This is a genomic window from Streptomyces sp. NPDC000880, assembly GCF_053599675.1.
Genome location: NZ_JBSFMS010000009.1, coordinates 1 through 56058, shown reverse-complemented (window position 1 = coordinate 56058; position 56058 = coordinate 1). Strand labels below are relative to the sequence as shown.

The window sequence follows — 56058 nt, the reverse complement described above, 5'->3', positions numbered from 1 at the left end:
AGTCTCGTTCTACCGGCTGGAGTCCTCCAACGGGAGAGTACTTGGGCTGGCCACCTCGGTCGTCGACGTCACCGAGCGGCATCTCGCCACAGCCGAGGCTGCTCAGGCTCGACAGCGCCTCTCCCTCGTCGCCGACGCGTCCATTCGCATCGGCACCACGCTCGACCTTGACCAGACTGCCCGTGAACTCGCCGAGTTGTCGGTACCCGAGCTGGCCGACGTAGCAGCGGTGGATGTGCTCGACAGCGTCCTCAACGGCCGCTCGGCCGTCGTGACACACGAAGGCCCCGCGGTATTCCGCTCGCTCGCCGTGGCCGCCGCATACGCCACCGATGCCGTACGCGCAGCTGATCAGCCGGGTGAGGTTGCCCGGTACGAGGCCGACCGGCTGGTCACCCACTGCGTGAATACCGGTCGCCCAGTCCGGGTGTCCCGGGTGCAGCTCGACGACCTGTCGCGTATCGCCGGCAATCCCGCAGCCGCCGCGTTGCTGGCCGACGCGGGCGTGCACTCCTACCTGGCCGTGCCGCTGATCGCTCGCGGCGAAGTCCTTGGTGCCCTGGAGCTGAAGCGCACCCGCAATCCGAACCCGTTCGATGCCGACGATGAGGTCCTGGCCGGCGAGCTCGCCGCTCGGGCTGCCGTGTGCATCGACAACGCCCGCTGGTACCGGCAGGTGCGCAATACCGCCCTCACCCTCCAGCGCAGCCTTCTCCCGCAGCAGCCGCCAGACCAGCCCGGCCTGGAGATTGCCTACCGCTACCAGCCCGCCGAGGCCGCCGGTGAGGTCGGCGGCGACTGGTTCGACGTCATCCCCCTGACGGGCGACAAGACCGCACTCGTTGTCGGCGACGTCATGGGCAGCGGCATCAGCGCGGCCGCCACGATGGGCCAACTCCGCACCGCGACCCGCACCCTGGCCGAACTCGACCTCGACCCCGCCGAAGTGCTGCGCCACCTCGACCGCATCACCGACCGCATGGGGCAGACCATCACCACCTGCATCTACGCCGTCTACGATCCCCACCAGAGCCAGTGCCTCATCTCCAGCGCCGGACACCTCCCGCCCGCCCTGGTACGCCCCGGCCGGCCCCCCGAACTGCTCGACCTGCCGACCGGCGCCCCGCTCGGCGTCGGCGAGGTCTCCTTCCACACCACCACAGTCGCTCTGCACCCCGGTGACGGACTGGTCCTCTACACCGATGGCCTCGTCGAGACGCGCGACCAGGCGATTGATGAACGCCTCGACGCTCTCCTGGCCCTCCTCGCAAGGCCGCAGCGATCCCTGGAGGAGACCTGCGACGTGCTTCTGCATGCGTTGCGCCAGCCGGGAGACCACGACGACGTGGCCCTGCTCATCGCCCGAACCCGACGCCGGCCGGTGACCGGGGAGACGACGCCGACCTGATGCCGGCGCGGGCCGAGGCGCGAGCCCACCGCAACGCTGCTGCACGCCGGGCACACGCCCAAAGAAGTGGCGTCGGCGTCGGCGCACGCTGACCGTATCCCCATGACGGTCAAGTCGCGTCACCCCTGACACCCGCATTCCGGCCGCAGCCGAGCGCTACGCGTCATTGGGCGAGTGGCCTGTCAGCGCGTCGTCGTCCTCATAGAGATGACGCGCTGACGTAGCTCAGTGACCCGCGAGGAGCTTCACGGCCACGACCCCCATGCCGATGACAGTGTCCAAGAGGCCTGAGACAAGTGCGCTCATCGGCCCGTTGCCCATCCGCAGGCCGGTCCGCCAGCCCCAAAGGAACAGGCTCGCCACTTCCACGCCGGCGCTGATCAGCAGAGCGGTGCCCAGACTTATAACGCCCAGCGCCGACATGCCGATCAGCACCAGCGGCCCCACGGCGCTCAGCAGCAACGGACTGGAGACATGCAACGCCGTCCGGATTTCCGCCCGGTTCGCGCCGTGCCCGCTCATTGCACGGTGCGCCTGCTCGTCGGCGACCAGGGTGGCCAGCCAGACCCCGAGCGCGGTCACCGCCACGGTGAGCGCCGCTTCGGCCTGGTCGGTCGCCTTCGCCTCGGCGAGCGTCACCACGACAGCGGTGAGGGTGATGGTCGCGTAGATCCGTTCCTTGAGTCGCGCGGCCGCGGTGTCGCCGGCGCGGGCGGCGGTGGCGTTCTGCTTGGAGGGGAACGGACGCGGGTCCGGTTCCGATGTCGTCATGCCGACACGGGTTCGGACGCGCCGACCACAGCGCCGGTCAACGGGGTCATGCGTGCACCCTTCCGCCGTGAAGCCACGTACCCGAAACGGATATTTCAGTGGCAAACGGTAGCCGACCCGACAGAGCGCGGACGCGCACCTACGACCGCGCGGGTGTCGGGACGGGTACCCGCACGGCCCCGTTGGCCGGCGAGGCCTCGCGGGATCATTCGACCGGCCGGGCATGTGCGGGTGGCGCTGAAGTCGGGGCCAAGGCAGCGTCGAGGGCAGGACGGCCCGGCGTAGTCGCGGGCCGCACCAACGCTCGTGCATCGTCCGGAGTGTCGGTCAGGAGGTGGCCGTGTGCGGCCCGTTCGCCGTCGTCGGCTGTCACTGCTCGCGCATGCCCCACGGTGAGCCGTACTCGGTCAGCAGGTCCAGGAAAGGCCGGGCGGGGAGGGCCTCGGGGCCGACGACGCCGCTGCCGGACCAGGTACCGGCGGCGATCAGTTCCAGGGCCACGACGGGGTTGATGGCGGTCTGCCACACGACCGCCTGGCAGCCGTACTCGCTCATGGACCACTGGTTGTCGACCACGTGATACAGGTAGACCTCGCGCGGGCGGCCGTCTTTGGTGCCTTTGACCCAGGTGCCCGCGCAGGTCTTGCCGTGCATGCGCTCTCCGAGGGCCGCCGGGTCCGGAAGGCAGGCGGCGACCACGTCACGCGGCGAGACGTGGACCGTGCCCGATCCGTCCGCCGCGGGCACCGGCACCGGATCGGTGCGGTCGAGACCCAGCAGGTGCAGCGTCTGCAGCGTACGGATGAAGTCCTCGCCGAGGCCGTACTTGAAGGTGACGCGTCCCGCGTCCACCCAGCGCGGCACCAACAGGACCTCCTCGTGCTCGACGTTGACGCACTCGACGGGTCCGATCCCCTCGGGGAAGTCGAAGACCTCGGGCTCGCTGAAGGGGGCAGTGGTGAACCAGCCGCGGCCGGTCTCGTAGACGACGGGCGCATTGAGGCACTCCTCGATGGTCGTCCAGATGCTGAACGAGGGCGCGAAGTCGTAGCCGTCGACCGTGAGGTCCGCCCCGTCGCGGATGCCGATCTCCTCGATCTCGTCGAAGAGTTCATCGGCGGCGTGCCGGGCGAAGACGTCGGACAGTCCCGGCTCGACGCCGATGCCGACGAGTGCGAGGGATCCGGTCTTCTCCCAGTCCGCGGCGCGCTCGAACTGGGTGTCGCCGAGCTTGACGCCGCAGAGCTCGTAGGGGCGCTCCGGGTGCGGGCGGGACAGCGACATCGCCATGTCCAGGTAGTGCGCCCCGGCGGCCAGGGCAGCCTGGAACAGCGGCATGACGAAGCGGGGATCGGTGGCGTTGAGCAGGACGTCGCAGCGCTGCCGGTGCAGCAGGGAGGTGACGGCGGCCTCATCGCTCGCGTCGATCCGTTCGGCGCTGAAGCGGCCGTCCGGCTCCAGTGCCGCGACGGCGGCTTCGGCGCGGGAGAGGTCATAGTCGGCAACGACCATGTGGTCGAAGAAGGACCGGCGGGCCGCGATCCGGGTGATGGCGGTACCGACGCCGCCGGCCCCCACGAGAAGAACACGCATGGCCGAACTCCATTTCCCAGACACAGCATGCAAGGCGCTGCTGGTGGGCGCGGTGTCTGTCGGATCCGATCCAACGCGCACACCGTTGTTAACGTCAATGCTGTTGGCATAAGGTCGGTGGGGTCATGGCGGTGGTCGTGGAGGGAGCGTGCCGTGCCCAAGCCCGTAGTACCGGAGGAGGCCCGGAGACGGCGGCGTCCCACGAAGAACGGCGCGGTGCTCTCGGAACAGCTGATCGTGGAGACCGCGCTGCGCATGTTGCGGGAGCATGGGAGCGCGGGCCTGACCGTCCGCCGCCTCGGCACTGCCTTGGGGGCGGACCCGAGCACGCTGTACCGGTACTTCAGCGGCATCGACGACCTGACGCTCGCCATCGGGAATGTGCTCGTGGGACGTGCCCTGGCGGGGTGGCAGGGCACTGGTGACTGGCGCGCCGACCTGCGGGAGCTGGGACTGCGCATCCACACCGCGCATCTTGGACATCCCCAGGCGGCTGTGCTGACCGCCAGCCGGGTGAGCGGCAAGGGTTGGGAAGTGGCGGCTGACGAGACGATCCTCGGGCTGCTGCGCACCGCCGGCTTCGCGGACGACGACGCGGTCCGGATCTATCACGCGTTCATCGACCAGAGCCTGGCATTCGCCGCGCTGGACGCAGCCTCTCTGGCGCTGCCGGCGGTGGCACGCGCGGCGGACGAGGAGGTCTGGCAGGCCACATACGCCCGGCTGCCCGCCGCGACCCACCCGCACATCGCGGCGACCGCGCACCTACTGGTCGCCCGGATGAACCAGAGTGCATATCCGACCGCGCTGGAGATGCTGCTGGACAGCGCATCAGCCCAGCTCAGCGAAGCACAACGTGGGAACGGCGGCGCAAGCGGGAGCGAGGACGGCTGAGACTGCGCGGAGCCCGCGGCCGCACCGCGTGCCGTGCACACCCGGACCGCCCCCGCTCCCGGACGAGCCGACCTGCCAGGATGGCCGGACCACCAGAACCGCGGGTGGGCCTGCTCTTCGACGTGCACCGCCTGGACCGCATTTCTCGTACGCCTCGGGCACTTGGGCCTCGGCCCGATGCCGGGTCAGCCGGGCCATTTTCCGGTCAGGCGGTGCACGGTGCTGGCGCCGCTGCGGTCGACCGCGGCCTTGACCAAGGCGAAGATCGCGCCTTGCAGCGTGGCGGCGATCAGAACTTCTCGCCAGCTGCGGTCCTGGTCGGTGGCGTCTGGGGCATCTTCGTCGTGGCCGATGACCTTCCACGCTTGCTTGAAGACCGCGCTGGCCACCGCACCGCTCACGGCGCCCAGCGCAAAGCCGACCGGCTTGTAGGCAACCTTGGACGCTTGCATCAGTTCCTCCTGCTGCGTCGCATGAAAACGAACACGCCGAGCGCGACCACGCAGACGGTGATGAGCAGAACCCGCTTATCGCGCGCCGCTTCTGCCGCATGACCCGCCCTTGCTCGCACCGGCTCCGGAGTGCTGTCCTCGATCGTTTCTCCCAGGCCCTGGGCAGTCTCGGTAAGCTGTTCCTTGGCGTGCGCGGCCTTCTCACGTACCGGCTCGGGAGTCTTGTGCTGGGCCATATGCAGAGCGTGGGCGGCCTTGTAGTGCACCTGGCTCTTCACCTTCGCCGCCTTCCGCCGTGCCTGAGCTTTGACATCCGCCTTGCCGGCCAGCGCTTCGACCGTCTGACCGAGCTCCTCGCGGGTGGCCTCCACCTGCTCACGCAGTTGCTCAGGGGTGGGCGTGGAGTCGCTTCGGGACTTGTCCGTCATCGGTGTGCCCTCTCCTTGATTTCGGCCACGTCGGCCTTGACACCTTCGATGGCCTGCTCGGGGGCGGGCGGGACGGCCTGGCTCACCTGCTTCTTGCCCACGGCTGCGAGCACGGCCGCCACGGCAAGCAGGACGGCTGCTACGACAAGCGCCGAGCCCCACAGCGGCCAGACCAGGTCCAGCGCTACGATCGCGGCGGCCGCAAGCGCCTGCAGGGCGATGAAGCCGACCACTCCGGCTCCGCTGAACAGACCTCCGCCGATCCCGAACCGCTTGCCCTTTTGCTTCATCTCCGCCTGCGCAAGCCGCAGTTCCTGCCGCATCAGCTGAGAGATCTGCTCAGATGCCTGCTTGACCAGCTCGCTCACCGAGGCATCGGTGTCCTGCCGCGGCGGCGCATAGTCCACTGACCTGCTCATTGTCCTGACCTGCCTTTCGTTGCTCAGTCGCTGCCCATCTCCTTGCGGTCCTCGACACTCCACGTGCGTGTGTCGCGGGGCTGGACGTAGGGCTCCTCGCCCTCGGGGTGGCCGCCGATGATCGCGCGTTCACGGGCCAACTCCGCGTCGAACTCCAGACCCAGCAGGATCGCCAGATTCGTGATCCACAACCAGACCAGGAAGACGATCACCCCGGCCAGGGTGCCGTAGGTCTTGTTGTAGGAGGCGAAGTTCGCGACGTACAGCGCGAAGCCGGCCGAGGCGATCATCCAGATCACCAACGCCAGGAAACTGCCCGGGGTGACCCACTTGAAGCCACGGCCCCTCGCGTTCGGCGACGCCCAGTACAGGATCGCGATCATGATGATGACCAGCAGGACCAGGACCGGCCACTTGGCGATCGACCACACCGTCAGCGCCGTGTCCCCCATCCCCAGCGCCGTACCCACCTGCTTGGCAACAGCGCCGGTGAACACCACGATCAGCGCGCTGGCGCACGCCATGATCATCAGCACCAGCGTCAGAGCCAGGCGCAGAGGGGTGACCTTCCAAACCGGCCGTCCCTCGGGGATGTCATAGACGGCGTTGGAGGAGCGGATGAACGCGGCCACGTATCCCGACGCCGACCACAGCGCAACCAGCAGACCGACAATCGCCAGGATGGATCCGGTGCCGCCGCCGGCCTGGAGCTGCTCGACCGCGCCCGTGATGATGTCGCGGGCTGAACCGGGTGTGAGCTGCGTGAGGTTGTCCAGGATGCTCTTTGTTGCCGACTCACCCGCGATCCCCAGCAGCGAGACCAGCACCAGAAGCGCGGGGAAGAGTGCCAGCACCCCGTAGTAGGTCAGCGCCGCCGCCCGGTCGGCCAGCTCGTCGTCCTTGAACTCCGCCACCGTCCGCCGCAACACCGCCCACCACGACTTCTTGGGCATATCTGTCGGTTCGCTCGGCGCATCCCGCTCCACCTGCGGATCGGGCCCCACACCCCTGTCCGCCCGGGTGCCCGCTCCCCCGCGTCCGGGCTCGTCCCGGCCATCCTGGGGCTGCGCATCCCTGTGCTCACGTCGCTGAATCCCTGCCATGACATTGCGGGTAGCCGCAAGCCCGCGTCATGAAACGCCACGTAAGGCTGCAAAATCCCTATTCATCGTCGCCGACCGGCAGCCGCGCTGCCCGGTCAGCGCTTGACCAGCCCCTGCTGGAGTACCAGCGGAGCGGAAAAGAACGCGGGAATGGTCGGCCCCGACGCCGCGGATCCCTCTCGTTTTCCTCGCCTCACCCCAGGCGAGCGACATCACGGCGGAAATCGTGAACGCCACCGGAGGCACCCCTCTGCCGTGATATCCGGCCGGTAGTGGGTACTCCTGCGAGTCGCCGGGTACCCGCGCGGCAGACAGGCTGCCCCGCGGAGCCGGTGAGAGGAGACGCAGTAATGAGCACGGTGAAGGAAGCAGTCGAGGTCGAAGTCCCCGTCCACACCGCCTACAACCAGTGGACGCAGTTCGAGGAGTTCCCGAACTTCATGGAGGGGGTCGAGGAGGTCAGGCAGGTAGACGACGTGCACAACCACTGGACCACCAAGATCGGAGGCGTACGACGGGAGTTCGACACCGAGATCGTCGACCAGCTCCCGGACGAGCGCATCGCCTGGCGCACCATTGGCGGCGACACCCAGCAGAAGGGCGTCGTCAGCTTCCAGCGCCTGGACGACACGCACACACGCGTGCAGCTCGTCATGGACGTCGAACCGAGCGGCGCGGCGGAGAAGACCGCGGACATGGCCGGGGTGATCGACCGGCGCGTCAAGGGCGACATGCGCCGCTTCAAGGAGTACATCGAGCAGAGGGGCAAAGAGACCGGCTCGTGGCGCGGCCGCGTCAATCCCGTATGACGTCTGCCGCGCGTACACCCCGCTACCGCGTGCTTTGACGCTCTGGGCAGGTGAGCGGGGTACGGTGAAACGAATCCAGTCAGGCGTGCAACGGCTACCGTCACGCGAGCGCGGCGGATGGGGTTGGCAGCGTGTCGACGTCAAGTCATACGGTGTTCGGTGCGCCGTGCTGGGTCAGCCTCATGGCCCGCGACCTCGAAGCGGCGCAGGACTTCTACGGCGCCGTTTTCGGATGGGAGTTCCGTCCCACCCGGCTGGGGGAGGAATTCTCCGTCGCCTTCCATGACGGGGCCCCGGTCGCCGGCATCGGAGCGCTCGCCCGCAGCCTCGCGGTGGCCGTCGCCTGGATTCCCTACTTCGCCGTCGACGACGCGGACGCCACCGCCGCCCGTATCCGCGAGCGCAGCGCGACCGTGGCAGTCGGCCCGCTCACCTTCGGCACCGGCCGCGCCGCGCTCGCCGCGGACCGGGAGGGTGCGGTCTTCGGAATCTGGCAGGGAAGGACCATCCCCGACAGTAGCGTAGGACGCGATCAGGCCCCGGCCTGGCTGGAACTGCGTACCAGGGACGCCTTCGACGCGGCCATTTTCTACGGCGAGGTGCTCGACTGGGCGGGCGAACGGCCCGGCTGCTGCCAGGTCACCTACGAGGACGACCACGTCGTCCTACGCCACGGTGGCGACACCGTCGCACAGCTCACCGGGGGTGCGGTCGAGGCGGCCCCCGACCCGCAGATCCGCCCCCGCTGGCACGTCCACTTCTCCGTGCCGGACTTCGATGTGGCCATCGCCACGGCCACGCGGCTCGGCGGCAGCGTCGTCTCGCCGGTCGGGACGTCCGCCGCCGACCGCCTGGCCACGCTGCGCGACCCCGACGGCGGACTGTTCACTGTCACCGCCCGGAACCCGCGGTAGGCAGCGGCCAACCAGCGCGCTCCGCAGCCGCAGTCCGGCTCGGCCGCCCCGGGGCCCCGGGGCGGCCGAGCATTACCCCGACATCCCCCCCGCTGTCGGTCACGGCACAGCAGGATCGAGCACGACGGGCAGCTCCGCGAGACCGCGGAAGGCGGGGAACGGAACCTCCATCCAGCGCGCCTCACTCCCGGGGTCGGCCAGAGCCAGCCTCGGGTAACGGCTGAACAGACCGGTGAGAGCGAGTTGCATCTCCAGCCTGGCCAGAGGCGCTCCCAGGCAGTAGTGAATGCCGTGCCCGAACCCCAGATGGGCACTTTGCGCGTTCTCCGGTCGCGTCACATCGAACTGGTCCGGGGAGTCGAACTTCAGCGGATCACGGTTGGCCGAAGTGAGCGCGATCTGAACCAGGGCGCCCTTCGGAATCCGCGTCCCGGCGATCTCCACATCCTCGGTTGCGAAACGGAACGTCGCGGTCTCCACCGAGCCGTCGTAGCGCACCAACTCCTCCACCGCCTGTCCGACCAGCTCCGGGTTCTCCTGCACGGCGCGGAGCTGCGCAGGATTGGCGAGGAGATGGTAGACGGCGTTGCCGATGAGATACGCGGTCGTCTTGTGACCCGCGAACATCAGCAGGAACGACGTAGAGATCAGCTCGTTCTCGGTGAGCCCGCCGTCTGTGTCCCTGGCTACGGTGAGAGCGCTGAGCAGGTCCTCACCCGGGTGGCTGCGCTTACGCGCGAGGAGATCCGCGAAGTACGCGTGCAGGCTCTCCTCCGCCTTCTGCTGGGCCTGCTTGGACTCCTTGCCGAACCCGGTGTTCGCCACCGTGGTGGACCAGCCCTGCACCTGAGACCGCTCGTCCAGCGGCACGCCGAGCAGTTCGCAGATCACGGTGATCGGCAGCGGGAACGCGAACGCGGGCAGCAGGTCTACCGGTTCCCGGGTCGCGCATCCGTCCAGCAGCGTCTCGACGACGTCCTGGATCCGCGGCCGCAGCGCCTCCACGCGGCGCGGGGTGAACTCGGAGTTGACCAGCTTGCGCAGCCGGGTGTGCTTGGGCGGGTCGGAGTTGAGCATGTTGTCGTCCAGAGCCACGGACGAGTCACCGAAGATCCTTCGGTAGGCGTCCATGGCCCCGTACATGTCCTTGCTCAGCCGCGGATCCGACAGCGCCGCCCGCGCGTCCTCGTACCGCGTGATCAGGTACGTGTCGTTGCCGTGCGGTGGCCGCATGGGGCAGACGGGCGCCGTATCCCTGAGGTGCGCGTAGACGGGGTGGGGGTTCCGTCTGAACTCGGGGGTGCATTGCGCGGCTGCGGCGACAGGGTCTTCCACGGTGGTCACGGACGGCTCCTGAGGTCGAAGAGGGCCTCGGCGTTGCCGCCGAGGATGAGCTGCCGGGACGCCTTGTCGAGCGGCAGCTTCTCGATCATGCGCATGAACTCCTCCAGTGGCACGGACATCGGCGGTGAGTCGGTGCCGAAGAGCATCCGCTCCGGCCCCAGTACCTCCGCGTTGACGCCCAGGTGCGCCGGGCTGAATGTGCTGGTGTCGACGTACATGCGCTGCAGCGCCGCGGCCGGGTCGGCCGCCGGCGGGGCGGAGGACGGCCCCGACGGCGCCTCCCCGCCCCAGTGCCGCGGACGCGCCGCCGTCTGCAGGCGTTCCGGCAGCAGCGCCATCGCGCCGCCGCCAGTGGCACCGATCAGTCGCAGGCCGGGATACTTGTCCAGCCACCCCGCGAACGCGATCATGGCCATGCCCATGGTGATGTCGCCGAACCGGCCGATCTGCTCGACGAAGCCGACGTCGTCGACCCGCTCCGTGCCGATCGGTTCGGCCGGGGCGTGCACCAGAACCGGCACTCCTGTCTCGTCGGCCAGCGCGAAGAAGGAGTCGGCTCGCGGAGAGCCGAGCAGTTCGCCGTGGACACTGGAGGTGGTGATCAGGCCGACAAAGGCGGGGTCTGCCAGCGTCTCCCGGACTCCTTCCAGGTGATCGTCGTCGCCGAACGGGTTGGCGTACACGTACCCGCGCAACTGGTCCGGGAACGAGGCGATCAGGCCCGACATCCAGGCGTGGAAGCCTCGCAGCCGGTCTCGTGGCTGCGCGTAGTTGTCGACGCCCGGCACTCGCGCCATCGCGCCGGCGCCGACCGGACTGCCGATGATGGTGAGGTCGATCCCGGCCTGAGCGCGCGCGGCGAGCATTCCGTCGACGTCGGTCAGGCTGGGGGGCATGGGGAAGCGTCGGGCGGCCTCAGGCGGGGACAGATGCCCGTGGATGTCGATGATCATGTGTGCGTTCCCGGGTTCGGTGTGAGTGCCTGGGCGACCGCGACACAGTCCTCGTCACCGAGCCCCTGCTCGGTAGCGCGAATGTGGGTCTCCGCGGCTGCGGCTGCGAGCGGAAGTCGCAGCCCGGCCGCCGCGGCCTGGTCCGCCACGAGCATGAGGTCCTTGGCCATCAGGCGAAGCCGGAAGTCGGGCTTGTCGAAGCGCCCGGCTGCCAGGCGCTTCGACTTGAACGCCATGACCGGCGAGGCGAAGCCGCTGCCCGCGATCGTGCTGAGGACGAGCTTCCGGTCGAGTCCGGTGGCGGCCGCCAACTCGACGGCCTCGGCAAGAGCCTGCACCTCGATCCCCATCAGCAGGTTGAGGAGCAGCTTCATCCGCATGCCGGAACCGAGTTCGCCGAGGTGGACGACCTCCTTGCCCAGCAGTTCGAGCAGCGGCCGCCCGGCGGTGAAGACCCGCTCCTCGCCGCCGACGAACAGCCGTAGCTCGCCGGTGCGGGCGTGCTCCCGGTTGCCCAGCATGCCGACGTCCAGAACGGAGTGCGTGTTCCCGGTGAGGCGGACGACCTCTTCGGGGGCCACCGTGCTGGCGCAGACCAGGGCGCCGGGGTACGGGGCCCCGGTCAGGACCCCGTCCGGCCCCCGCAGCACCGCGCCGAGGGCTTCGCCGTCGGCCACGGTGCAGATGGCCGCGCTCGTACCCTCCACGGCATCGGCCGGATGGGCTGCGGCGAAGGCGCCGGCCTTGGCGAGCGGGCCGGTCCGCTCCGCGGTGCGGTTCCAGACCCGTACCGCAACGCCCTGGTCAAGAAGGCGGGTGGCCAGGCCGGTGCCCATCGCGCCAAGACCGAGGACGGCGACGGGGCCGCTGGGGCGCGTCATGCCTTCCCTCCCACGGTCTCCTGAATGACGCGGAACCGCAGGGACTGGGTCTGGTCGACCCACTCGCGCAGCGGAGCCACCAGTGCGCGGTGGTCCTCGCCCTGCTGCCAGGCGAAGAAGTGCTCGGGAGTCTCCCACTCGCTGGTGATCACCCACTGCCGGGAGCCGTCGAGCGGTTCTCCCAGTCGGTCGATGAGGTGTCCGGGGACTCGGGCGACGGACTTGCGTATTCGCTCGTACACGTCCCGAAACCCTTGCTCGCCGCCCTCGATGACGTGGACCGCGTACACCACGGACAACCTCTCGGCCGATTGGCCCTTCTGCGCAGTGCTCATGTCTCCTCCTGATGGTGAGATCTGGCAGAACACGATTCCCACCGACTCATGGCTCCCGTGGCCACGCAACTCCGACCTGGGGACAGCCCAACGGAGACAAGGGCTCCCCCGCGTTTGCTAGCCCGTACGGGTGAGACTCGAAAGGCCCTTCTCGGAGGTGGTGCTGGACGCCTCATGCCACATCAACGGGGACCCACTTGCCCCTTGACCATCAGTAGCGGCCGCGCCGCTGCGACGCGGGCTCGTCCCGGAGAACGGCAGCCCGGGGCAGGCGGGGTGTGCCCCCTCGAACGTCGCCACTGAAGACGACGGAGGCGGTGTCCTACGGGCTACAGCGCCGCGACCCCAACTGCGGGATGCTGCGTGCCCATACGCCCTCGTCGGTGGCGAGTTCCCTGTCGACAGCGGTGAATTCCTCGGACGGCAGGCTCAATCCAGTGTCGGCTGCGGGGGCTCAGCCCGCGGGAAGCCCGATGGCGCTGGTCGCGGACCAGTGCCCTCCGGAGGGCCGCTTCCTATAGGTAGGACCTATACGGCTCATCGATTTTTGGTCGTGGACCCCTGGCGTGTGGCCGAGTTCACTATGGCTGCCAGTATGTGCGGCGCCGGTCGGGCTCGGCGTCGTGCGGGTCACGGCCTCATCATGGCGTGCGCGTTCCGCGCAGTGCCGCCCCACGTACGTGTGTCGGGGAACGCCAGGCCGGGCTCTTTCTTGCCTGCAGGAGGTTGCAATGACGCACACCCCAGAACCTGCCACTACAGGTACCAGCGGGCGGTCAAAACCGTGGTACCGGCAGCTGTACGTACAGGTGCTTGTGGCGATCGTCATCGGCATTGTCCTGGGCTGGCGTTGGCCGGATCTGGCCACCTCGATGGAGCCGATCGGAACGACCTTCATCGCGGCGATGAAGATGCTGATCGCACCGATCGTCTTCCTGACGATCATCAGCGGTATCGCCGGTGTGGCAGATCTGAAGAAGGTCGGGCTGACGGGCATCAAGGCCCTGACGTATTTCCAGGTGGGCACGATCGTCGCGCTGCTGACGGGCCTGGTCGCCATCAACATTTTCCGTCTCGGCGAGGGGGTCCACGCCGACCCCTCCACGATCAGCACGTCGGGCCAGGCAGCTGAGTACATCCAGAGCGGTGAGCATCAGCAGTGGTGGGAGTTCCTGACCAACCTGGTGCCGAACAGCTTCTTCGGCGCGTTCGTCGACGGTGACATCCTGCAGGTCATCTTCCTCGCCGTGATATTCGCTATCGCGCTCAAGAGCGTGGGCAAGGCCGGTGAGCCGATCATCGCGGGCGTGAACCGCCTTACCGAGGTGGTGTTCAAGGTGCTGGCCTTCGTCATGAAGGCCGCTCCGCTGGGAGCGTTCGGCGCGATGTCCTACGCCATCGGGAAGTTCGGGCTCTCCACCCTGACCAGTCTTGGATCGCTGATCCTGCTCTTCTACATCACGTCGATCCTGTTCGTCGTCGTGGTGCTGGGAACGGTCCTGGCGACCTTCGTGAAGCTGAACATCTTCCAGTTGTTCCGCTACTTCAAGGAGGAGTTCTTCCTGGTCCTCGGCACGTCGACTGCCGAGCCGGCGCTGCCGGGCCTGATGCGCAAGCTCCAGTTCATGGGCGTCGAGAAGTCCACGGTCGGTCTCGTCGTGCCGACGGGTTACAGCTTCAACCTCGACGGCGCGGCCATCTATCTCTCCCTCGCCACGCTCTACATCGCTCAGGCCACGGACACGCCACTGTCCATTGGGCAGCAGCTCGGGCTTCTCGCCGTGATGCTGCTGACCTCGAAGGGCGCCGCGGGCGTGGCAGGCGGCGGCTTCATTGCTCTGACCGCGACGCTGTCGACGGTGGGTCATGTCCCGGCTGCCGGCATCATGCTGATCTTCGGCATCGACAAGTTCATGTCGGAGTGCCGGGCGTTGGTCAATTTCTACGGCAACGCGGTTGCCACCTTGTTCGTGGCCAAGTGGGAGAACAACCTGGATCTGCCACGTGCGCGCGCGGTGCTGGCGGGCGGTGTCGCAAGCGATCCGGTTGAATCGGCTTCTGAGACCGGAGGCGAGTACGGAGTCGGCGAGCCTCGCAAGACTGCGGATACAGATACGGACGCGGCCGCTATGGATGCATCCGTGCCGGGAAACGGGACTACGGCCATCACCTCCGACAGTACGGCCGACGCCCGGCAGGGTGCCGAGGTGATGCGGCGGTGACCTCCGCACCCATCGCCCCCGCCGCCCGGGCCGCGCACGGCGCACTGCCTGGGGATCGATAGGCTGCGCCTGTCGAACGTATGCCTCGCCGGCGGAGGTGCCATGGATGCCAGGCAGCTTGAGTACTTCCTCGCCATCGTCGAGCACGGCGGCTTCAGCAAGGCCGCCGCGGCACTGCACGTGGCTCAGCCGTCGCTGTCCCAGGCGATGGCCAATCTGGAAGCCGATCTCGGGGTCGCCCTCTTCCACCGGGTGGGCCGCGGAGTCGTCCTGAGCGAAGCTGGGGCCGAGCTGCTCGGGCCCAGCCGCCGGGTGCTGCGCGACATGACGGCTGTACGCGACACCGCCGCGTCCCTCTCCGGGGTGCACCGGGGCACTGTGGGCCTGGCTTCCATGCCGTCCCCCGGCATCGAGCCGCTGAGCACCCTCATTCACCGGTTCGCGGAGTTGCATCCGGGGGTGACGGTGAGTACTCAGGCCGCCTTCACTCCGGACGAGGTCGTCTCCCTGGTCCGCAGCGGTGCCTGCGAGCTCGGCCTGCTGGGATCGGCCGCCCCCCTTGCTGCGTCCGGCGTAGATGTCCTGCCGATCGAGGACCAGCCGTTCGTGGTCGTCGCGGCACCGGGCGGACCGGTCCAGGACGGTGTCGCCATCCGCCCGGGCGAACTTGCCGGCCAGAAACTCATCGCCTCCAGGCCGGGCAGCCTGATGCGCAGCATCGTCGACGACATCACCGCCGGAGGCACCGGCACCGAGATCGTCACGGTGGTCGACCACAGGACCTCGATCCTCCCTCTGGTCCTCACGGGGGTCGGGGTCGCCGTGCTGCCCTCGGCATGGATCCAACTGGCGCGCCGGTGCGGCGCCGTGGTCGCACCGATCGAGCACACCGCCTACCTGCATGTGGCCATGATCAGCCTGCCCGCCCACCTCACACCCGCCGCGACATCGTTTCTCCGCCTGACCAGATCTCTGGCCGGACAGCGGGCCCAGATGCCCACGCCGCCGGAATCCGCCGCCGCCGAGCAGAACTGACCGGCCGCCTCCCACCAACGGACCTTTCGGACCTTTGACTGTCGCGCACCCTGCGGCCGAACTCATCGGCACGGCCTATAGGTGGCATCGGAAGCATGTCTTGGACGCGGCTCGGGGGCCCTGTGTTGACTCGTAGACGTCGAAGAAGACGCTCACCACGCGCAGGAGGCACCACCGTGACCACGCCCCAAACCTTCCGTATCGCCGCCATACCCGCCGACGGCGTGGGTACGGAGGTCGTCGCCGCAGGGCGCGCCGTCCTGGATGCGCTGGCCGAGGATTCCCAGGGCGCCTTCGCCTTCGACTGGGAGGAGTTCCCCTGGGGCTGCGGCTACTACGAGAAGACCGGCAAGATGATCGACGACGACGGTCTTGACCGCCTCAAGGAGTTCGACGCGATCTACTTCGGCGCGGTCGGCTGGCCCACCGTCCCCGACCACATCAGCCTGTGGGGACTGCGCCTGAAGATCTGCCAGAGCTTCGACCAGTGGGCCAACATCCGCCCGGTGCATTTCCTGCCCGGCGTCCAGAGCCCGCTGCGCAAGGCCGACGACACCGAACTGGACTGGATCGTCGTACGCGAGAACAGCGAAGGTGAGTACGCGGGCCTGGGCGGGCGCAACCTCTCCGGCCGCGGTCCCGGCAGCGAAGTCGCCATCCAGTCGGCCCTGTTCACCGAAGTCGGCTGCGAACGCATCATGCGCTTCGCCTTCGACCTCGCCCGCACCCGCGACCGCCGCAAGGTCTCCAGCGTCACCAAGAGCAACGCCCAGCAGTACGGCATGGTCCTCTGGGACGACGTGTTCAAGCGGGTCGCCCAGGACTACCCGGACGTGGAGACCGAGAGTGTCCTCGTCGACGCGATGTCGGCGAAGTTCGTCCTCAAGCCCGAGGACCTCTCCGTCGTCGTCGCCTCCAACCTCAACGCCGACATCCTCTCCGACCTCGGCAGCGCGCTCGCCGGCAGCCTCGGCCTCGCTGCCAGCGCCAACCTCAACCCCGAGCGCCGCTTTCCCAGCATGTTCGAGCCGGTCCACGGCTCCGCCCCCGACATCGCGGGCGAGGGTCTCGCCAACCCCATAGGCGCCGTCGGCAGTGCCGCCCTGATGCTGGAGCACTTCGGCCTGTCCGAGCAGGCCGCCCGGTTGAACAAGGCCATCGAGGCAACCACCGCCGCCGGCATCCTCACCCGCGACGTCGGTGGCACGGCCTCCACCGAGGACGTCACCAAGGCCCTCATCGCCAACCTGACCGCCTGACCGACCTCGGCAGGACGATCGGCAAAGGCCGCGAGATGCCTTCGCACCGGGTGGTCACAGCGTCTCTGTGACCACCCGGTGCCGGGAACCTGTGAGCTGCAGCCCTGCGCTACGGCGCCTGGAAGGCGAAGTGGCTGCCCAGGCCCCGTTCGGCGGCGAGCCGAACGATGACCCCGGCCACCGCGGTGTCGGTGAACGCCGTGCCCACCGAGTCGAAGACGATCCGCCGGGCCGGCGATCCGTCTCGCAGCTTCTCGCCCAGGGACGGGTCCAGCAGGACCGCCCCCAGTTCGACAGGCACCGCGGCCGGTTCGGCCAGGTAGGCCGACTCACCGACCCTGAGGGCGGCGGCGGGGTCGTCGGCGACGACCGACGCCCCGGTGAGGACATCGCCGGCCAGTTCCCGCTTGCCCGGCGAGTCCGAGCCCATCGCGATGACCAGCGCGTCCTCGGCCAGGTCCGCCGCGCTGAGCAGCGGCGTCCGGGCCGGTGTGCACGTGATGACCACATCGGCCCCCGCGGTGGCCCCGGCCGGCGTGTCGAACACCTGGTGCGGCACATCGGCGGGGGCGACGGCGGCGAGTTCCGCCGCCCGGCCCGGGTCCCGGCTCCACAGTTGGAGTGCGCCGGGCTGGAGCGCGTACGGCAGTGCCTCGACGATGCGGCGTCCGACCGGGCCGGCGCCGATGACCGCCACGGTGGCGCCCGGGCGTGCGCCCAGCGCCCGCGCCGCGACAACGGCCGTGGCGGCGGTCCTGATCGCCGTCACATCGCCCGAGTCCAGGACCGCGCGCAACTGCTGTTGCTGGTGGTCGAAGACCAGTACCACCCCGAAGGCACGACCACCCTCCGGCCGGAGGTTGGCCTTGACAGTGAGCAGCGGCGGCTCGGCGAACCCGCCGGCCTTGAGGTGGAGCAGCGCTCCGGGCGGGTCGACCTGGGTGGCCGCGCCCACCAGGGCGCGCTGCCGGGCCGCCCCGGCGAACGCGTCCTGGATGGCGTCGATCGTGTCGGGCCAGGCCAGCACCGACCGCACCGCAGCGCCGTCGAGGAGCCGGGTGTGCGTCGATTCCTGATTCACGAGGGTCCTCTGCTTGCGTAGTACGGGGCGTGTGCCCCTCGGCACGCCATTTCGCCGGTCACAGGCTGTGGCGCATCGCGTCGATGGAGATCCGCTCGGTGATGCGGCCGCCGCGGATTCCGTAGACCTCCGCCTGGAGGTCCATCCAGACGCAGACATGGATCGGCAGCACGCGCACCCGCTCGCCGACGGACGGCGGCGGCAGCTCGTCGGCCAGCCGCATCACGCCGTGCTCCTCCGACAGCCGGCTGAAGGTGGCGCCGGGCCGGTGCAGCAGGTGCCCGTAGCCGTAGCCCGGTTCGGAGGTCGGGGTGAGCGTCTTGTTGCCCGCGTCGATGGTGACCCGGTCGCCGTCGGCGCTGACCACGGTGGCCAGCACGGTGGCGGCGATGGCGTCGGGGGTGCACGCGTGGCAGCCCAGCGTCCGGAGGTCGTTGTAGATGTAGGTGCCGGGGCGGATCTCCGTGATGCCGTCGGCCGCCGTCAGGTAGGGCGAGGTGATCGTGGAGCCGGCGGAGACCGTACGGACGTCCAGTCCGGCGGCCTCCAGGTCCGCGCGCAGCCCGCCCATGATCGACGCCTCCTGTCGGGCGACCGCCGCGATGCCCGGCTCACCGGTGACATCGTGGCTGTGCCCGGCGTGCGTCATGATCCCGGCGAACTCCAGCAGCGGATCGGCCGCGATCGCCTTGGCCAGGTCGACCACTTCCCGGGGCGGAACGCCGACCCGCTTCATGCCGGTGTCCACCTCGACGAGGACCGGGATCCGTTGGCCGGTGCCGATCGCCACCTGCCGGTATCCATCGGTCACCTGGGGGGAGTCGCTGACCAGGGTCACCGGTGTCCGGCCCAGCAGGCCGGCCAGCCGGTCCAGCTTGGCCCGGCCCACCAGCGGATACGCGATCAGCATGTCCGGCGGGTCGCAGGCCGCCATGGTCCGGGCCTCGGTCACGCCGGAGACGCAGATGCCCGCGGCGCCCGCGGCGAGCTGGCGGCGCGCGATCGCGACGCTCTTGTGACTCTTGATGTGCGGGCGCAGCGCCAGCCCGGACCGCTTCGCGTATCCGGCGAACCGGTCGATGTTGGCGTCCATCACGTCGAGGTCCACCAGTACGGCGGGTGTGTCGAGCCGCTCGTCGGAGAGGTCCACGGGCAGTTCCACGCCAGCCGGCAGCGGGACCGGCAGGTCCCGGGCGATCACGTCGCCGTAGGGCGCGCTCATGGCGTCACCGTCCGGTGCGGTCCCGCCGCGTGCCGGGAGCATTCATTGGTGAGAATCACCGGTCAGCTCCCGGAGATGGTGGCGAGCAGGCCGGGCAGTTCGTCCCAGGCCTCCTGCGGAATCGGGTGGACCAGCGCCGACCAGCAGCCGTCGACCTCTGCGGCAGTGGACGAGCCGACCAGGGTGCAGTCGTAGGCGCTCTGGCGCAGCGCGTACTGGAGCGCCAGCGCCAGCACCGGGATGTCGCGCTCGGCGCACCACTTGTGCACCAGCTTGGCGCCACGGACCTCGTCGGCCGGCGGCGTCCACTTGGGCGTGCCAATCACGTCGGGGTCCCGGCCGGAGAGCAGGCCCATGGCCAGCGGGGCGCCGTTGACCAGACCGACGCCGTGCTTGCCGGCCAGTTCGGCGACATCGGCGAACTCCTGCCGCAGCAGGGTGCAGTCGTTGACGGTCATGGAGACGTCCAGGACGCCGGTCTCGATGGAGCGGCGGTGCAGCTCGTGATCCTGCACGCCGATGCCGATCGACTTGATGACCCCCTCCTCCTTCAGCTGCACCAGGGCCTCCAGGGCGCCGCCGGGAGCGAGCGCCTGGTCGAGGTGGTGCGGCTCGGGCTCGTGCAGGTGACACAGGTCGAGGTAGTCGACGCCGAGCACCTTGAGGCTGTTGGCGACCGTCCAGCGAGCGGTGTCGGCCGAGTAGTCGCCCGGGTGGTCGGGGTGCGTCCCGACCTTGCTGGAGATGTAATAGCTGTCACGCGGCACCCCGCGCAGCGCCATGCCCATCCGGCGTTCGGCTTCGCCGTACTTGGGGGACGTGTCGAGGTAGTTGACGCCGAGTTCAAGCGCTCGTTCGACCGCGCCGACGCCTTCGGCGTCACCGACGGGTCCGAAGATGCCGCCGAGTCCGGCGCCGCCCAGGGCGACCGCGGTGACGTTCATGTGGGTGCGGCCGAGGGGGCGGAACGCGAAGGGGTTGGGGACGGTCATGGCGGATGTGTTTCCTTTCGTCACGCGGGCGGGAGGGGACGCGCCGCGGTGGTCGTGCCCCCGGCCGCCGCGCCGGGCCGGGGGGCCGCCTCGGTGGCGGACTGGGTGGGACGGGTTGACCTGCTACTTGACTGCCCCTGCGGTCAGGCCTCTCACCAGGTGCTTCTCGATGAACAGGAAGAGCACCACAACGGGGACGATGGTCACCAGCGAAGCGGCCATCAGGTAGTGCCACTGGACGGTGTACTGACCGAGGAAGGAGTACAGGCCCAGCGGGAGCGTCCTGGTGTCGGGGGACGACACGAAGGTCAGGGCGATCATGAAGTCGTTCCAGGCCGTGATGAACGCGAAGACCGTGGCGGTGACCACCGCCGGCATCGCCATCGGCAGGACCACCCGGAACAGCGCGGTGATCCGGGAGCAGCCGTCGACCATGGCCGCCTCTTCGATCTCCTCCGGGATGGAGGAGAAGTAGCCGGCCAGGAAGGACACCGAGAACGCCACGCTCAGCGCGGCGTAGGTGACCACAAGCACGATCGGCTGGTCGATCATCCCCCAGCCGGTCACCAGGCGGAACAGACCGATGATCAGTACCACCGGCGAGAACATCTGCGTCACCAGGAGCACTTGGCGGAACAGATTGCGTCCGGGGAAGCGGAGCCTGGCGAGCGCGTATCCGGCGGGGACCGCGACCACCAGGTTGAGCACCGTCGCGCCGCCGGCCACCAGGATGCTGTTGACCAGGTACCGCAGCAGCGGCACGGTGGTCCAGATCTCCTTGAAGTTGCTCCAGGCCCAGGTCTGCGGCAGCCAGGTCGGCGGATAGTGGAAGATCTCCGAACGCGGCCGCAGCGCGGTGGACAGCAGGTAGAAGAACGGGAAGGCCGACACCACCAGGGTCACGGCGAGAAAGATCAGCAGCAGTCGGTTGGCCGGGTCCTTGCGGATGCCCTTGCGCGCGGCCTTCATCGGGTGGCTCCCCGGTCCCGGTCGCCGCTCAGCCGCGAGAAGAGCAGGCTGCAGACGAGCAACAGCAGGAAGGTGAGGACCGCCATGGCAGCGGACGCCCCGAACTCACCTTCGCTGAACGCCTTTTTGTAGAGATAGGTCACCAGGATGTCCGTGTGGTAGGCCGGTGCTCCCTGCGTGAGCAGCCAGATGATCGGGAAGGAGTTGAACACGTAGATGATGTTCAGAATGGTGGTGATGGACAGCGCGGGACGCAGCATCGGCAAGGTGATCTTGCGCAGGGTCCGCCAGAATCCGGCACCGTCCATGCGCGCCGCCTCGTAGATCTCCGCCGGTATCGACTGGAGCCCGGCGAGCAGGGAGAACGAGGTGAACGGGATCGAGACGAGGATACCGACCACGATGATCGCGACCGACGCGTAGCCCTCGGAGCCCAGCCAGACGATCGGCTCGTCGATCACATGCAGGTTGATCAGCAGCCGGTTGACGATGCTGTACTGGCCGTCGAGGATCCACCGCCAGACCAGCGCGTTGATCATCAGGGACGCGGCCCACGGGATGATCAGTACGGTGCGCGCTATCCGCCGGCCCGGGAAGTGCAGGTTGAGGGCGAGCGCCACAGGTATGGAGATGAGGGTGGTGATCCCCACCACGGCGACGGTCCACACCAGAGTCTGGACGGCCACCCGCACGAAGACCGGATCCCCGAACAACGCGCGGTAGTTCTCGAGACCGTTGAACCCGGTCCGCTGGGCCAGGGCGTTGACGTCGCTGAAGGACATCAGGATGGTGTCGGCGATCGGGTAGAAGACGACCGCGACGATCAGGACAAGGGTCGGCGCGATGAACGCCAGCCCCATGAGCGCCTCATGGCGCCGGACGCGCTTTCGCTTCACGAAGGCCGGAGCGGACGCGGGCTTGGGCGGTGCTGCGTTCTTGATATCGGTCATGGTCATGTGAACCCGCGTTCTTCCGGGCCGGACCGCGCCCACGGGGGGGCGCGGTCCGGTCACACTGTCTGGTACCACAGGGATCCGGGAGGACCCGCTACAGCTGGTTGATCTTGTCGGTGGCCTCGGCGAGCGCCGACTTGGGAGACGTCTGACCGCTGAGCGCCTTCTGCACGGCGACCGTCATGATCTGCTGGATCGCTTCGAACTTGGGGTGCTGCGGCTGGAACTTCGCCACCGACAGCGCGTCCACGAACGGCTTGAACTTCGGCGCCTGGAAGTAGTCCGAAGCGGCCACCGACTTCAGCTCGGGCAGCATGCCCTCGGCCTCACCGAACTTCTGCCGGTACTTCTCCTGGTACATGAACTCGACGAACTTCCACGCCTCGTCCTTGTGCGCGCTCGTCGCGGACATACCGAAGGAGTCGGTGACACCTGCGGCCTGGGCAGGCTTGTCACCGTTGGTCGGGAAGGGCGTGATCGAGTACTTCAGGTCCGGAGCGTCGGCCTGGATCATCGCGTTCAGCCACGGCCCGGTCGGGTACATCGACAGCTGGCCGGCCTTGAACATCTCGATGATCTGCTCACGGGTGAAGCCGGTCGGCTTGGGCTCACTGCCGCCCGCCTTCACCAGGTCGGTGAGGTACTGCAGCGCCTCGACGCTTTCCGGGCTGCTCAGCAGGGACTTGCCCTTGGCGTCCAGGATCTCGCCGCCGTTGTTGTACAGGAAGTAGTCGAAGAAGGTGTCGACCTCCACACCGCTGGCCGGGACACCGAGGCCGTGGTTCTTCGGCGGGTGGGCGGTCTTCACCGCCGCCGTCATCAGGTCGTCCCAGGTCTTGGGCGCCTTCAGCCCGGCCTCGTCGAACAGGTCGGTGCGGTAGTAGAGCATGCGGTCGGAGACCGCGAGCGGCAGCCCGTACGTCTTACCGTTGATCATGCCGGCCTTCAGGACGTTCTCGTTGAACAGGTCCTTGGTGGGCGCCAGCCTCTCGTCGAGCGGCTCCAGCTGGCCGAGGCTCTCGAACTCGGTCAGCCACCGGGTGGCGTAGCCGAAGACGTCCGGGGCCTTCCGGGAGCCCATGGCCAGGGTCAGCTTGTCATGCAGCTTGTCCCACGGCGCGGTCTCCAGCGTGACCTCGATCTTGCCCTTGTTGGCGGTGTTGAAGTCGTCCACCACCTCCTGCATGAGCCCCTTGGTCTTGTCGCTGTACTCCGGGGCGAGCAGGCGGAGGCTGACGCCTCCGGAGCCCGAGCCAGAGCTCGTGCCACACCCGGCGGCCGTCGCGACCAGGCCGAGCGCCAGTGTGACGGCGGCTGCCGGTCTGAACAGCTTGCCTGCCAGCCGGCCCTGTCTGCGTATCATCTGAGCTCCTGTCCTATGCATCTGATGGGTGCGTGGCACGGCGGGGCGGCCGGGCCGGGTGTGCGGGTGCGTTCAGCCGACCGTTTTAGGCGGTTGGACATTCAGGACCACGAGACGTGGCTCGGTCATCTCCTCGACGGCGTAGCGGACGCCCTCGCGGCCGGAGCCGCTGCTCTTGACTCCGCCGTACGGCATCGAGTCGACCCGGTAGGACGACGCGTCGTTGACGATGACGCCCCCTACCTCCAGCCGCTCCGCGGCTGCCATGGCCACATCGATGCTGCTGGTGAAGACACCTGCCTGGAGCCCGTACTCCGTGCTGTTGGCGATGGAGAAGGCCTGGTCGAGGTCGTGGTACCGGACCATGGCGCCGACCGGCGCGAACGCCTCCTTGCACAGCAGGTCGCCGGTACTGGGCGGGTCCGCGACGACGGCGGGGGTGACGAAGGACCCGGTGCGCTCACCGCCGCACAGCAGCCGGCCCCCGCTCGCCACCGCGTCCTTGATCCAGGACTCCGCCTTGATCGCGGCCTCCTCGGAGATCATCGGTCCGATGTCGGTCGTCTCGTCCGAGGGGTCACCCACCCGCAGGGCACGCACCTGCTCCGTGAGCAGCTCGGCGAAGTCGTCGTACACGGCGTCGTGCACCAGCAGGCGCTGGGCGCTCACGCACACCTGGCCGGAGTACACCGACAGCGAGCGGGCGAGCTGCCGCGCGGCCAGGGGCAGGTCGGCGTCCGCGTGCACGATGTTGGCCGAGTTGTTGCCCAGCTCCAGCAGTGTCTTGCGCAGCCCGACGGTGCGACGGATGTGCAGTCCGACCGGGGTGCTGCCGGTGAAGGTGTACACGGCGAACCGGGGGTCTTCGAGCAGCTGCTGGCCGACCGTCTCGCCCTGTCCCTGCACCACGTTCAGGTGGCCCGGCGGCAGTCCTGCGTCGATCAGGATCTGCGCGAGCGCGATCCCCGAGATCGGAGTGATCTCCGCGGGCTTGAGCACCACGGTGGCGCCGGCCGCGATGGCTGTCGGCACCTTGTGGCTCAGCTGGTTGACCGGCCCGTTGAACGGGGTGATCGCGCAGACCACGCCGGCCGGCCTGCGAATGGTGAAGGCGTGCCGGTTCTCCGAACCGGGGGTGGCGTCGACCGGGACGTACTCACCGCCGATCCGCTTGGCCTCCTCCGCACAGAGCTCGAAAGTGAGAACCGCCCGGCTGACCTCGGCGCGCGCGTCCCGGATGGGCTTGCCCGCCTCGGCGACGATCGACCGTGACAGGTCCTCGTGGCGTTCTTCGATCAGCTCCGCCGCCCGGCGCAGGATGCGGAAGCGGTCGTAGGGCGCGAGCCGGCTTGCCTCGTAGGCCTTGTGCGCGGAGGTGATCGCGGCATCGATGTCCGCTCTGGACGATTCCATGATCGTGGCGAGCGGCTTTCCGCCGTACGGTGCCGTAATCGTCATCCGCTCGGTGCCGGTGCCGTCCGACCAGACATTGTCGATCAGCAGACCGGGAATGCTGGGGGTCGCTTCCGTAGGCATCAATTCGCCTTTCCACCCGACTGAAGCCCGCCGAACACCACATATTTCCGGGATGTTGCGACTGGATTGCCGAGCGCTTTAAGCTTTCGTCGCTGGGATGGCCCAAAGTATGTGAGCGGAGTTCAATACCAGCGGCAAATCGCAGGAAAACACTTCGGAGCGGTACCGAAGCGCAGGATTACGACACGAGCGCCTGTCCTGCCCCCGGATGATGACCACGGAAGCCGCATCGCACGCCGCATCGCGCCCCGCTCCCGCCGCGGAGCGCCCTGGGAGCGGGGCAGGAACCGCCCGGCGGAAGGCGCAAGCGACCCGGGCGGATCCGTCTCACCGGCCATGGGGCCTCTAGCGGCTGAGCGCGTCGGCCGAAGCGACGTCCGGGCTCAGCGCCCAGGGATCGACGGGCACCGCCGTGGGCGCGCACCTGCCGGTCGGATCGAGCAGCCGGCCGTACAGCTTGATCTGGCGGAGCGTCGTCGTACGGTCGGTGATCACCGCGTACGGGAACTCGGCACGGATCCGGGTGCCCAGTTCGTGCAGGTCGGACAGGGCGTGCAGGCCCACCGTCAGCAGCATGTTGCTCGCCCCGGTCACGGCGGCGCAGGTGCGGGTCTGCGGCCACTCCAGCAGCCGCCGGCCGGTGGCGTCGAGCCGGTCGTCCGGCAGCGACAGCCACAGCACGGCGCCGGCGTGCCACCCCGCGCGGGCCCGCGCCAGGTCGCAGCGGAAGGCGATGTCCCCGGTGGCCAGCAGCCGGCCGAGCCGCCGCTGGACGGTGCGCGCGTTGATCCCAAGACGCGCCTCCAGCTCCCGGTAAGTGCGGCGGCCGTCAGTGCTCAGCGCCACGAACAGCTCCCGGTCCGCCGGCTCCAGCGACAGGGAGTCCAGGCGGTCCGTCGGCGGGACCTTCGGGATCAGCCTCCGCACCTGGTCCCGGTTGAGAACCCGAAGCCGCCACCGGCCGCTCGCGTCATACACCCGGGTGGCCACATGAGTGCGGACCCTGGTGACCCCCTTGTGCAGGGGCAGTCGGCGCAGCAGGTAGTCGGACAGGTCGGTGAGCCGCGGAGCCAGCACGATCCCCCACAGGTCGTAGGAGCCGGCCACATGCTGCAGAGAGATGACGTGCGGCTCGGCCGCCAGCGCCGCCCCGACCTCGGAGGCGGCTCCAGGTTCGCAGCTCAGTTCCAGGAACGCCACGCACATGGTGTTCAGTTGGCGTTGTCCGAGCGCGACGGTGACCCATGCCTCGCCCGCTTCCTCCAGCCGCTGCCAGCGTCGCGAGACGGTGGCCGGGTCGATGCCCAGGACATGGCCGAGGTCCTTCCACGACGCGCGCGGATTGAGCTGCATGGCGTCGATCACTTCGAGATCGGTCTCCCGGAAGTGACCGGCTGTCGCGGAACCTGTGATGGCTGTTTGGACGGCAGCGCCCTCTTCCTGCATGTGCGTTCCCCAACTGTCGCTTTCCTGCGTTTTCGCGAGGCCGATTGGCCGAGGCTCCGATACTGAGCCATTCCCTAGGACAGAAGCAAGGAGAAGATTCCCATGGCCAGTGTGGGGGGCATCGCCGGTTCCGTACGAGACGAATTCACGGCCGAATGCGATGTGCTGTTCACAGGAGCCCGGGTCATCGATCCCGAAACGGAGTTGGACGCCGTCCGCTGCGTCGGTGTGACCGGTGGTCGCATCACCTCGGTGACCGTGGACCCGGTCCCCGCCCTCGCGGTCGTCGACGTGTCCGGGCAGGTACTCGCCCCTGGGTTCATCGACCTGCACAGCCACGCCCAGACCGTCTCCTCGCTTCGTATGCAGGCCCTGGACGGCGTTACCACCGCTCTGGAGCTGGAATCGGGCGCTGCGCCTGTGGCCCGGGTCTACCAGGAGGCCGGGGAGACCGGCAGGCCGATCAACTACGGATACTCGACGTCCTGGGCGATGGCCCGGATGCGTGTGCTGGACGGGATCGAGCCGGTCGGCGGCTTCCTGGCGTTCAGTGCGAGCGCCCACCACCAGCGGTGGCAGCAGCCGGCGGACCCGGCCGAGCTGGACCGGATTCTGGCCGAGCTGGAACGCGAACTGCACGCCGGGGCGCTCGGCGTCGGCGTCCTCGTCGGCTACGCGCCGCGGACCGGCCGCCGCGAGTACTACGAGGTCGCCCGGCTCGCGGCCCGGCTCGGGGTGCCCACGTTCACCCACGCGCGGTTCAAGAACCCTGAGGACCCCGAGACCGCGCTGGAGGGCGTGGCCGAGGTGGTGGCCGCCGCCGCGGGCAGCGGGGCCCATATGCACCTGTGCCACCTCAACAGCACGTCGCTCCGGGCCATCGACGAGGTCGCGGAGCTGGTGGCCGGCGCTCGCGGCCACGGTGTACGGGTGACCACGGAGGCGTACCCGTACGGCGCCGGGATGACGATGATCGGCGTGCCCTTCCTCGCCCCGGACAAGCTGACCCGGCTGGGCATCGAACCCCGGAACATCGTGGTCCTCGCGACCGGCGAACGCCCGGCCACCGGCGAGCGGCTGCTGGAACTACGCTCCCAGGACCCGAGCGCGCTCGTCGCCATCCATTACCTGGACGAGGAGAACGACGAGGACGACTGGAGTCTGCTGCAGCGGGCGCTGGTGCTCCCCGGCACCGCGATCGCCTCCGACGCGATCCCGTTCGTCCACGCGGACGGGCAGGTGGTGGAGAGCGAGTGGCCGTTGCCCGAAGGGGTCCTCTCCCACCCCCGCACGACCGGGACGTTCTCCCGTTTCCTCGGCACCTTCGTACGCGACCGGCAGGTACTGCCACTGCTGGAGGCGATCCGGCGCTGCACGCTGATCCCGGCGCAGACGCTGGAGGAGGTCGCGCCGCAGCTGCGTCGCAAGGGCCGGATCCAGGTGGGGGCCGACGCCGATCTGGTCATCTTCGACCCGGAGACCATCTGCGACCGGTCGACCTACGCCGAGCCGGGGATCGCCTCGCACGGTTTCCGGCACGTGATCGTCGACGGGCAGTTTGTCGTCCGCGACGGATCGGTGCTGCTCGACTCGCTGCCCGGCAGGCCGGTCCTCGGCCGGCTGGCCTGACGGCCGGGACGGCCCGGGCGCTCCCGCTGACCACTGTCGTCGACTGGCAGTGCTGCGGGACCGGCGTCGCCGACGCTCGACGTTCCGGAGATCGTCTCCGAACTGACCGCCCGGCCGCCCGAGTCGACCGAGACCCGAGCCACGGCCGCCGGATCCAGGATTACGACGGTCAGGACGACAGACGGGCCACGGCCGGTCGCACGAGCGGGCGACCGGCCGTGGCCCGTCTTCATCCGTTGCCTTCCCCGGCAGAGCTGACTAATCCAGCAGGTCGGGCTGCTCGGCGACGATCATGTCGTACAGCGGCTGGAACTGGAACCAGCCGGCGTACGGAGTGCCGACCTGCGTGCGCACCTCGACGGACTCCTCGTGGCTGAGCGGTTCCGGTGTACCGGCAGCCATCGCGACCAACTGGGACTGGCAGGTCCGCTCCAGCGTGATGAACCACCAGGCCGCCTCGTCGACGGTCCGGCCGACGGTGAGCAGCCCGTGGTTGTTCAGCAGGGCCGCCTTCGAGCCGTCCATCACCTCGCCGATCTTCTTGCCCTCCTCGAAGTCGAGCACCACGACATCGCCCTGGAAGCGGACGTGGTCCTGGTAGAAGGCGCAGGCGTCCTGCGTCAGTGGCTCGACCATGCAGCGAAGGCTGGTGAACGCCTTGCCGTAGACCGAATGCGCGTGGGCGGCGGCGATCACGTCGGGGTTGCCCACGTGCAGGCCGCCGTGGATGGCGAAGGCGGCCTTGTTGACCGGCCGGTCTCCGTGCACGACGGTCCCGTGCTCGTCCACGCAGATCAGGTCACTGGCCCGGATGAGGTGGAAGGACATGCCGTAGGGGTTGACCCAGAAGTGGTGCGGGTTCTCGGGGTCGCGCACGGTGAGGTGCCCGGCGACGCCCTCCCCGAAGCCGAACTTGCCGAACAGCCGGAAGGCGGCGGCCAGTCGCTGCTTGTTGTGGAGACGTTCCTCGGCGCTCGAATGGAACGTCGGGATCTGCGGCAGCTGCGGTCCTCCCTCAGCCCGGGTCAGCAGCGAGCCGACGGCCGGTGTGGCGGCGGTTTCTGTGACGGTCACTCAGCTCTCCTTTGCGCTGGAAACAGCAGTGCTCGCCGCAGTGGCCATGACCGGCTGCTCGGCCGGTTCGGCATCCGCGGTTCCGGACGGACGACGCAGGACCAGTGCGAGCACCCCGGCCATCAGCATGAAGGCGGCGATGACCAGCATGCCGGAGCGGAAGTTGCCGGAGGCGTCGCGCAGCCAGCCCATGATGTAGGGACCGACGAAGTTGCTGGACACGCCGATGGTGTTGATGAGCCCGATGCCGGCCGCTGCCGCGGCGCCGGTGAGGAAGGCCCTGGGCAGCTGCCAGAACACCGGGATGGCGGAGAAGACGCAGGCGGCGGTCACCGAAATGGCCACGATCGCCATCAGGGGTGAGGACATGAAGAGCGCCACCGCGGTGGAGACGGAGCCGATGAACATCGGTATCGCGATGTGCCAGGCGACCTCGCCGGTACGCCGCGAATGCAAGCCCCACAGCACCTGCGCCGGGATCGCCAGCAGGAACGGGAGCGCGGTGAGGACGCCCATCTGGAACGGGCTGTAGCTCGATCCGTACTGCTCCTTGAACCCGGCCACGATCTGCGGCAGGAAGAAGACCAGCACCACGAGCCCGAAGTTGATGCCGAAGTACACGGCAGCCAGCCCGTACACCCGGGGGTTGCGCAGGGCGGTCCTCGGGGTGTGCTCCTCGCCCCCGCTCGCCTCCCGGGCCTCGGCCTCCAGGGCTGTGCCCAGCACCGCCTTCTCCTGCGGCGTGAGCCACTTGGCCTGCTGGGGCCTGCTGGTCAGGTAGAAGAAGGTCACCACGCCCAGGATGATCGCGGGAATGGCCTCGGCGGCGAACATGAAGCGCCAGCCGGTGAGGCCCATGATCTCGTCGCGCGCCACGATCGGCAGCGAGATCGGCGCCGCGATCAGGTTGGACAGCGGAATACCGAGCTGGAAGATCGAGAGGGCGATCACCTGGTTCTTGCGCGGCAGCCAGTAGGTCAGGAAAAGGATCATTCCCGGGTAGAAGCCGGCTTCCGCCACCCCGAGCAGGATCCTGACCAGGTAGAAGCTGTTCGGTCCCGCGATGAACGCGGTGCAACCGGACACGATGCCCCAGGTGATCATGATCCGGGCGATCCAGATCCGGGCTCCGAACTTGTGGAGCAGGAGGTTGCTGGGGACTTCGAAGATCATGTAGCCGACATAGAAGATGCCGGCCCCGAGCCCGAACATGGCCGTGGTCAGGCCGAGCTCCGGGTTCATCTTGATCGCTGCGTAACCGACGTTGGCGCGATCTATGTAGTTGACGAAGTACAGCACCATCATGAACGGCACCAGGCGCAACATGACTTTGCGGGTGACCGAGGACAGGGTTGGCACGTCGGCCATGGCGTCTCCAGAGGGGGAAGGCGGGCGGGAGGCCAGGCGGGTGCTGGTCTGACAAGTAGCCCAGTAGCTGAAGCGCTGGGTAGTAAATCAGCCATATAGCTGGTCGCACAAGGGCCGATCTCGGCGAGAATGGCGCGACACAGTGAGAAAGGTGCGACATGCCCAGGGACGAGAAGCTGCGGTTCACGCAAGTACCGAAGCCGGCACGGGCGTACGAGGTGATCGTCGATCAAGTGGAGAACGCGATCTACACCGGGCGGCTGACGCCGGGCGACCGGCTGCCCTCGGAGCGTGAACTGATGGGACAGTTCGGGGTCAGCCGGGCGACCGTGCGGGAAGCCCTGCGGGTTCTCGAAGCGGGGGGCATGATCCGCAGCCGCCGGGCAGATCCGGGCGGCGGAGCGGAGGTGCTCCCGTTCTCCACCGAGAGCCTGCACAAGGCACTGACCTCGCTGGTGGCCCTCGAGCAGCTCGACCTACTTGCCCTGGTGCAGTTCAGGATGGTGATCGAGGGCAATATCGCGGGCCTGTCGGCCCAGCTCCGCTCGCCGGACGCGCTGGAACGGATCGAGCAGCGGTTCAGTGCGATGCAGGCCGCGCTCGAGAAGGACTACGACGCCTTCGCCGCCGCCGACGTGGATTTCCACCAGGCGATCGACGACAGCGTGCACAACCCGTTGCTGGCGGTGTCCAACGAGGTGGCCCGCGGGGTGACCATCAAACTGGCGGGCCTGCGCGCGGCGCACGAGGAGGACCCGATGGTGTTCCGGCAGGAGCAGTGCCTGCGACATCAGGAGATGTTGGAGGCCATCCGGGACGGCGACGCCCAGGCCGCCGTGCGCAGTGCCCGTCGGCACCTGTACGACACGTTCGCGGAGTTCCTGTCGGAGGAGCAGCGCCTGCAGTTGCAGCCCTTGATCAATTCCGACGGGGGGCGCTGAGCCGGCCGGCCCATCACCCGTGTCGACCAGCCCGGCGCGACGCCGACGCCCAGACGTGTCGACGTCAAGCAGGAACTCGCGCCAGCGCGCAGGAGCCCGCCGTGGAGTTCCACGCCCCGGTGCAGCGCCATTGGGCGCGGCAGCCGGGAGAGGTACCGCGGCGTGGCGCACGCCGCAAAAGTGCCGATCACGCCCCCGGGTGGGGCAGCATCCTTGGCCTCGGGCCGCCCGCGATCCAGCGTCGCCCGGCACCCACCACCCCTGGCCTGATGGAGCTGCACCTGGCAGGCAAGGCGGCCGTCGTCACCGGTGCAAGCAACGGAATCGGCCTGGCAATCACGCAGGTGCTGGCCGCCGAAGGTATCGGCGTGGCCGCGGGCGCCCGCACTCACGGGCCCCCTGGCCGAACGACGGCGGACTCATCACCACCCTCTGAACCCGCCGCCCATCCCCCGGCACCCAACGAGCCCCCGGCCGGGCACTTGGGACCCTGCCACTCGGACCCGCCCGTTCGGGCTCATCCGCCTGTGTTCTCATGATGGGTGAGGTTCGCACCGGTGCGTGGGTCGAAGACGTGGATCCTCGAGGTGTCCACCCACAGCTCGGCCTGGCTTCCCTCGCGGATCTGCGTTGAGGCATTGAGCCGGACGACGACCTGGTGACCGCTGGCCCCCGTCTCAGTGAGGCCGGAATCGGCCGCCAACTCCTCCAGTTCCGAGGTGGCGGTCGGCTGCCAGTCCTCCTCGGTGAAGTAGGCGTAGACGTCCGAACCCAGGGACTCCACCACGTCCACGGTGGTGGTGAAGGTCATCCCCGGCCGGCCCGGATCGACCAGTGCGGCATCCTCGAAGGCTTCGGGCCGCAAGCCCACGATGAGGTCCCGAGGCGCGTTCTGGCGCTCCAGGATCTGGCGTACCTCGGGGGACAGCAGGATCTCGCCGACGATGGTGCGCAGCGCGTTCTCCTCCAGGGTGGCGTGGAGGAAGTTCATGGCGGGTGAGCCGATGAACCCGGCGACGAACAGGTTGCGCGGCTCGTCGTAGAGGTACTGCGGGGTGCCGACCTGTTGAACGACGCCGCTGCGCATGACGACCACGCGGTCCCCGAGCGTCATCGCCTCGGTCTGGTCATGGGTGACGTAGACGGTGGTGGTGCCCAGCCGCTGCTGGAGGCGGGAGATCTGGGTGCGCATCTGTACCCGGAGTTTGGCATCGAGGTTGGACAGCGGCTCGTCCATCAGGAACGCCTTGGGATTGCGGACAATGGCACGGCCCATGGCGACGCGCTGGCGCTGGCCACCCGAGAGGTTCGCGGGCTTGCGGTCCAGATGAGCCGTCAGGTCGAGGATGCGGGCGGCTTCCTCCACCTTGGTCCTGATGGTGTCCTTGTCGACCTTGGCCAGGCGCAGGGCGAAGCCCATGTTTTCGCGCACGGTCATGTGCGGGTAGAGGGCGTAACTCTGGAAGACCATGGCGATGTCGCGGTCCTTGGGCGCCTTGTCGTTGACGACCTGGTCGTCGATGCGGAGGGTGCCGTCGGTGATGTCCTCAAGTCCGGCGATCATGTTGAGCGTGGTGGACTTGCCGCAACCGGAGGGCCCGACCAGGATGACGAACTCCCCATCGTGGACTGTGAGGTTGATGTCCCGCACGGCCAGAGCGCCATCGGGAAACCTCTTGGTGATGCCCTCGAGAACGATCTCGGCCACGGTTGGTGCTCCTTGTCCTGACGATCGGCTGCTGCCGGTCAGCCCTTGACGGCCCCGGACGTCAGTCCGGCGACGATGCGCCGCTGGAACAGCAGCACGAAGACGATGATCGGAATGGTGATCACGACCGCGGCGGCGGCGATCGAACCGGTGGGCTGCTGGAACTGACTGCTCCCGGTGAAGAAGGCGATCGCCGCCGGCACTGTCCGGGCCCTCGCTGTCGAGGTCAGGGAGATCGCGAACAGAAAGTCGTTCCAGCAGAAGATGAAGACCAGGATCGCGGTGGTGAACACGCCCGGCGCGGCCAGAGGCGCGATCACCAGCCGGAAGGCCTGGGCGGGCGTGGCCCCGTCGACCTTGGCCGCCTTCTCCAGATCCCACGGGATTTCCCGGAAGAACGCCGAGAGGGTGTAGATCGCGAGCGGCAGGGAGAAGGTCATGTACGGGATGATCAGCCCCGGCCAGGTGTCGAAAATCCCCAGGATGCGCTCGATGTTGAACAGCGGGGACACCAGGGAGATCGGCGGGAACATCGCGATCAAAAGGGACATGCCGATCAGCAGTTTCTTGCCGGGGAAGCGCAGCCTGGCCACGGCGTAGGCGGCCATGGTTCCCAGCACAACGGCGATCACGGTGGCGATCAGGGCGATACCGATCGAGTTGATCAGGGCACGGGTGAACTCCGAGGTCTCGAAGATGCCGCGGTAGTTCTCCAGCGTCCACTTCTCCGGGACGAAGTTGCCGTCGGTGAGGGTGCTGGGGTCCTTGAACGACAGGGCCGCGATCCACCAGACCGGGAACAGGGCATAGGCGATCACCACGGTATTGGCGACCGCCCAGCCGGCGAGGTGCCGCTTACCTGCGCCGGCCATCAGCGTCCCGCCTCCTGTGAGCCGGGGGCGGCGGCCCCGAAGAGTTTGATGAAGGCGAAGGCGATCAGGCCCACGCAAAGGAAGATGAGCACGGAGATTGCCGATCCGATGCCGAGGTTGAGCGCGGTGAAAAGGTTGTCGTAGCCGAGGATCGACACCGAGCCTGTGCCGTGAGCGCCCGAGGTGAGGATGTAGATGTTGTCGAAGATCCGGAACGCGTCCAGGGTGCGGAACAGCAGGGCCACCAGGATCGCCGGCTTCATCAGCGGCACCGTCACCAGAGTGAAGCGCTGCCAGGCGGACGCGCCGTCGACCATGGCGGCGCGCAGTGTCTCCTCGGGCACCAGAGCGAGTCCGGCCAGCAGGAGAAGTGCCATGAAGGGGGTGGTCTTCCAGACCTCGGCGAGGATGATCAGCCCGATGGCCGGCCACTGCTCGGTCAGCGGGGCTTCACCGGACGGCAGGAGCGCGGCGAGGTAGCCGGTGTCCGGGGTCCAGGCGTACTGCCAGGAGTAGGCGGCGACCACAGTGACGATGCCGTAAGGGATCAGGATCGCGGTACGCACGGTCCCCCGGCCGAAGATGGCGCGGTGCATGACCAGAGCCAGCGCGAAGCCGAGGACGAGTTCCACGGCCACGGAAACGGCGGTGATGAACAGCGTGACCCAGAACGCCTCCCACCAGAATTCGGAGGAGAGCACGGCCCCGTAGTTGCTCAGGCCCACGAAACGCGCCTGGTTCGGGAAGCGCAGGTCGTAGCGCTGCAGGGACAGATAGATCGCGTAGCCGATGGGGTAGGCCGTCACGGCGAGCATGACGACCACCGCTGGCGCGCACAGCAGCAGGCCCAGCCGTCGCTCCTGTCGTGCGCCCTCGGACAGCGCCTCGGTCCGGCCGGGCGCCGGGGCCGGAGCCGTCGACGTAGCGGGGGTCGGGGTGTTCACGGGATCAGCCCCTTGGACTGGAGGGCGTCCTCGATCTGCCTGCCGATGTTCTCGATGTCGCTGCGGGGGTTGATCGCCGAGGGCGGGGACAGCGTGTGCGAGATCGCGATGGACACGTTCTGGTAGGCGGGCGTCTGGGGGCGGACGCTGGCGTTCTCCAGGGCCGAGAGCACTTCGGGGGCGAACGGGTAGCTCTTGGCGAGTGCCTTGTCGGAGTAGAGCGCGCGCAGAGTGGGCGGCAGTCCGCCCTTGAGCGCCGCGGTCATCTGGTTCTGGCGATTGCGCAGGCACAGCGCGGCCTCGAACGCGAGGTCGGGGTGGCGCGAATAGGCGCCGATGGCGAGGTCGATGCCGCCGATCGTGGGTTTCGAGGGCCGGCCCGGGTCCACACCGGGGTATGGCGCCCAGCGGAAACTCTTGAACAGCTCGGGCTTGTTCGCTTTCATCGACGGATAGACGAATGGGTAGTTCAGCTCGAAGGCGGCAGTGCCCGACTCCATGGCCAGCCGGTTCTGGTCCTCCATCTGGTTGGACAGGGAGGGGTCGGCGGCAGGTGAGGTGGCCAAGTCGTGCATGATCGTCGCCGCTTGGACCGCGGGCGGACCGAGCGAGGGTGCTGTGGCTGCGGCGTTGAGGATGGAGCCGCCCGCGCTCTCCACGAGCGTGTTGAACCAGACCGTCAGCCCCTCGTACTGGGCGCCCTGGATCTCGACGTAGTGGGGCTTGCCCTCCTTGGCGAGGTCGCGTGCCATGTCCAGCATCTGGGCCCAGGTCTTGGGGGGCTTGGGCACGAGGTCGCTTCGGTACCACAGCAACTGGGTGTTGGTGTTGTACGGGACGGCGTACAACTTGCCCCTCCACGTCGCTGTTTGCAGCGGCACTTCGAGGGTGCCCTCGGTGGCGCTGCGCCGGTTGCTGCCCGTCCACGGCAGGATCCATTTGGCCTCGGCGAACTCCGCGGCCCAGGTGACATCGAGCCCCAGGATGTCGAGCGCGGGGTCGTGCGCGGCGAGCCGGCGGACGAGTTGCTGACGCTGGCCGTCCGCGCCGCGCGGGAGCTTGTTGTACGCGATGCGGTACCGCCCGCCCGAGGCGCGGGTGCAATTGTTCGCCGCGTCGGCCAAGGCACCTGAGTCGTCAGGGAAGTTGTACCAGTTCAGGCTGACCGGGCCGCCGGATTCGCTGGAGCCGCAGGACAACAGCCCGGCCAGCAGGGGCAGCACGGTGAGGCACCGCAGCCGCCCAGCGGCGCCTCGACCGGCGGGGCGCGGCCATGCTTCGCCGCGCCGCCGTGCCGGGTGGGCGTGTCCTTTCGTGCGCCCCACCGTTCACCTCCCGGACCGGCGGTCACCGGGTGGCTGGTCACCCCGCGCAGCGCCGTTGTCCCGGCGAACGTAACCGTTGCCCTGCCGCTACCAGCGCAACGCGTCGTCGCGGAGACCGCAGATCCCCCGGATGGCTTGCCCCCCGCCGGCGCAGATCACGTGGCGCGCCGCGCTACTGGGCTGTGGACCCAAGAGACCCGTCCGCGGGTGAACGTCGCGAGGAACGCCGCCCCACTGGGGGCGTGCGGCTTGCGCGGGACATGGCTCAAAAAGCATGGCGCGCTCCTCTTCCCCACTGCAAGGCCTATGCCATGGCACGCGCCGTCCATAGCATGGCCGTCCTAGAGAACCTGATCTCGACAGACGCGGGTGAGGACTGGATGCAAGAGGAGTCGTTGCGCCCAAGCGCCATCGACACGACTGTGCCGAGTGTGGCACGCATGTATGACTACTTTCTGGGGGGCAGCGACAACTACCAGTCGGACCGCGAGGCATGCGAGCAGCTGCTGAAGCAGGTGCCCAGCACCAAGGTGCTGGCGGTCAACAACCGCCGGTTCCTGCAGCGTGTGGTGCGACTGCTCGCCAGGGAGTACGGCGTACGACAGTTCATCGACCACGGCTCCGGTCTTCCCACCCAGGACAACGTCCACCAGGTCGCCCAGGCCATTGATCCCGCCTCGAGGGTGGTCTACGTCGACAGCGATCCCATCGTGCTGGCCCACGGTCGAGCGCTGCTGGACGAGAACGACCGCACTGCGGTGATCCAGGCCGACATGCGAGACACCGATGGCATCTTCGGCCATGAGGAGACGACGGGACTGATTGATTTCAGTCAACCTGTCGCGGCTCTCTTCGTGTCGGTCATGCACTGCATCCCGGACGAGGACGACCCGGCCGGGCTCGTCCGGCGCGTCGCGGAGCGTCTGGCGCCCGGCAGTTTCCTCGTCGTGTGCCAGCTCGTCAGCGACAGGCCGGAGATCCGGAAGTTCGTCACCGACTTCATGGCCGAGGCCACCGGCAACAACTGGGGCAGAGTGCGCGAGGAGCGCGAAGTCGCCGAATACTTCACCGGCCTGGAGATTCTCGATCCGGGCCTGGTGGAGGTTTCGACCTGGCGACCGGACAACGAACTGGCCCCCACCCAGCTGACCGACGAATGGATCGAGTGGGGCGGCCTCGCTCGGGTCGGGTGACGCCGAACGCCCGCCTTCGGCCGTGTGCGGCCCGGGTACAGCGCCCTCGGCGCGCCGTACCCGGGCCGTCGGCGTTTCACGTCAAAGAGTGAGAACACGCTCGCGCAGCACCGCGAGTGACTCCGCGGGCGTGAGCGCACATGCCCCCAGCCGGTCCAGCATGTTCCGGTACTGCTCGACGACCAGCGGCTTCTGGGTGAATGTCGAGTCGGTCAGGTGCTCGATGTATACGGCATCCTTGAGATCCCTCAAGGCGAAGCGCAGACAGGTCACGCCGGTGCCGACTCCGACCGCTGCTGTCACATCCAGCGGGGCGATCTGCACGGTGACGCGGGGGCGCTCCATCATCTTGATGAGGTGCTCGAGCTGCCCGCGCATGACGTCCGGCCCGCCGACCGCCCGCAACAGGACGGACTCGTCGATCACCGCCCACAGTCGCGGCCCATCCGGCTGGTCGAGCTGCCGCTGCCGTTCCTGCCGCAACTCGACCCGGCGCATCACCTCATGTGTGAGGAGATGGCCGGGTCCGGCCTGGACCACAGCGCGGGTGTACGCGGGGGTCTGCAACAGCCCGGGCACGTAGAACGGCTCGTACGTGCGGATGCGCTCGGCCGCTCCTTCCAGAGCGACCAGCGGGGTGAAGAAGTCGGACAGGACGTCGCTGAACGCGCGCCACCAGTCGGTCCGGCGGGACTGGTCCACCAGGTGGAGGAACTCGGCGATGCGCTCTTCGCGGTCCACCCCGTAGAGGCTCAGAAGAGCCAGGGCGTCGGCCGACTTGCAGCCGTGCCTCCCCAGCTCGATTCGGCTGGTTTTCGATCGCGAGAACCCGAGCCGGTCGTCGACGTCCACGGGGTCGAGCCCGGCAGCAACACGCAGCTCGCGCAATTTGCCGCCAAGGACCAGCTTCAGCGCAGTCGGGTTCTTCTCTACCGCCCCTAGCGGTCGTACGAACAACGACGCGTTCAGGTCGGCTTCAGCCATCGGGCGCTCCTGCGGACGCTGGGAAGACGCCAGTATCCACCACCGTCACTCCCCTGATGCGGAACTTGACATTCTTGCAGCCCTTTTCAGCCAATAACAGAGTCGAAGTCGCCACCTCGGGCGCCCGCCACGAACGCCGCAATCTCATCCCGCGTATAGATCAGCGCCGGCCCCTGCGGGTCACGGGAATTGCGAATCGCCACATGCCCACCAGGCAACTCCGCCATCTCCACACAGTTCCCCGTCGCGTTGCTGTGGCTGCTCTTGGTCCACGTCGCCAAGTTCAGTGCACTCGCCTGCATGCCGTTGAAGAAATACTCCACTGCAACAGCCCCTCATCGTTCGCACGTTCGTTCGCCTCACCCTCCCCCGCCGAATGCAATCCCAGATGCAATTGCATTCTCGGGTGGTGGTAGACCATACTCGTTCCACGGCGGCTGCCGCAGCGTCGAAGTCCCAAGCCCCCAGGGGGACATGACCAGTGACAACCCACCTGTCAGCCTCAATGAGCGCGAGCACCGGGCACGGAAGCCGGTTCTGCGGTGCCGAGCCTGGCGCGGAACTGTCCGGATTAGTCCGTTCAGGCGAACCGGAATGGGGACTGGTCCAGGGCAACAGCCCGGTCGGATTCGCCGCATGCGGCCTGGACGGACAGCTTCGAAACGCTCCCCAGGCACGGCACTTCGTCGCCGCGACCCTCAACGGATGGGCGCTGCACACTCTTGTACCTGACACCGCGGTGGTCGTCAGCGAACTTGTCACCAACGCCGTCCAGCACGCGCTGGACCCCGCCTCGCCCGACGACGGCGACTACCCCGTCTGGCTCGGCATCTTCCTGCACCCCGGCTACCTTGTCTGCGCGGTCACCGACCCAAGCTCCAAGCCGCCGCGTCCGCGCAACGCCGACGCCTGTGCAATCGGCGGCCGGGGCCTCAGCCTCATCACCGCACTGAGCGACACCTGGTCGTGGTCACTGACACCGCCGCGGGGCAAGACCGTCTGGGCGACGCTACCCCTTCACCCACCGGCCACCTGACACAGCCTCACCAGCTCAGCCGGAGGGCTTCCACTTCCTGGGCACCGCCCCGCCGGGCGGGAGCGGCAGGTAGCCATGGCATACGGTCCGGGTGCCTTCGGGCGAATATCGCGCCGGTGGCGTGGCACGAAGGGCTCCCCGTGGTACTTGCTTGTGGATGTCCAGGCCATCGGATCCGCAGCCCAGGAACCCGGACCCCGGCGTGCCGTCCGCCGGGCACCGGCACCGGATCCGCACGGCGTCGCGTCAGGCGCTGAGCAGCATCACCCGCCGTCCGGCCGGGAAACCGGGCACCCGGCGTCCCCCGCCCCATTCCCGTCCCGACGGCGAACTGCGGGTGTTCCCCGCCCTGCAGACGGCTGCCGCCTACGCCTGGCGGATCCTCGTGGTGGGCGCCCTCGTGTACGCCGTCTTCTCGGCCCTGGGGCGGTTCCACGAGATCGCCGTGGCGGTCTTCCTCGGCATGGTCATCACCGCGATGCTCCGGCCGGTGGCCGACCTCCTGGGGCGCGTCCTGCCCCGACCGCTCGCCGTCGCCGTGTGTCTGCTCGGCAGCATCGTCATTGTCCTCGGGATCCTGGCCCTGGTCGGCGAGGCGGTGGCGGGAGAGCGGGCCGGCCTGGAGCGCGAGTTCGGGGCAGGCGTCGGCAGGATCGAGCGCTGGCTCGAGGAGCCGCCGTTCCGGCTCAACCCCGACGCACTCACCGACATCCAGTCCCGGATCGGGCAGTTCCTGTCCAGCCACCGGTCCACCCTCGTGAGTACGGCGCTCAGCGGCGCCGGCCGGCTGGTCGAAGTCCTGACCGTGTTCGCCCTGGCCATGTTCTGCTCGGTCTTCTTCATCCACTCCGGCGACCGGCAGTGGGGCTGGTTCTGCGACCAGCTTCCGCCGACCGCCCGGGATCGGGTGTCGGCGGCGGGCCGCGCGGCCTGGCGGACCTTCACCGGCTACACCCACGGCATTGTCCTTGTGGCCGTGACCAACGCGATTCTGGTCGGCGTGGCCCTCTTCGCTCTCGGCGTGCCGCTCGCCGTCCCGCTGGCCATGCTGGAGTTCTTCGCCGCCTTCATTCCACTGATCGGCTCCCCCATCGCCCTCGCGATCGCCGCCGTGGTGGCCCTGGCGGCCAAAGGCCCGCTGATCGCGGCCATGGTCATTGCCCTCATCGTGATCATCGGACAGATCGAGGGCCATCTGCTGCACCCGATCGTAATGAGCTGGGCCGTCCGGCTGCACCCGGTGGTGGTCGCGCTCTCGGTCATCGGCGGGGCCATCGCGGCCGGAGTAGTGGGCGCGGTGGTGGCCGTACCGCTGGTGTCCGCCCTCTGGTCGGCCCATCAGGCGCTGCGCCGGGCGCGCGAACCGGATCCGCTGCAGACGCAGGCCGCCGGCCGGGGGACGGGCTCGTAGGATCCTGGAAGCCTCCTCCCGACGGACCCCGGACTACGACATGGCTGGAGGGACTCTGGCAGGACTCCGGGCGGCCTGGACGGGGCTCGGACCGCCGCAATACGGGGTGCCATCGCTCCCTCACTCGGGGTGCGGCCGCCCGCAGTGGTCGGGGCGGCCGTGGAGTGGGACGCTGTTGGAGGGGTGTCCGCCGAGGAGACTCGGGAGGGTCGATGGGACGAGATGTCCCGGCACTGGTATTCACCCGCGATGACCGTCGCCAGTACCGGAACAAGATGCAGAACTGCCTCGATTCGTTCGCGCAGATGCTGCGTGAGGAACGCTTCGAAATGGAGCGGCCCCAGGTGGGTCTGGAGATCGAGCTGAACCTGGTGGACGCGGCCGGAGAGCCGACGATGCGGAGCACCGACATACTCGAGGCGATCGCGGATTCCGCTTGGTCGAGTGAGCTGGGCCGGTTCAACCTGGAGATCAACATCCCACCGCGGCGGCTGACGGCCGGTGGTCCCGATGCGTGGGAGAAGGAGATCAGGAACGCGCTCAACCATGCCGAGGAGCGTGCCGCGGCAGCGGGGGCGCATCTGATCGTGATTGGGATCCTGCCGACGCTGCGGCAGACGGATGTGGGGGAGGCTGCGCTGTCGGAGAACCCGCGGTACCGGCTGCTGAACGAGCAGATATTCGCGGCCCGGGGTGAGGATCTGCGGATCTCGGTGGACGGGGTGGACAGGCTGCGGACCTACGCCGACACCATCACCCCCGAGGCGGCGTGCACCAGCACCCAGTTCCACCTTCAGGTCTCGCCGGACGAGTTCGCGAACTACTGGAACGCGGCGCAGGCGATCGCAGGCGTACAGGTGGGCCTGGCGGCGAACTCGCCCTTCCTGTTCGGCAAGGAGCTCTGGCGCGAGACCCGTATCCCCCTCTTCGAGCAGGCCACCGACACCCGCCCGCAGGAGATCAAAGTGCAGGGGGTGCGGCCCCGGGTGTGGTTCGGCGAGCGGTGGATCACGAGCGTCTTCGACCTCTTCGAAGAGAACCTGCAATATTTTCCCGCGCTGCTGCCGCTGTGCGACAAGGAGGATCCGCAGCAGACGCTCGACGGCGGCGACGTCCCCGCACTGTCCGAACTCACCCTGCACAACGGCACGATCTACCGGTGGAACCGTCCGATCTACGACGTCGCCCACGGCCAACCACATCTGCGGGTGGAGAACCGGGTGCTGCCCGCCGGTCCCACAGTGGCCGACGTCCTCGCCAACGGCGCCTTCTACTACGGGCTGACGCGCGCCCTGGTCGAGGAGGAACGGACGGTCTGGTCACGGATGTCGTTCTCGGCCGCGGAGGACAATCTGCACGCCGCGGCACGGCACGGAATCGACGCGCGACTGTACTGGCCCGGGATGGGCGAGGTACCGGTCGCCGAACTCGTACTGCGACGCCTGCTGCCCCTGGCACACCGCGGGCTGGAGCTCTCGGGCATGGACGCGGCATGGCGGGAGCCGCTGTTGGGCATCATCGAGCAGCGATGCGTCACCGGCCGCAACGGCGCGGTATGGCAGGCAGAGATGTTCCACCACATCGTTGACACCAGCCACCTCGACAATCATGAGGCACTGCGCCGGATGACACTGCAGTACATGGAATACATGCACCTCAACGCCCCGGCACACACCTGGCCCATCGACTGAACCCGCGAGGGAACAAGGCACCCGGCCATGGACAACGGCGAGTTCAGCAGAGCGGCCGCCGGCGCCGACGCGCGGGGAGTCAGCCCTCGACCCGGAGGACAACACCGGGCCCAGTGACTGGCGTTGGTGCCTCAGCGTCTGCTGCCCATGCACCAGAGGAGCGTGCCCGGTGGACCCTCCCAGTGGCGACGATCATGATCACGGCCAGACTCACCATCGCCGCCCACACCGCCATCAGCTGCCGGGGTGTGGACGGGGAGGCAGCCCCGGAGGCACAACCCAAACCGCGGGGGAACGTCTTTGCTCCGGGGGTGCCCGACGAGTCGGGGCATCAGCCGAGCGCAGCTGCGCACACCACATGCAGCTGTCGTCTTCATGCTTCGGAGAGGCGAGCCAGTACGCGCCCACCAGCCGGGCGTCGGGAAGCGGGATCGGGTCGTTGCCGGAGACGTTCATACCCGGCCCAACGTTGCAAACCAGCGAAGGGGAACGGAGCCCCGCGGCCATGCGACCGAACCGTCACCCAGGAGGCGCGACAGCGGCCGGCCGGGTCACCCGTCAGATCATCCCGCCGACGGGAACGCTTGTTCCGTCCAGATGGTCTTCCCGGACTGTGTGTAGCGCGTTCCCCACCGCTGAACGAGTTGCGCAACGATGAAGAGTCCGCGCCCGCCTTCGTCGTCGTCCGCACTGTGGCGGAGGTGTGGTGAGGTGTGGCCCGTGTCCGCGACTTCGCATACGAGCGTGCGATCACGGATGAGGCGCAAGTGCAGCGGCCCCTCGGCGTACCTGACCGCGTTGGTGACCAGCTCGCTGACGACGAGCTCGGTCGAGAACGCCATCTCTTCCAGGCCCCATTCGCGAAGCTGGCGGGTAGCCAGCTCCCGGGCATGGCTCACCGCGACCGGTTCGGCGGGCAGCTCCCAGCCGGCGACCTGTGAGGCGTCGAGTTCGCGGGTACGCACAAGTAGCAGTGCCGTGTCGTCGACTGTCGTGCCGTCCGGCAGGAGTTCCGACAGAGCCCGGTCGCAGAGGTCTTCCAGGGACCCACGGCGGTCGCTGAGCACCCGGCCCAGAATGTCCAGCCCCTGATCGATGTCGCGGTCGCGGGCTTCGACCAGACCGTCGGTGAAGAGGGCCACCAGGCTGCCCACCGGCAGCTCAATCTCCATGGACTCGAACGGCAGGCCGCCGAGCCCCAGCGGCGGTCCGGCCGGCAGGTCCGGGAAGGAGAGGTTGCCGTCGGAGTCCACGATCGCCGGCGGCAGGTGCCCGGCCCGGGCCATGGTGCATCGTCGCGAGACCGGATCATAGACCGCGTAGAGACAGGTGGCCCCGGTGGCGTCGTCCTCGTGCGGTTCGGCGGTCGGGCCGGCGGCGTCCGACTGATCCTCCGCCGACTGGCCCACCAGATCGTCGAGTCGCTTGAGCAACTCGTCGGGGGCCAAGTCCAGCTGCGCGAGTGCGCGTACGGTCGTGCGCAGCCGTCCCATGGTGGCCGCCGCCTGCAGGCCGTGGCCGACCACGTCACCGACGACGAGTCCGACCCGGGTTCCGGAGAGCGCGATGACGTCGAACCAGTCGCCGCCGACCCCTGTCACGTCGTCCGTGGGCAGGTAGCGATGGGCCTGGTCGACCGCCGATTGCTGCGGCAGGTGCTGCGGCAGCAGTTGACGCTGGAGGGCGAGCGAGGCCGTGCGTTCACGGGTGTAGCGTCGGGCGTTGTCGACGCACACCGCCGTACGGGTGGCCAGCTCGTCGGCGAGTGCGACCTCGCCGCTGTCGAAGGTGGCCGACGGGGCGTCGCGATGAAAGGTGACGAGTCCCAGCATGCTGCCCCCGGCCCGCAACGGTACGACCAGGGTGTCGTCCACGAGCACGAGCCCGCCCGAGGAGAGGCTGCGGTACTGGGGTGAACCTGGCGGGTAATCGACAGGAGAAGGCTGACGCGACTCCCCCGGACCGCCCGCCCCGCCGTTCGCCGTGGCCGATCGGGAGGCGACCCGTACGAGGTCCGTCGCTCCTGGGGCTCCGGCGTCCGACACCTCTCCTTCCAGGACCTCCTTCGCAAGGTCGACCGTGACGGTGCTCGCGAAATCCGGCGCCGCCACCTCCGTGACCTCCTCGGCAGTGACGATCACGTCCAGGGCGTTGCCGATTCGGCGGCCGGCCTCGACGAGCAGGGCCAGCCGCTTCTGGGCCTCGTAGCGATCGGTGATGTCGAATGCGTCCTCGCACACTCCGAGCACATGCCCGTCGGCGTCCTGGAGCCGGTAGTAGGAGCATGACCAGAGGTGGTCCGTCCCGGGTTCGCTGGGTGGCTGGCCAAGGAAGTGCAGGTCGAGGATTGGTTCGCCGGTGTCGAGTACGTAGTGCATCACGGCATCGAGAGTGTCCGGGTACTTCTCGGTCAAAAACCTGCCCTCGGGGTACAGCTCATCGGCTCGCCTACCACGGAACTCGGCGAACGGCTGTCCGATCTCGCGCTCGTACGCGGCGTTGCACCACGTCAGGCGCAGGTCGGTGTCGTAGATGGCCAGACCGACGGGTGACTGGGTGGCCAGCCCCTGCAGTAGAGCCAGCCGGGATTCCCACAGCCGCAGACGCTCCAGCTCGGTCGCGACGATGACGCGAGCCGCCGTGCCACTACCGGTCAGTGGGGACACCTCTGTTGCGAGCAGAAGCTCGTGGCCGTCGCGGTGCCGGGCGACGCGGATGTCGCTTCCGCTCAGCTGGGTGCCCGAGCCCGGGTCGGGCCCCTGAGCAGCTGTGAATTCGGAGCCTTGCCGGGACGGCAGGAACGTATCCACGTGCTTCCCGACAATCTCGTGCGGCGGATAGCCGAGGAGACCCTCGGCCGCGGGCCCCCAGCCGATGACCGTGTCCTGGGCGTCGAGAACCACCGTGGCTGCCCTGGTGACGTCGAGCGGACCACGGAAATCGGCGCTCTTGGCCGCGTCACTCATGGCGCCACACCAGCCCGGTTCATTACCTCCAGAATCGGCCCTGCCCGGGCCCGGCACAACCGCGATGACGGCCCACCCGGCCTGCCATGAGCACCATGACCCTGACAAACCTTCCACTCAAAAAGGCGTCCCTCGCTCCAGGACACCGGCGTTCGGAGACAACAAGGCAGCCACCAGGGCCGCAGGTTCATGGCTGTCCCGGGCGCGGCCGCCCGGGACATCACAGACACCCCGTCAGCTCCCGTTCGCCATGATCGACGAGGTGTTCTGGTCCGGGTACGCGGTGTGCGGCAGCGCCAACACCGTGGTCGCGGTCGCCACGAGCCGCGCTCGCTTTCCGTAACAGAAAAGGTGGATGTTCGTCACTTTCAGCGACTGGCACCGCGGGCAGATAGAGCACACCGTCCGTGACGCGCCCCCCTCAATGCACCCCCGCACGCCCCCGAGTGCCGGGGGTGTCCGCCGCGGAGGCGGAAGCCGCGCCGGCGACCTACGGTGGTCGGGGAACGCCTCTCCGAACCGACGTTCCGCAGGAGGCCGCAATGGAGGACTACTTCGTCTGGGTCACGACGCGCCGCATCAAGCCGGGCACTCTGGAGGAGTTCGAGAGGGCATGGCGACCGGGCGCGAAGCCGCAGGGCCTGCGCCGCGCCTACGCGTACTGGTCCGAGGACGGGCAGGAGATCACCGGGGTGTCGTTCTGGGACTCCCGGGAAGCGTGCGACTCCTGGCGGAGCTCCGACGGGGAGAAGCAACGGCGTGAGGCCATGGCCCCGTACGTCGTCGAGGAGCGGGAAGGCTTCTACCGCGGCGGCGAACTGACCGTCCCCGGTCGGTGATCAGCACCCGTAAGCCGGGAGCCGAGCCGAGCTGAGAGGTTGCTGAGGACGTCCACCGGCTTCTGACCGGCGGGCTGTGGCCGGCCCCGGGCCCGCACCTCCCAGGCGCGTCCCCTGCGTATGCGAATGACCGCCGACGGCACCCGATGCCGGCCGCCTTGGGCAGGGACGGGCTGGAGCGGAGAACTTCACTCCGCAGGCCGTCGGGATTTCCGGCGTAGACGTGGGCGAAGCCGCCCGTACCTCTACCGCCACCTCACGGGGGCACCCATGCACGGAGCTCGGGATCAGTCCGCGCGCGGGCCTTTCACAGATGGAGGATTCGAGATGCTGCTGCCGGACAAAGACCGTGTTCGCAGTCTCCTCATCCGGTTCAGGGAACTGGAGCGCCGAATGCTTGCCGACCCGATGCACAACGACACCCGCGCTCGATTCGAAGACGCGGCGTACACCCTGTGCATCCTCATGGGACAACGAACGGCACGCGATGCCGTCCTCCAGGCAGAGCGGTATGTCAAGGCTCCAGCAGCACAGCTTGCCCGTTTCTCGCTGCGGAAATAGCCGGACCTCGGGGCGGGTCATTTCGCCGCAGGCCGGGTACCCGAACCATCTCCACCCGGCCCACGACGAGGACGGTACTCGTGAAGAAGTACGCACAAGACACCCCTGGTGGACGGGCACAGCGGCCCGGTCCGCCCTCGAGGGGAGGCAGGCAGGCGACCGAGCCCACAGCGGGCCGGGCGGCCGGGGCGCCGGGACTGCCACCGGACCGCACCCAGAGCATCCTCCAGGCCACCAAGCAGGTGGCCGGGAGACTCAAGAGCGGCGGGTATCCATTCGCTCTGGCCGGCAGTGTTGCCGCCTACGCGCACGGCGTGCCGGTCAGCCTCCAGCACGACACCGACTTCTGCATCCTGCGCGAGGACGCGGAAGCCGTGACCGAGGCCCTGGAGGCCGACGGTATCGAGGTGCGCATCGCACCCGAGGACTGGCTGATCAAGGCCAGGAGCCACGGTGAGGAGATCGACCTCATCTTCGAGCTGGCGCAGCAGCCCGTGACCAGGGAGCTGCTCGACCGGGCGGAGACCCTGCCCGTGGACTCCGTACACATGCCGGTGCTGTCCGCGACCGACCTCGTGGGCAGCCTGCTCCACGCCTTCTCGGAACACCATTGCGACTTCGGGTCTGTACTGCCCATCGCAAGGACGCTCCGGGAGAAGATCGACTGGGACCGTCTACGCCGCGAACACCAGACTTCGCCCATGCCCGACGCCTTCCTCTACCTCCTCGAGCGTCTGGACGTCATCGAACGACGGGAGGCAATGCCATGACCGGCTCGGACACCGTCGAGTACCGCATTGCCCACCTGCGAGAACGCCTGGCAGGCGGGGCGATCGCAGAGCTGGGCGTGCGGATCGAGGCCCGGGGGAACAGCGTCCTGCTTTCCGGCGCCGTCGCCAGCGCCGCCTCCCGGGACGAGATCCTGCGTATCGCCAAGGAGGAACTGGCTGGAATTCCGCTCCGTGAAGACCTCTTCGTGGTCTGCGCCGATGCCCCTGACCATCCCGAGGAGCTGGCGTGATCCGAGTAGCAGCGGTCGGCGACATTCACCTGGGGCCGGACAACGCGGGGCTGCTTCGGCCCGCCTTCGAGACCCTGAGCGAGTGCGCGGACTTGCTGCTGCTCGCCGGCGATCTGACGCGGCACGGCACGGCGGAGGAGGCCGAGGTAGTCGCCGGGGAGGTGACCGCACTGGATGTGCCGGTCGTGGCGGTCCTGGGCAACCACGACTATCACAGTGACCAACAGGCCGAGGTGACTGATGTGCTGGCCGGGGCGGGGGTGACCGTCCTCGAGGGTGCGGCAACGATCCTGGACGTCGGCGGGGTACGGGTCGGCGTCGCCGGAACCAAGGGCTTCGGCGGCGGATTCGCCGGACGCAGCGGAGACGAGTTCGGCGAACCTGAGATGAAGACATTCATTCGCCACACGCGGCGCTGCGCGGACGGCCTGCGCGATGCCCTGGACGGGCTGAGGGAGGGCGACTGTGCCGTACGGATCGCGTTGACGCACTTCTCACCCGTCGCGGACACCCTGGCGGGCGAGCCGCTGGAGATCTTTCCCTTCCTGGGCAGCTACCTGCTGGCCGAAGCAGTGGATGACGCCGGGGCCGACCTGGCTGTCCACGGCCACGCCCACATGGGCACGGAACACGGTATGACAAGCGGCGGGGTACGGGTGCGCAATGTCGCCCAGCCGGTCATCGGCCGCGCTTTCGCCATCTACCAGTTGCCGGTGGACGCCCAGGGCAGCAGGAGTCGCCGGCCCTACGACTCCGGCCGCGGCATTTCGGGGTAGACGCCTGTCCACCCGTTCTCCGGCGCGGTGGCGGGACCGGACCAGTGCCCCATTTGCGGCGGGAGGTTCGGGGACGCACTGTGGATGGCGCGGTCCTCAGTCGCAAGGGAAGGGCCACAACGATCCGGTACAGCTCTGTGAGAGGAGTGACAGCGATGCCGAGGGGCTCGAGTTCCAAGCGGGAGCGCCAGTACGAACACATCAAGGAGAGCGTGGAGGAACGAGGCGAGAGCGAGCAGCGGGCGAAGGAAATCGCGGCGCGCACGGTGAACAAGGAACGTGCACGCTCAGGTGAGTCCCGTACCGCCAGCAAGAGTTCCACGCAGGACATTTCGTCCTCGAAGCGTGGCGGGCAGCGTTCCCACAGTGGGTCCGAGGGTCCGACCTACGACCAGCTGTACGCGGAGGCACAGCGCCGCAATATCCATGGGCGCTCGTCCATGAACAAGTCCGAACTGAAGAAGTCCCTCGGCCGCTGACCTCCAGTGCGGCAGAGAGCGGACATTCGCGGCGCGCCTGAGGCGAGGGGCTCATCAGGGGCGCCCGGACTGCTGGTCCGGCGGGTCGCCTCCCCCCTCGCCTCCCCTGCCGGTGTCGTGCCCCACGGCTGCTGACCCGGTGTTGAACCAGTTGGCGAGTGCCTCCCGCAACCGCCCGTCCCGCCGGCCCTCCCCGCCGGAACCCGATGGCGCCTCCTTGAGCGCGGGCAGGCTCTTGTGCTCCAGCAGATACCGCTCGTCGACATCGAGCGGCCGGTGCTCCTGCTCGAAGCCTCCCTCGACGGTCTGGCGCACGCTTCCGGTCTCCACACCGGAGGCCAGCCGCTCGAACTCGGCGTCCTGGAGGGCGAGACAGATCCGCTTGGTCACGAGAAACGCGACGATCGGCAGTACGACCAGTGCGATACGCAATGCCCACGTCAGCTCGTCGAGTGAGATACGGAACGTAAAGGCCACCACGTCGTTGCCGCCGGCCAGCAGCAGCACGCCGTAGAAGGCGATACCCGCGACCCCCAGCCCGGTGCGCACCGGTCGGTCGCGCGGCCGGTCGCACAGGTGGTGCTCGCGCCGGTCGGCCGTCACCCACGCCTCGGCGAACGGATACGCGTACAGGACGGCGAACAGTATGCCGGGCAGGACCAGCGCGGGCAGCAGGACGTTCCACATCACGGTGTGCCCCGCCACCACCGTCTCCCATGGCGGCACCAGTCGCAGCGCACCTTCCAGGAAGCCGACGTACCAGTCCGGCTGCGAGCCCGTCGACACCTGGTCGGTTCGGTAAGGCCCGTACACCCAGACCGGGTTGATCTGTGCCAGCCCACCGAGGGCCGCGGTCACCCCGAGGACGATGAAGAACAGTCCGCCCGATGCGGCCATGAATTGGGGAAAGAACGGCTTGCCGACCGCGTTGCGATTGGTGCGGCCCCGGCCCGCCCACTGGGTGTGCTTCAGGTAGAACACCAGGATCAGATGAACCGTCACCAGGGCGAGGAGCAGTCCCGGCAGCAGCAGGATGTGCAACCCGTACAGCCGTGTGATCAGGTCCTCCCCCGGAAACTCCCCGCCGAAAGCGAACATGCTGATGTAGGTCCCGGCCACCGGAATCGACAGCATGATGCCCTGAGCGATCCGCAGCCCGGTGCCGGAGAGCAGATCGTCCGGGAGCGAGTAACCGGCGAACCCTTCCGCCAGTGCCAGCACGAACAGCGTGAGACCGATTATCCAGTTCGCTTCACGGGGCTTGCGGAACGCGCCGGTGAAGAACACCCGCAGCAGATGCACACCGATCGCGGAGACAAAGATGACCGACGCCCAGTGGTGCATCTGCCGGATCAGCAGCCCCCCGCGGACGTCGAAGCTGATGCTCAGCGTGGAATCGAACGCCTGCGACATCCGGACACCGTCGAGCGGCGCGTACGACCCGTCGTACACCACCTCGCTCATCTCGGGCTTGAAGAACAGCGTGAGGTAGACACCGGTCAGCAGGAGCACGATCAGGCTGTACAGCGCCAACTCGCCCAGCAGGAAGGACCAATGATTGGGGAACGCCTTGCGCAGCAGACCGCCGCCCTCGCTGATCGGCAGGCGCGCGTCCAGCCCTTCAGCGGTCCGTCCCGCGACCTGCCGTGTGCGGCGCTCCACGGCACGAGCGGTCAGTCGTGCCCGCCGGAAGAAGATCATGAGCTGCTCCTGCCCCCTGACGTGCTCCAGCGGATTCGCGCGCTCGATGTGACGGGGCGTCACAAGAGGCCGCGCAAGGAGCGTAAGGGCGTCGCCGTCAGGGGTGTCGGAAGCCGGTCTCGGTGTGTTCAAGCGGATGGATCGTCGTGGGGAGTTGGTGTGCCCGGTTTCGCACAGGGGGTTGGATCGGGCTGCCCCCTCACCCATACGAGGGCAGTCTCCGACACGGGTGGGAACAGTCGGTGGCGGTGCACCGTAATGCGGGAGAAACGGTCATAGCATGCAGCGCCCGTCGCGAACCCCTGGGACGAGCCGCCTGTCCCCTTCTCACCGCCGGCGAACGGAGGACCCCCGGATGGTCCACGGCCCCCTAGTGACGCCAACGGCTGTGGCCGGAAACGAAAGGACGGTGGTCGGGAATCGGATCAGAGGCTGGTTGACGACCACGGACCACAAGGTCATCGGCAATCTCTACATGGTCACAGCGTTCGGGTTCTTTCTGCTGGCCGGATTGATGGCCATGGTGATGCGGGCCGAACTGGCCCGCCCCGGGCTGCAGATCGTCAGCAACGAGCAGTACAACCAGATGTTCACCATCCACGGCACGATCATGATGCTGCTCTTCGCGACTCCTATGTTCGCCGGATTCGCCAATGCGGTCATGCCCTTGCAGATCGGGGCACCCGACGTCGCCTTTCCTCGGCTCAATGCCCTCAGTTACTGGCTGTATCTCTTCGGTGGACTGATCGTCGTCTCCGGTTTCCTCACCCCGGACGGGGCGGCGGATTTCGGATGGTTCGCCTATGCCCCGCTGAACGGTCCGGTGTACTCCCCCGGCGAGGGAGGTGACCTGTGGGCGATGGGTCTGGTGCTGGCCGGAGTCAGCACCACCCTCGGCTCGGTCAATTTTATCGCCACCATCGTCTGCCTGCGCGCTCCGGGAATGACCATGTTCCGCATGCCGATTTTCACATGGAATGTGCTGTTCACTTCTATTCTCGTGCTGGTGTCTTTTCCGGTACTGACCGCGGCATTGCTGGCACTCGAGGCCGATCGCAAGTTCGGGGCCCATATCTTCGACCCGACCAATGGCGGCGCGCTCCTTTGGCAGCACCTGTTCTGGTTCTTCGGCCACCCCGAGGTCTACATCGTCGCGTTGCCCTTCTTCGGTGTAGTAACCGAAATCATTCCGGTCTTCAGCCGTAAGCCGACCTTCGGATACGTTGGAATGGTTGGGGCCACCATCGCCATCACGATGCTCTCCGCGGTGGTCTGGGCACATCACATGTTTACGACGGGCGCTGTGCTGCTGCCCTTCTTCTCGATGATGTCGTTCATCATTGCGGTGCCGACAGGAGTCAAATTCTTCAACTGGATCGGCACCATGTGGCACGGGAGCATCTCGTTCGAGACACCGATGCTCTGGGCGTTGGGCTTCCTGGTCACGTTCCTGCTCGGCGGCCTCAGTGGGGTGATGATCGCTTCTCCACCTCTGGACTTCCACGTCACGGACACCTACTTCATCGTGGCCCACCTGCATTACGTACTCTTCGGCACTGTCGTCTTCGCCATGTTCGGCGGCTTTTACTTCTGGTGGCCGAAATTTACGGGGCGCATGCTCAGCGAGCGACTGGGCAGGATTCACTTCTGGACTCTATTCATTGGATTTCAGACCACTTTTCTGGTCCACCACTGGCTCGGTGAAATGGGGATGCCCCGCCGTTACGCGGACTACCTCGCCGCAGACGGCTTCACACTCCTGAACACAATTTCCACCATTGGCTCGTTCCTGTTGGGCCTTTCCACTCTGCCATTTCTCTACAACGTTTGGCGCACAACTCAGTACGGGCCCAAAATCAAGGTCGACGATCCATGGGGCTTCGGCCGGTCCCTCGAATGGGCGACATCCTGCCCAGCACCCCGGCATAACTTCCACGCAATGCCCCGCGTACGTTCCGACTCACCGGCCTTCGACATGAATCATCCGGAGGCGGTGGAGAGGCCCGATACCGGACGTGGACGAGTCGGACCGACGCCGGATCCGCACAGGGAGGGCAGCGGATGAAGATCGAGGCCTACCTCTTCGCCGGGGTCGCACTGTTCTTCCTCGCGACCGACGCGCTTTATGCCGTGTGGTCCAAGGAGCCTGCCGGCATCGCGGCGCTCACCGTGGCGTTCGCCATGGCCTCCCTGGTCGCGTTCTTCTTCGGCACGACATACCGCAGGAAGGGCATCCGGCCGGAGGACCGCAAGGAGGCCGAGATCCGCGACAGAGCGGGCCCCTTGGGATTCTTCCCGCCCCACAGCGCCTATCCCGTGCTGGCCGCCGCCGGCAGCGCGGCACTGGCCGTCGGTGTCGTGTACGGCCTATGGCTGGTGCTGATCGGGCTCGGTGTACTGACGGCGGGAGTGTTCGGGCTTGTCTTCCAGTTCGCCGGGGGCAGCGAGGACTGAGCGGCTGAGGACTGAGCGGCTTACGGGCCACGCCGCGCGGAATCCGTTCTCAGCCCCATTCCTTCGTGATCTCGAAGGAATGGGCTTCATGACCCAGCTCTTCTCCGTCGGCATCGGTGAACGTACCGGTCACCTGGTAGGTGTCACGGGCCAAGCGACCGGTCGGCAGCCGCTCCGGCGGAAGCACCACCTCGTACGGGCCGCCCGGCCGGTAACTGCCGAGCATCACCTGGGTCGTCCCGATCACCGCTCCCTGCCGTTTCCTCACAACGGTGAACTTGAGGCCTTCGACAGCCTGCCTGAGGCGGAATCCCAGTGTGATGCGGATTTCCGCGCCTTCTTTTAGCGCGAATGGAGCTTCCAGCAGCGAGGTTTCTGCCTTCCCGGGTGGGGGCAGCGGGACATCGAGCCCTTCGCGCCCCTCAGCTTGCAGAGTGACGCTCAGCAACTCGAGCTGACCGAAACCGCTGATCGGTTCTTCGAGGGGCGCTCTCATCGGACGACCCAGCCTTCGCAGCCAGGGTGTCAGCATGCTGACACCACACCCCCGCCGATTGATTCTCGACTGCCCGTAATGAAGTGGGACAAACAGCGATGCCTGATTCTCCGAATCCTGGGAACACGCGAGCCTGAACACGGAATGTGCGCAACGGTGCGCAATGCCAAGACACGGAGATGATCGACATGGTCCCGATCCTGTTGGCGCTCCTTCTGATCCTGATTCTTTTCGGGTTCGGATTCGCCGTAGAAGTCCTTTGGTACATCGCACTGGCGGTGCTCGTCCTGTGGTTGCTGGGCTTCTTCATGCGCGGCACGACCGCTGGGGGCGGAAGGTCCCGCTGGTACCGGTGGTAGGTGATGGGGGGCCGCAACCCGGCAAGGTCAGGTTCTACCAACTCTGGCCACTCCCTTGGAGGAACAGATGTCTGCCAGCACTCTTGTCGCCATCATCGTCCCCGTGGCGGTGGTGTTGATCATTCTCGCCGTGACGCTGTGGACTCTGTCGCGCCGACGGCGCCTGCGGGAACGCTTCGGCCCGGAGTACGACCGCACTGTCGAGGAGCAGGACAGCCGACCGGCTGCTGAGCGCGAGCTGCGTGCCCGCGAGCAACGCCACGACAGGCTGGACATCAAGGAACTACCGGCCGAGGTCCGACGCCGGTACGCGGACGACTGGAGCAGCGTCCAGGAACGCTTCGTGGATCGCCCCGGCGAGGCGGTCGCCGAGGCGGACCGGCTCGTAGCCCGGCTCATGACCGAGCGCGGATATCCGACCGACGGATACCAGCAGCGGCTGGCAGATCTCTCGGTGGAGCACGGCCGCACCCTGGAGCACTACCGCACCGCCCACGAGGTCAATGTGCGCAGCGGTGGCGGACAGGCCACCACGGAAGAGCTGAGAGGAGCGATGGTGCACTACCGCGCACTGTTCGAGGAGCTGCTCAGCGACCGGGGCAATGCCCCGCGGAACGACGGCTCCTGAGACGGATGAGGTGAGAGACATGCAGCGAGACGGCATACGGGATCCGGGCGATACGAGTCGCCCGCCCGGCCAGGAAGGCCTCACGACCGAGAGCATCGCCAATCCCCAGGAACCCCGGGCGGAGTCTCAGGGCCGGCGGCCCGCCGTCTACCCAGGAGAGTCAACCGGTGCCACGGGGCAGCAGCAGGAGCCGGTGAATGGTCCGGATGCCGTCGGCGAGGACCGTGCCGGCGGACCCGAGGAGGCACCACGGGAATCCGAGATCGCGCAGGAGGCTGGTGAGGAGGACCAGGCACTGCTCGGCCCCGACGAGACGGACGAGTACCGCGGCAAGTGGCGGGACATCCAGAGCACCTTCGTCGACGATCCACGAGACGCTGTGCGCTCGGCCGATGCGCTGGTCGCTGACGTGATGCAGACGCTGGCCAGGTCGTTCTCGGCCCACAAGCAGGGCCTGGAGGTCCAGTGGGACCGCGGCGAGGAAGTTGCCACGGAGGATCTGCGCGTCGCGCTCCAGCACTACCGCTCGTTCTTCAACCGTCTGCTCAGTACATAGCCCTGGATCCAGAACACCCCAGGGTCAGCAGGATGGTGGCGACGGCCGCACCCGGAGGACGCCGACGTGCGATTCGACACGGTCGACTTGGGTACTCGGGCAGTCCAGCGGCGGCCGCCGCTGCCGCCACCAGTCCAACGGAGAACTGCGATGGCTCAGCAGGTTCGCGAAATCATGACGAGCGCCCCCGTCACAGTGGGCCGGCTCACGGCAGTCAGCGAAGTCGCGCAGCGGATGCGCGATGAAGACATCGGCGCCGTTCTGGTCACCGAAGACGATCAGCTGCTCGGGCTGTTCACCGACCGGGACCTGGCAGTGCGCGTCATTGCCGAAGGGAAGGACCCCGTCGACACGACCGTTCGGGACGCCTGCAGCTCCGACCTCATCACCGTCACTCCCGACGACGAGGTCACTCACGCTGTTGAGTTGATGCGTAAGCACTCTCTGCGCCGGCTGCCCGTGGTCGAAGGCAAAACCCCGGTGGGGATCGTCTCCTTGGGCGACCTGGCGATCGAGCGCGATCCCTCTTCCGCCCTGGGAGACATCAGCGCTGCCCGCCCCAATACGTGACGGCTCCTCCGTCACATCAGCAAGCAAGGCTCATTGCAGATGCGCCCTGCTGCGCGAGGCGGGTCGGCTCAAGGGAATTCGCGGCGTCCTTTTC

Annotated in this window: 55 protein-coding genes (1 of these 55 only partly in view); 25 read left to right on the top strand and 30 right to left on the bottom strand. The window is 68.0% G+C overall.

The genetic code is table 11. The features are described 5' to 3' along the window. Positions 1-1408, top strand: partial view of a SpoIIE family protein phosphatase gene (locus ACWDO5_RS05045; RefSeq protein ID WP_450528470.1) — the 3' portion only. Its footprint begins 695 nt before the window's first position; the window shows 1408 of its 2103 coding nt (coding positions 696-2103); the start codon falls outside the window, past its left edge; the stop codon is at positions 1406-1408. A gap of 225 nt (positions 1409-1633) precedes the next feature. Here ACWDO5_RS05045 and ACWDO5_RS05040 read toward each other — a convergent pair whose 3' ends face one another. Further along, positions 1634-2179 (bottom strand): hypothetical protein, encoded by a 546-nt coding sequence (locus tag ACWDO5_RS05040; RefSeq protein ID WP_450528469.1) that lies wholly within the window; start codon positions 2177-2179, stop codon positions 1634-1636. 369 nt (positions 2180-2548) lie between these two features. Then, on the bottom strand, positions 2549-3772 hold the full coding sequence (locus ACWDO5_RS05035) for a saccharopine dehydrogenase family protein (protein WP_450528467.1): 1224 nt from the start codon (positions 3770-3772) through the stop codon (positions 2549-2551). 153 nt (positions 3773-3925) lie between these two features. On the opposite strand from ACWDO5_RS05035, the gene ACWDO5_RS05030 reads away from it, so the two are divergent. Next, positions 3926-4666, top strand: a complete 741-nt coding sequence (locus tag ACWDO5_RS05030; protein ID WP_450528465.1) for a TetR/AcrR family transcriptional regulator — start codon at positions 3926-3928, stop codon at positions 4664-4666. Positions 4667-4851: 185 nt separating this feature from the next. Here ACWDO5_RS05030 and ACWDO5_RS05025 read toward each other — a convergent pair whose 3' ends face one another. The 4 genes from ACWDO5_RS05025 to ACWDO5_RS05010 are packed head-to-tail and all read right to left on the bottom strand — an operon-like array spanning position 4852 to position 7068. After that, a complete protein-coding gene (locus tag ACWDO5_RS05025; protein WP_450528463.1) occupies positions 4852-5118 on the bottom strand; it encodes a DUF4235 domain-containing protein in 267 nt (88 codons plus the stop codon). Continuing rightward, entirely contained in the window at positions 5118-5546 is a 429-nt protein-coding gene (locus tag ACWDO5_RS05020) for a DUF3618 domain-containing protein (RefSeq protein WP_450528461.1), read from the bottom strand. Before ACWDO5_RS05020 ends, ACWDO5_RS05025 begins: the two co-directional genes overlap by 1 nt. Continuing rightward, entirely contained in the window at positions 5543-5965 is a 423-nt protein-coding gene (locus tag ACWDO5_RS05015; protein ID WP_450528460.1) for a phage holin family protein, read from the bottom strand. Before ACWDO5_RS05015 ends, ACWDO5_RS05020 begins: the two co-directional genes overlap by 4 nt. A 23-nt stretch (positions 5966-5988) precedes the next feature. Continuing rightward, positions 5989-7068 carry a YihY/virulence factor BrkB family protein gene (locus ACWDO5_RS05010; protein ID WP_450528459.1) on the bottom strand — a complete coding sequence of 360 codons (1080 nt, stop codon included), beginning with the start codon at positions 7066-7068 and terminating at the stop codon, positions 5989-5991. Between the two features lie 350 nt (positions 7069-7418). On the opposite strand from ACWDO5_RS05010, the gene ACWDO5_RS05005 reads away from it, so the two are divergent. Continuing rightward, complete coding sequence (locus tag ACWDO5_RS05005; protein WP_450528457.1) at positions 7419-7877, top strand: SRPBCC family protein; 459 nt, start codon at positions 7419-7421, stop codon at positions 7875-7877. A gap of 182 nt (positions 7878-8059) precedes the next feature. After that, positions 8060-8791 carry a VOC family protein gene (locus tag ACWDO5_RS05000; protein ID WP_450528537.1) on the top strand — a complete coding sequence of 244 codons (732 nt, stop codon included), beginning with the start codon at positions 8060-8062 and terminating at the stop codon, positions 8789-8791. A 99-nt stretch (positions 8792-8890) separates the two neighbouring features. Here the strand turns inward: ACWDO5_RS05000 and ACWDO5_RS04995 are convergent, their stop codons facing one another. The 4 genes from ACWDO5_RS04995 to ACWDO5_RS04980 are packed head-to-tail and all read right to left on the bottom strand — an operon-like array spanning position 8891 to position 12304. Further along, positions 8891-10135 (bottom strand): cytochrome P450 family protein, encoded by a 1245-nt coding sequence (locus ACWDO5_RS04995; RefSeq protein ID WP_450528456.1) that lies wholly within the window; start codon positions 10133-10135, stop codon positions 8891-8893. Continuing rightward, positions 10132-11088: an amidohydrolase family protein gene (locus ACWDO5_RS04990; protein WP_450528454.1), complete on the bottom strand. Its 957-nt coding sequence runs from the start codon at positions 11086-11088 to the stop codon at positions 10132-10134. Before ACWDO5_RS04990 ends, ACWDO5_RS04995 begins: the two co-directional genes overlap by 4 nt. After that, positions 11085-11969: an NAD(P)-dependent oxidoreductase gene (locus ACWDO5_RS04985; RefSeq protein WP_450528453.1), complete on the bottom strand. Its 885-nt coding sequence runs from the start codon at positions 11967-11969 to the stop codon at positions 11085-11087. Before ACWDO5_RS04985 ends, ACWDO5_RS04990 begins: the two co-directional genes overlap by 4 nt. Continuing rightward, a complete protein-coding gene (locus ACWDO5_RS04980; protein WP_450528451.1) occupies positions 11966-12304 on the bottom strand; it encodes an antibiotic biosynthesis monooxygenase family protein in 339 nt (112 codons plus the stop codon). Before ACWDO5_RS04980 ends, ACWDO5_RS04985 begins: the two co-directional genes overlap by 4 nt. Before the next feature lie 731 nt (positions 12305-13035). On the opposite strand from ACWDO5_RS04980, the gene dctA reads away from it, so the two are divergent. From dctA to ACWDO5_RS04965, 3 genes are all read left to right on the top strand, one after another. Next, positions 13036-14526: a C4-dicarboxylate transporter DctA gene (gene dctA / locus ACWDO5_RS04975; RefSeq protein ID WP_450528535.1), complete on the top strand. Its 1491-nt coding sequence runs from the start codon at positions 13036-13038 to the stop codon at positions 14524-14526. Between the two features lie 102 nt (positions 14527-14628). Continuing rightward, the gene (locus tag ACWDO5_RS04970; RefSeq protein ID WP_450528449.1) at positions 14629-15561 is read left to right on the top strand and encodes a LysR family transcriptional regulator; all 933 of its coding nucleotides are present in this window, start codon (positions 14629-14631) and stop codon (positions 15559-15561) included. Positions 15562-15737: 176 nt separating this feature from the next. Beyond that, positions 15738-16820: a tartrate dehydrogenase gene (locus tag ACWDO5_RS04965; protein ID WP_450528447.1), complete on the top strand. Its 1083-nt coding sequence runs from the start codon at positions 15738-15740 to the stop codon at positions 16818-16820. A 109-nt stretch (positions 16821-16929) separates the two neighbouring features. On the opposite strand, the gene ACWDO5_RS04960 is transcribed toward ACWDO5_RS04965, so the two are convergent. From ACWDO5_RS04960 to ACWDO5_RS04925, 8 genes are all read right to left on the bottom strand, one after another. Beyond that, the gene (locus ACWDO5_RS04960) at positions 16930-17901 is read right to left on the bottom strand and encodes a hypothetical protein (protein ID WP_450528446.1); all 972 of its coding nucleotides are present in this window, start codon (positions 17899-17901) and stop codon (positions 16930-16932) included. A gap of 58 nt (positions 17902-17959) precedes the next feature. Then, positions 17960-19123, bottom strand: coding sequence for an alanine racemase (locus ACWDO5_RS04955; protein WP_450528444.1), 1164 nt, complete (start codon positions 19121-19123; stop codon positions 17960-17962). A 62-nt stretch (positions 19124-19185) separates the two neighbouring features. Continuing rightward, entirely contained in the window at positions 19186-20115 is a 930-nt protein-coding gene (locus ACWDO5_RS04950) for an aldo/keto reductase (protein ID WP_450528442.1), read from the bottom strand. A 123-nt stretch (positions 20116-20238) separates the two neighbouring features. After that, complete coding sequence (locus ACWDO5_RS04945) at positions 20239-21084, bottom strand: carbohydrate ABC transporter permease (protein ID WP_450528440.1); 846 nt, start codon at positions 21082-21084, stop codon at positions 20239-20241. After that, complete coding sequence (locus tag ACWDO5_RS04940) at positions 21081-22040, bottom strand: carbohydrate ABC transporter permease (RefSeq protein WP_450528438.1); 960 nt, start codon at positions 22038-22040, stop codon at positions 21081-21083. Before ACWDO5_RS04940 ends, ACWDO5_RS04945 begins: the two co-directional genes overlap by 4 nt. 91 nt (positions 22041-22131) lie before the next feature. Next, positions 22132-23400, bottom strand: a complete 1269-nt coding sequence (locus ACWDO5_RS04935) for an ABC transporter substrate-binding protein (RefSeq protein ID WP_450528437.1) — start codon at positions 23398-23400, stop codon at positions 22132-22134. A gap of 72 nt (positions 23401-23472) precedes the next feature. Continuing rightward, positions 23473-24936 carry an aldehyde dehydrogenase family protein gene (locus ACWDO5_RS04930; protein ID WP_450528435.1) on the bottom strand — a complete coding sequence of 488 codons (1464 nt, stop codon included), beginning with the start codon at positions 24934-24936 and terminating at the stop codon, positions 23473-23475. 345 nt (positions 24937-25281) lie between these two features. Further along, positions 25282-26382: an Lrp/AsnC family transcriptional regulator gene (locus ACWDO5_RS04925; protein WP_450528434.1), complete on the bottom strand. Its 1101-nt coding sequence runs from the start codon at positions 26380-26382 to the stop codon at positions 25282-25284. A 102-nt stretch (positions 26383-26484) separates the two neighbouring features. Between ACWDO5_RS04925 and ACWDO5_RS04920 the strand changes: the two genes are divergently transcribed. Then, complete coding sequence (locus ACWDO5_RS04920) at positions 26485-28011, top strand: amidohydrolase family protein (protein WP_450528433.1); 1527 nt, start codon at positions 26485-26487, stop codon at positions 28009-28011. Between the two features lie 258 nt (positions 28012-28269). On the opposite strand, the gene ACWDO5_RS04915 is transcribed toward ACWDO5_RS04920, so the two are convergent. Beyond that, positions 28270-29085, bottom strand: a complete 816-nt coding sequence (locus tag ACWDO5_RS04915; RefSeq protein WP_450528432.1) for a class II aldolase/adducin family protein — start codon at positions 29083-29085, stop codon at positions 28270-28272. After that, on the bottom strand, positions 29086-30453 hold the full coding sequence (locus ACWDO5_RS04910; RefSeq protein ID WP_450528430.1) for an MFS transporter: 1368 nt from the start codon (positions 30451-30453) through the stop codon (positions 29086-29088). A gap of 158 nt (positions 30454-30611) precedes the next feature. Here ACWDO5_RS04910 and ACWDO5_RS04905 point away from each other — a divergent pair, with 158 nt between their 5' ends. Continuing rightward, positions 30612-31394 (top strand): FadR/GntR family transcriptional regulator, encoded by a 783-nt coding sequence (locus ACWDO5_RS04905; RefSeq protein ID WP_450528428.1) that lies wholly within the window; start codon positions 30612-30614, stop codon positions 31392-31394. A gap of 517 nt (positions 31395-31911) precedes the next feature. Here ACWDO5_RS04905 and ACWDO5_RS04900 read toward each other — a convergent pair. From ACWDO5_RS04900 to ACWDO5_RS04885, 4 genes are read right to left on the bottom strand one after another with little or no spacing between them, the layout of a single operon-like run. Continuing rightward, the gene (locus tag ACWDO5_RS04900) at positions 31912-33102 is read right to left on the bottom strand and encodes an ABC transporter ATP-binding protein (protein WP_450528426.1); all 1191 of its coding nucleotides are present in this window, start codon (positions 33100-33102) and stop codon (positions 31912-31914) included. A 38-nt stretch (positions 33103-33140) separates the two neighbouring features. Next, on the bottom strand, positions 33141-33974 hold the full coding sequence (locus tag ACWDO5_RS04895) for a carbohydrate ABC transporter permease (protein WP_450528424.1): 834 nt from the start codon (positions 33972-33974) through the stop codon (positions 33141-33143). Then, positions 33974-34918 (bottom strand): carbohydrate ABC transporter permease, encoded by a 945-nt coding sequence (locus ACWDO5_RS04890; RefSeq protein ID WP_450528423.1) that lies wholly within the window; start codon positions 34916-34918, stop codon positions 33974-33976. Before ACWDO5_RS04890 ends, ACWDO5_RS04895 begins: the two co-directional genes overlap by 1 nt. Then, entirely contained in the window at positions 34915-36156 is a 1242-nt protein-coding gene (locus ACWDO5_RS04885; RefSeq protein ID WP_450528534.1) for an ABC transporter substrate-binding protein, read from the bottom strand. Before ACWDO5_RS04885 ends, ACWDO5_RS04890 begins: the two co-directional genes overlap by 4 nt. A 467-nt stretch (positions 36157-36623) precedes the next feature. On the opposite strand from ACWDO5_RS04885, the gene ACWDO5_RS04880 reads away from it, so the two are divergent. Further along, complete coding sequence (locus ACWDO5_RS04880; protein WP_450528532.1) at positions 36624-37436, top strand: SAM-dependent methyltransferase; 813 nt, start codon at positions 36624-36626, stop codon at positions 37434-37436. Positions 37437-37517: 81 nt separating this feature from the next. Here ACWDO5_RS04880 and ACWDO5_RS04875 read toward each other — a convergent pair whose 3' ends face one another. After that, positions 37518-38420 (bottom strand): helix-turn-helix domain-containing protein, encoded by a 903-nt coding sequence (locus ACWDO5_RS04875; RefSeq protein WP_450528421.1) that lies wholly within the window; start codon positions 38418-38420, stop codon positions 37518-37520. Positions 38421-38506: 86 nt separating this feature from the next. Next, on the bottom strand, positions 38507-38722 hold the full coding sequence (locus ACWDO5_RS04870) for a DUF397 domain-containing protein (protein WP_450528531.1): 216 nt from the start codon (positions 38720-38722) through the stop codon (positions 38507-38509). 203 nt (positions 38723-38925) lie between these two features. On the opposite strand from ACWDO5_RS04870, the gene ACWDO5_RS04865 reads away from it, so the two are divergent. The 3 genes from ACWDO5_RS04865 (at position 38926) to ACWDO5_RS04855 (ending at position 42558) form a co-directional block, all read left to right on the top strand. Next, positions 38926-39456 (top strand): ATP-binding protein, encoded by a 531-nt coding sequence (locus ACWDO5_RS04865; RefSeq protein ID WP_450528419.1) that lies wholly within the window; start codon positions 38926-38928, stop codon positions 39454-39456. A 157-nt stretch (positions 39457-39613) separates the two neighbouring features. Then, on the top strand, positions 39614-40867 hold the full coding sequence (locus ACWDO5_RS04860; RefSeq protein WP_450528417.1) for an AI-2E family transporter: 1254 nt from the start codon (positions 39614-39616) through the stop codon (positions 40865-40867). Positions 40868-41079: 212 nt separating this feature from the next. Then, positions 41080-42558 (top strand): glutamate--cysteine ligase, encoded by a 1479-nt coding sequence (locus ACWDO5_RS04855; protein ID WP_450528415.1) that lies wholly within the window; start codon positions 41080-41082, stop codon positions 42556-42558. 563 nt (positions 42559-43121) lie between these two features. Here ACWDO5_RS04855 and ACWDO5_RS04850 read toward each other — a convergent pair. Together ACWDO5_RS04850 and ACWDO5_RS04845 are read right to left on the bottom strand one after the other, a co-directional pair. After that, positions 43122-45524 (bottom strand): SpoIIE family protein phosphatase, encoded by a 2403-nt coding sequence (locus ACWDO5_RS04850; RefSeq protein WP_450528414.1) that lies wholly within the window; start codon positions 45522-45524, stop codon positions 43122-43124. Positions 45525-45758: 234 nt separating this feature from the next. Further along, positions 45759-45890 carry a hypothetical protein gene (locus ACWDO5_RS04845; protein ID WP_450528412.1) on the bottom strand — a complete coding sequence of 44 codons (132 nt, stop codon included), beginning with the start codon at positions 45888-45890 and terminating at the stop codon, positions 45759-45761. Positions 45891-46066: 176 nt separating this feature from the next. On the opposite strand from ACWDO5_RS04845, the gene ACWDO5_RS04840 reads away from it, so the two are divergent. From ACWDO5_RS04840 to ACWDO5_RS04815, 6 genes are all read left to right on the top strand, one after another. Continuing rightward, positions 46067-46363 carry an antibiotic biosynthesis monooxygenase gene (locus ACWDO5_RS04840; protein WP_450528410.1) on the top strand — a complete coding sequence of 99 codons (297 nt, stop codon included), beginning with the start codon at positions 46067-46069 and terminating at the stop codon, positions 46361-46363. A 327-nt stretch (positions 46364-46690) separates the two neighbouring features. Continuing rightward, on the top strand, positions 46691-46924 hold the full coding sequence (locus ACWDO5_RS04835) for a DUF5133 domain-containing protein (protein WP_450528408.1): 234 nt from the start codon (positions 46691-46693) through the stop codon (positions 46922-46924). Between the two features lie 80 nt (positions 46925-47004). Next, positions 47005-47694, top strand: a complete 690-nt coding sequence (locus ACWDO5_RS04830; RefSeq protein ID WP_450528407.1) for a nucleotidyltransferase family protein — start codon at positions 47005-47007, stop codon at positions 47692-47694. Further along, positions 47691-47945: a hypothetical protein gene (locus tag ACWDO5_RS04825; protein WP_450528405.1), complete on the top strand. Its 255-nt coding sequence runs from the start codon at positions 47691-47693 to the stop codon at positions 47943-47945. The genes ACWDO5_RS04830 and ACWDO5_RS04825 overlap by 4 nt, the downstream gene beginning before the upstream one ends. Beyond that, complete coding sequence (locus ACWDO5_RS04820) at positions 47942-48721, top strand: metallophosphoesterase family protein (RefSeq protein WP_450528403.1); 780 nt, start codon at positions 47942-47944, stop codon at positions 48719-48721. The genes ACWDO5_RS04825 and ACWDO5_RS04820 overlap by 4 nt, the downstream gene beginning before the upstream one ends. Positions 48722-48876: 155 nt before the next feature. Beyond that, complete coding sequence (locus tag ACWDO5_RS04815) at positions 48877-49200, top strand: plasmid stabilization protein (protein WP_450528401.1); 324 nt, start codon at positions 48877-48879, stop codon at positions 49198-49200. Between the two features lie 54 nt (positions 49201-49254). Here ACWDO5_RS04815 and qcrB read toward each other — a convergent pair whose 3' ends face one another. After that, positions 49255-50901 carry a cytochrome bc1 complex cytochrome b subunit gene (gene qcrB / locus ACWDO5_RS04810; protein ID WP_450528399.1) on the bottom strand — a complete coding sequence of 549 codons (1647 nt, stop codon included), beginning with the start codon at positions 50899-50901 and terminating at the stop codon, positions 49255-49257. A 355-nt stretch (positions 50902-51256) separates the two neighbouring features. Here qcrB and ctaD point away from each other — a divergent pair, with 355 nt between their 5' ends. Further along, the gene (ctaD, locus tag ACWDO5_RS04805) at positions 51257-52966 is read left to right on the top strand and encodes an aa3-type cytochrome oxidase subunit I (protein ID WP_450528397.1); all 1710 of its coding nucleotides are present in this window, start codon (positions 51257-51259) and stop codon (positions 52964-52966) included. Beyond that, positions 52963-53355 (top strand): aa3-type cytochrome oxidase subunit IV, encoded by a 393-nt coding sequence (gene ctaF, locus ACWDO5_RS04800; protein WP_450528395.1) that lies wholly within the window; start codon positions 52963-52965, stop codon positions 53353-53355. The genes ctaD and ctaF overlap by 4 nt, the downstream gene beginning before the upstream one ends. A gap of 49 nt (positions 53356-53404) precedes the next feature. On the opposite strand, the gene ACWDO5_RS04795 is transcribed toward ctaF, so the two are convergent. Continuing rightward, positions 53405-53851: a hypothetical protein gene (locus ACWDO5_RS04795; protein ID WP_450528393.1), complete on the bottom strand. Its 447-nt coding sequence runs from the start codon at positions 53849-53851 to the stop codon at positions 53405-53407. Between the two features lie 188 nt (positions 53852-54039). Here ACWDO5_RS04795 and ACWDO5_RS04790 point away from each other — a divergent pair, with 188 nt between their 5' ends. From ACWDO5_RS04790 to ACWDO5_RS04775, 4 genes are all read left to right on the top strand, one after another. After that, positions 54040-54210 carry a hydrophobic protein gene (locus ACWDO5_RS04790; RefSeq protein WP_450528529.1) on the top strand — a complete coding sequence of 57 codons (171 nt, stop codon included), beginning with the start codon at positions 54040-54042 and terminating at the stop codon, positions 54208-54210. Positions 54211-54277: 67 nt separating this feature from the next. Continuing rightward, positions 54278-54838: a hypothetical protein gene (locus ACWDO5_RS04785; RefSeq protein ID WP_450528391.1), complete on the top strand. Its 561-nt coding sequence runs from the start codon at positions 54278-54280 to the stop codon at positions 54836-54838. 193 nt (positions 54839-55031) lie between these two features. Further along, a complete protein-coding gene (locus ACWDO5_RS04780; RefSeq protein ID WP_450528390.1) occupies positions 55032-55394 on the top strand; it encodes a hypothetical protein in 363 nt (120 codons plus the stop codon). 150 nt (positions 55395-55544) lie between these two features. Beyond that, positions 55545-55964 (top strand): CBS domain-containing protein, encoded by a 420-nt coding sequence (locus tag ACWDO5_RS04775; protein ID WP_450528388.1) that lies wholly within the window; start codon positions 55545-55547, stop codon positions 55962-55964. The last annotated feature ends 94 nt before the right edge of the window (positions 55965-56058 follow it).

Coding starts and splice junctions, on each gene's coding strand:
- ACWDO5_RS05040 (WP_450528469.1), bottom strand. CDS start 2,179: ATGACGACATCGGAACCGGACCCGCGTCCGTTCCCCTCCAAGCAGAAC.
- ACWDO5_RS05035 (WP_450528467.1), bottom strand. CDS start 3,772: ATGCGTGTTCTTCTCGTGGGGGCCGGCGGCGTCGGTACCGCCATCACC.
- ACWDO5_RS05025 (WP_450528463.1), bottom strand. CDS start 5,118: ATGCAAGCGTCCAAGGTTGCCTACAAGCCGGTCGGCTTTGCGCTGGGC.
- ACWDO5_RS05020 (WP_450528461.1), bottom strand. CDS start 5,546: ATGACGGACAAGTCCCGAAGCGACTCCACGCCCACCCCTGAGCAACTG.
- ACWDO5_RS05015 (WP_450528460.1), bottom strand. CDS start 5,965: ATGAGCAGGTCAGTGGACTATGCGCCGCCGCGGCAGGACACCGATGCC.
- ACWDO5_RS05010 (WP_450528459.1), bottom strand. CDS start 7,068: ATGGCAGGGATTCAGCGACGTGAGCACAGGGATGCGCAGCCCCAGGAT.
- ACWDO5_RS05005 (WP_450528457.1), top strand. CDS start 7,419: ATGAGCACGGTGAAGGAAGCAGTCGAGGTCGAAGTCCCCGTCCACACC.
- ACWDO5_RS05000 (WP_450528537.1), top strand. CDS start 8,060: ATGGCCCGCGACCTCGAAGCGGCGCAGGACTTCTACGGCGCCGTTTTC.
- ACWDO5_RS04990 (WP_450528454.1), bottom strand. CDS start 11,088: ATGATCATCGACATCCACGGGCATCTGTCCCCGCCTGAGGCCGCCCGA.
- ACWDO5_RS04985 (WP_450528453.1), bottom strand. CDS start 11,969: ATGACGCGCCCCAGCGGCCCCGTCGCCGTCCTCGGTCTTGGCGCGATG.
- ACWDO5_RS04980 (WP_450528451.1), bottom strand. CDS start 12,304: ATGAGCACTGCGCAGAAGGGCCAATCGGCCGAGAGGTTGTCCGTGGTG.
- dctA (WP_450528535.1), top strand. CDS start 13,036: ATGACGCACACCCCAGAACCTGCCACTACAGGTACCAGCGGGCGGTCA.
- ACWDO5_RS04970 (WP_450528449.1), top strand. CDS start 14,629: ATGGATGCCAGGCAGCTTGAGTACTTCCTCGCCATCGTCGAGCACGGC.
- ACWDO5_RS04955 (WP_450528444.1), bottom strand. CDS start 19,123: ATGAGCGCGCCCTACGGCGACGTGATCGCCCGGGACCTGCCGGTCCCG.
- ACWDO5_RS04950 (WP_450528442.1), bottom strand. CDS start 20,115: ATGACCGTCCCCAACCCCTTCGCGTTCCGCCCCCTCGGCCGCACCCAC.
- ACWDO5_RS04945 (WP_450528440.1), bottom strand. CDS start 21,084: ATGAAGGCCGCGCGCAAGGGCATCCGCAAGGACCCGGCCAACCGACTG.
- ACWDO5_RS04940 (WP_450528438.1), bottom strand. CDS start 22,040: ATGACCATGACCGATATCAAGAACGCAGCACCGCCCAAGCCCGCGTCC.
- ACWDO5_RS04935 (WP_450528437.1), bottom strand. CDS start 23,400: ATGATACGCAGACAGGGCCGGCTGGCAGGCAAGCTGTTCAGACCGGCA.
- ACWDO5_RS04930 (WP_450528435.1), bottom strand. CDS start 24,936: ATGCCTACGGAAGCGACCCCCAGCATTCCCGGTCTGCTGATCGACAAT.
- ACWDO5_RS04925 (WP_450528434.1), bottom strand. CDS start 26,382: ATGCAGGAAGAGGGCGCTGCCGTCCAAACAGCCATCACAGGTTCCGCG.
- ACWDO5_RS04920 (WP_450528433.1), top strand. CDS start 26,485: ATGGCCAGTGTGGGGGGCATCGCCGGTTCCGTACGAGACGAATTCACG.
- ACWDO5_RS04910 (WP_450528430.1), bottom strand. CDS start 30,453: ATGGCCGACGTGCCAACCCTGTCCTCGGTCACCCGCAAAGTCATGTTG.
- ACWDO5_RS04905 (WP_450528428.1), top strand. CDS start 30,612: ATGCCCAGGGACGAGAAGCTGCGGTTCACGCAAGTACCGAAGCCGGCA.
- ACWDO5_RS04895 (WP_450528424.1), bottom strand. CDS start 33,974: ATGGCCGGCGCAGGTAAGCGGCACCTCGCCGGCTGGGCGGTCGCCAAT.
- ACWDO5_RS04880 (WP_450528532.1), top strand. CDS start 36,624: ATGCAAGAGGAGTCGTTGCGCCCAAGCGCCATCGACACGACTGTGCCG.
- ACWDO5_RS04875 (WP_450528421.1), bottom strand. CDS start 38,420: ATGGCTGAAGCCGACCTGAACGCGTCGTTGTTCGTACGACCGCTAGGG.
- ACWDO5_RS04870 (WP_450528531.1), bottom strand. CDS start 38,722: ATGCAGGCGAGTGCACTGAACTTGGCGACGTGGACCAAGAGCAGCCAC.
- ACWDO5_RS04865 (WP_450528419.1), top strand. CDS start 38,926: ATGAGCGCGAGCACCGGGCACGGAAGCCGGTTCTGCGGTGCCGAGCCT.
- ACWDO5_RS04860 (WP_450528417.1), top strand. CDS start 39,614: ATGTCCAGGCCATCGGATCCGCAGCCCAGGAACCCGGACCCCGGCGTG.
- ACWDO5_RS04855 (WP_450528415.1), top strand. CDS start 41,080: ATGGGACGAGATGTCCCGGCACTGGTATTCACCCGCGATGACCGTCGC.
- ACWDO5_RS04850 (WP_450528414.1), bottom strand. CDS start 45,524: ATGAGTGACGCGGCCAAGAGCGCCGATTTCCGTGGTCCGCTCGACGTC.
- ACWDO5_RS04840 (WP_450528410.1), top strand. CDS start 46,067: ATGGAGGACTACTTCGTCTGGGTCACGACGCGCCGCATCAAGCCGGGC.
- ACWDO5_RS04835 (WP_450528408.1), top strand. CDS start 46,691: ATGCTGCTGCCGGACAAAGACCGTGTTCGCAGTCTCCTCATCCGGTTC.
- ACWDO5_RS04825 (WP_450528405.1), top strand. CDS start 47,691: ATGACCGGCTCGGACACCGTCGAGTACCGCATTGCCCACCTGCGAGAA.
- ACWDO5_RS04815 (WP_450528401.1), top strand. CDS start 48,877: ATGCCGAGGGGCTCGAGTTCCAAGCGGGAGCGCCAGTACGAACACATC.
- qcrB (WP_450528399.1), bottom strand. CDS start 50,901: ATGATCTTCTTCCGGCGGGCACGACTGACCGCTCGTGCCGTGGAGCGC.
- ctaD (WP_450528397.1), top strand. CDS start 51,257: ATGGTCCACGGCCCCCTAGTGACGCCAACGGCTGTGGCCGGAAACGAA.
- ctaF (WP_450528395.1), top strand. CDS start 52,963: ATGAAGATCGAGGCCTACCTCTTCGCCGGGGTCGCACTGTTCTTCCTC.
- ACWDO5_RS04795 (WP_450528393.1), bottom strand. CDS start 53,851: ATGAGAGCGCCCCTCGAAGAACCGATCAGCGGTTTCGGTCAGCTCGAG.
- ACWDO5_RS04790 (WP_450528529.1), top strand. CDS start 54,040: ATGGTCCCGATCCTGTTGGCGCTCCTTCTGATCCTGATTCTTTTCGGG.
- ACWDO5_RS04785 (WP_450528391.1), top strand. CDS start 54,278: ATGTCTGCCAGCACTCTTGTCGCCATCATCGTCCCCGTGGCGGTGGTG.
- ACWDO5_RS04775 (WP_450528388.1), top strand. CDS start 55,545: ATGGCTCAGCAGGTTCGCGAAATCATGACGAGCGCCCCCGTCACAGTG.